Annotated in this window: 55 protein-coding genes (2 of these 55 running past the window's edge); 35 read left to right on the plus strand and 20 right to left on the minus strand. The window is 60.4% G+C overall.

Annotation, left to right across the window (positions count from 1 at the left end; translation table 11 throughout):
- A protein-coding gene (locus AC1RP7_RS23085) for a TonB-dependent siderophore receptor (RefSeq protein ID WP_493182871.1) crosses the window boundary here: on the plus strand, positions 1 to 2211 show its 3' portion. It extends 219 nt beyond the left edge of the window; the window shows 2211 of its 2430 coding nt (coding positions 220-2430); its start codon lies off the left edge, out of view; its stop codon occupies positions 2209 to 2211.
- A gap of 142 nt (positions 2212 to 2353) precedes the next feature.
- On the opposite strand, the gene AC1RP7_RS23090 is transcribed toward AC1RP7_RS23085, so the two are convergent.
- Positions 2354 to 3229 (minus strand): helix-turn-helix domain-containing protein, encoded by an 876-nt coding sequence (locus AC1RP7_RS23090; protein WP_223501279.1) that lies wholly within the window; start codon positions 3227 to 3229, stop codon positions 2354 to 2356.
- Positions 3230 to 3380: 151 nt separating this feature from the next.
- Between AC1RP7_RS23090 and AC1RP7_RS23095 the strand changes: the two genes are divergently transcribed.
- A complete protein-coding gene (locus AC1RP7_RS23095) occupies positions 3381 to 4283 on the plus strand; it encodes a DMT family transporter (protein ID WP_057716370.1) in 903 nt (300 codons plus the stop codon).
- Positions 4284 to 4310: 27 nt separating this feature from the next.
- On the opposite strand, the gene AC1RP7_RS23100 is transcribed toward AC1RP7_RS23095, so the two are convergent.
- Both AC1RP7_RS23100 and AC1RP7_RS23105 read right to left on the minus strand, forming a co-directional pair.
- A complete protein-coding gene (locus AC1RP7_RS23100) occupies positions 4311 to 4820 on the minus strand; it encodes a DUF2165 domain-containing protein (protein WP_090453150.1) in 510 nt (169 codons plus the stop codon).
- A gap of 187 nt (positions 4821 to 5007) precedes the next feature.
- Positions 5008 to 5982, minus strand: a complete 975-nt coding sequence (locus AC1RP7_RS23105; RefSeq protein ID WP_340315236.1) for a 2-hydroxyacid dehydrogenase — start codon at positions 5980 to 5982, stop codon at positions 5008 to 5010.
- A gap of 195 nt (positions 5983 to 6177) precedes the next feature.
- Here AC1RP7_RS23105 and AC1RP7_RS23110 point away from each other — a divergent pair, with 195 nt between their 5' ends.
- Entirely contained in the window at positions 6178 to 6435 is a 258-nt protein-coding gene (locus AC1RP7_RS23110) for a hypothetical protein (protein ID WP_493182869.1), read from the plus strand.
- Between the two features lie 128 nt (positions 6436 to 6563).
- On the opposite strand, the gene AC1RP7_RS23115 is transcribed toward AC1RP7_RS23110, so the two are convergent.
- From AC1RP7_RS23115 to norR, 5 genes are all read right to left on the minus strand, one after another.
- A complete protein-coding gene (locus tag AC1RP7_RS23115) occupies positions 6564 to 7313 on the minus strand; it encodes a YkgJ family cysteine cluster protein (protein WP_493182868.1) in 750 nt (249 codons plus the stop codon).
- An 83-nt stretch (positions 7314 to 7396) separates the two neighbouring features.
- Positions 7397 to 7723, minus strand: a complete 327-nt coding sequence (locus tag AC1RP7_RS23120; RefSeq protein ID WP_349733655.1) for a hypothetical protein — start codon at positions 7721 to 7723, stop codon at positions 7397 to 7399.
- 152 nt (positions 7724 to 7875) lie between these two features.
- Positions 7876 to 8334, minus strand: coding sequence for a GNAT family N-acetyltransferase (locus AC1RP7_RS23125; protein ID WP_191622249.1), 459 nt, complete (start codon positions 8332 to 8334; stop codon positions 7876 to 7878).
- 27 nt (positions 8335 to 8361) lie between these two features.
- Positions 8362 to 9264, minus strand: coding sequence for a chemotaxis protein CheV (locus tag AC1RP7_RS23130; RefSeq protein WP_007970363.1), 903 nt, complete (start codon positions 9262 to 9264; stop codon positions 8362 to 8364).
- 196 nt (positions 9265 to 9460) lie between these two features.
- On the minus strand, positions 9461 to 11011 hold the full coding sequence (gene norR / locus AC1RP7_RS23135) for a nitric oxide reductase transcriptional regulator NorR (RefSeq protein WP_150815167.1): 1551 nt from the start codon (positions 11009 to 11011) through the stop codon (positions 9461 to 9463).
- A 156-nt stretch (positions 11012 to 11167) separates the two neighbouring features.
- Between norR and hmpA the strand changes: the two genes are divergently transcribed.
- Positions 11168 to 12349 carry an NO-inducible flavohemoprotein gene (gene hmpA, locus AC1RP7_RS23140; RefSeq protein ID WP_057716362.1) on the plus strand — a complete coding sequence of 394 codons (1182 nt, stop codon included), beginning with the start codon at positions 11168 to 11170 and terminating at the stop codon, positions 12347 to 12349.
- 296 nt (positions 12350 to 12645) lie between these two features.
- Positions 12646 to 13155: a disulfide bond formation protein B gene (locus tag AC1RP7_RS23145; protein ID WP_057716361.1), complete on the plus strand. Its 510-nt coding sequence runs from the start codon at positions 12646 to 12648 to the stop codon at positions 13153 to 13155.
- Between the two features lie 551 nt (positions 13156 to 13706).
- Here the strand turns inward: AC1RP7_RS23145 and AC1RP7_RS23150 are convergent.
- Positions 13707 to 13967 carry a hypothetical protein gene (locus AC1RP7_RS23150; protein WP_057716360.1) on the minus strand — a complete coding sequence of 87 codons (261 nt, stop codon included), beginning with the start codon at positions 13965 to 13967 and terminating at the stop codon, positions 13707 to 13709.
- A gap of 27 nt (positions 13968 to 13994) precedes the next feature.
- Here AC1RP7_RS23150 and cyoA point away from each other — a divergent pair, with 27 nt between their 5' ends.
- The 7 genes from cyoA (at position 13995) to AC1RP7_RS23185 (ending at position 20181) form a co-directional block, all read left to right on the plus strand.
- Complete coding sequence (cyoA, locus tag AC1RP7_RS23155) at positions 13995 to 14939, plus strand: ubiquinol oxidase subunit II (protein ID WP_493182866.1); 945 nt, start codon at positions 13995 to 13997, stop codon at positions 14937 to 14939.
- Positions 14940 to 14942: 3 nt separating this feature from the next.
- Positions 14943 to 16973 carry a cytochrome o ubiquinol oxidase subunit I gene (gene cyoB / locus AC1RP7_RS23160; protein ID WP_150815165.1) on the plus strand — a complete coding sequence of 677 codons (2031 nt, stop codon included), beginning with the start codon at positions 14943 to 14945 and terminating at the stop codon, positions 16971 to 16973.
- Between the two features lie 3 nt (positions 16974 to 16976).
- Entirely contained in the window at positions 16977 to 17597 is a 621-nt protein-coding gene (locus AC1RP7_RS23165) for a cytochrome o ubiquinol oxidase subunit III (protein ID WP_030128695.1), read from the plus strand.
- The gene (cyoD, locus tag AC1RP7_RS23170) at positions 17598 to 17939 is read left to right on the plus strand and encodes a cytochrome o ubiquinol oxidase subunit IV (RefSeq protein ID WP_090453161.1); all 342 of its coding nucleotides are present in this window, start codon (positions 17598 to 17600) and stop codon (positions 17937 to 17939) included.
- An 11-nt stretch (positions 17940 to 17950) separates the two neighbouring features.
- Positions 17951 to 18838, plus strand: a complete 888-nt coding sequence (gene cyoE / locus AC1RP7_RS23175) for a heme o synthase (RefSeq protein ID WP_057716357.1) — start codon at positions 17951 to 17953, stop codon at positions 18836 to 18838.
- Between the two features lie 268 nt (positions 18839 to 19106).
- Positions 19107 to 19745, plus strand: coding sequence for a DUF6036 family nucleotidyltransferase (locus tag AC1RP7_RS23180; protein WP_493182865.1), 639 nt, complete (start codon positions 19107 to 19109; stop codon positions 19743 to 19745).
- Positions 19729 to 20181, plus strand: coding sequence for a hypothetical protein (locus tag AC1RP7_RS23185; protein WP_489845346.1), 453 nt, complete (start codon positions 19729 to 19731; stop codon positions 20179 to 20181). The genes AC1RP7_RS23180 and AC1RP7_RS23185 overlap by 17 nt, the downstream gene beginning before the upstream one ends.
- Before the next feature lie 283 nt (positions 20182 to 20464).
- On the opposite strand, the gene AC1RP7_RS23190 is transcribed toward AC1RP7_RS23185, so the two are convergent.
- Positions 20465 to 21883, minus strand: coding sequence for an aminotransferase-like domain-containing protein (locus tag AC1RP7_RS23190; RefSeq protein ID WP_489845345.1), 1419 nt, complete (start codon positions 21881 to 21883; stop codon positions 20465 to 20467).
- A 148-nt stretch (positions 21884 to 22031) separates the two neighbouring features.
- Here AC1RP7_RS23190 and AC1RP7_RS23195 point away from each other — a divergent pair, with 148 nt between their 5' ends.
- The 10 genes from AC1RP7_RS23195 (at position 22032) to AC1RP7_RS23240 (ending at position 31354) form a co-directional block, all read left to right on the plus strand.
- Positions 22032 to 23132 (plus strand): MFS transporter, encoded by a 1101-nt coding sequence (locus AC1RP7_RS23195; protein WP_090453168.1) that lies wholly within the window; start codon positions 22032 to 22034, stop codon positions 23130 to 23132.
- A gap of 42 nt (positions 23133 to 23174) precedes the next feature.
- Positions 23175 to 24455 (plus strand): ATP-grasp domain-containing protein, encoded by a 1281-nt coding sequence (locus AC1RP7_RS23200; RefSeq protein WP_492587667.1) that lies wholly within the window; start codon positions 23175 to 23177, stop codon positions 24453 to 24455.
- Positions 24456 to 24503: 48 nt separating this feature from the next.
- Positions 24504 to 24998 carry a RidA family protein gene (locus AC1RP7_RS23205; RefSeq protein ID WP_008018868.1) on the plus strand — a complete coding sequence of 165 codons (495 nt, stop codon included), beginning with the start codon at positions 24504 to 24506 and terminating at the stop codon, positions 24996 to 24998.
- Between the two features lie 83 nt (positions 24999 to 25081).
- Complete coding sequence (locus tag AC1RP7_RS23210) at positions 25082 to 25567, plus strand: cupin domain-containing protein (RefSeq protein WP_492625002.1); 486 nt, start codon at positions 25082 to 25084, stop codon at positions 25565 to 25567.
- A 243-nt stretch (positions 25568 to 25810) separates the two neighbouring features.
- Positions 25811 to 26455, plus strand: coding sequence for a glutathione transferase (yfcF, locus tag AC1RP7_RS23215; RefSeq protein WP_493182862.1), 645 nt, complete (start codon positions 25811 to 25813; stop codon positions 26453 to 26455).
- Positions 26456 to 26487: 32 nt separating this feature from the next.
- Positions 26488 to 27828 carry a KamA family radical SAM protein gene (locus tag AC1RP7_RS23220; protein ID WP_057716349.1) on the plus strand — a complete coding sequence of 447 codons (1341 nt, stop codon included), beginning with the start codon at positions 26488 to 26490 and terminating at the stop codon, positions 27826 to 27828.
- A gap of 31 nt (positions 27829 to 27859) precedes the next feature.
- Positions 27860 to 28735 carry a branched-chain amino acid aminotransferase gene (locus AC1RP7_RS23225; RefSeq protein ID WP_492587672.1) on the plus strand — a complete coding sequence of 292 codons (876 nt, stop codon included), beginning with the start codon at positions 27860 to 27862 and terminating at the stop codon, positions 28733 to 28735.
- Between the two features lie 18 nt (positions 28736 to 28753).
- Complete coding sequence (locus tag AC1RP7_RS23230; RefSeq protein ID WP_218494961.1) at positions 28754 to 29512, plus strand: TauD/TfdA family dioxygenase; 759 nt, start codon at positions 28754 to 28756, stop codon at positions 29510 to 29512.
- Positions 29513 to 29579: 67 nt separating this feature from the next.
- Positions 29580 to 30539, plus strand: coding sequence for a diiron oxygenase (locus tag AC1RP7_RS23235; protein ID WP_057716347.1), 960 nt, complete (start codon positions 29580 to 29582; stop codon positions 30537 to 30539).
- A 14-nt stretch (positions 30540 to 30553) separates the two neighbouring features.
- Entirely contained in the window at positions 30554 to 31354 is an 801-nt protein-coding gene (locus tag AC1RP7_RS23240) for an N-acyl homoserine lactonase family protein (protein ID WP_493182859.1), read from the plus strand.
- Between the two features lie 248 nt (positions 31355 to 31602).
- Here AC1RP7_RS23240 and AC1RP7_RS23245 read toward each other — a convergent pair whose 3' ends face one another.
- The 4 genes from AC1RP7_RS23245 to AC1RP7_RS23260 form a co-directional block, all read right to left on the minus strand.
- Positions 31603 to 33033, minus strand: coding sequence for an aminotransferase-like domain-containing protein (locus tag AC1RP7_RS23245; protein ID WP_493182857.1), 1431 nt, complete (start codon positions 33031 to 33033; stop codon positions 31603 to 31605).
- A 235-nt stretch (positions 33034 to 33268) separates the two neighbouring features.
- Entirely contained in the window at positions 33269 to 33973 is a 705-nt protein-coding gene (locus AC1RP7_RS23250) for a hypothetical protein (RefSeq protein ID WP_493182855.1), read from the minus strand.
- Between the two features lie 323 nt (positions 33974 to 34296).
- Positions 34297 to 35817 carry a sensor histidine kinase gene (locus tag AC1RP7_RS23255; RefSeq protein ID WP_493182854.1) on the minus strand — a complete coding sequence of 507 codons (1521 nt, stop codon included), beginning with the start codon at positions 35815 to 35817 and terminating at the stop codon, positions 34297 to 34299.
- Entirely contained in the window at positions 35814 to 36533 is a 720-nt protein-coding gene (locus AC1RP7_RS23260; RefSeq protein ID WP_090453186.1) for a response regulator transcription factor, read from the minus strand. Before AC1RP7_RS23260 ends, AC1RP7_RS23255 begins: the two co-directional genes overlap by 4 nt.
- 298 nt (positions 36534 to 36831) lie before the next feature.
- Between AC1RP7_RS23260 and msrB the strand changes: the two genes are divergently transcribed.
- From msrB to msrA, 3 genes are read left to right on the plus strand one after another with little or no spacing between them, the layout of a single operon-like run.
- On the plus strand, positions 36832 to 37350 hold the full coding sequence (gene msrB / locus AC1RP7_RS23265; RefSeq protein ID WP_493182852.1) for a peptide-methionine (R)-S-oxide reductase MsrB: 519 nt from the start codon (positions 36832 to 36834) through the stop codon (positions 37348 to 37350).
- Between the two features lie 33 nt (positions 37351 to 37383).
- Positions 37384 to 39159 carry a cytochrome c biogenesis protein DipZ gene (locus tag AC1RP7_RS23270; RefSeq protein ID WP_493182850.1) on the plus strand — a complete coding sequence of 592 codons (1776 nt, stop codon included), beginning with the start codon at positions 37384 to 37386 and terminating at the stop codon, positions 39157 to 39159.
- A gap of 30 nt (positions 39160 to 39189) precedes the next feature.
- Positions 39190 to 39897 carry a peptide-methionine (S)-S-oxide reductase MsrA gene (gene msrA / locus AC1RP7_RS23275; protein ID WP_493182848.1) on the plus strand — a complete coding sequence of 236 codons (708 nt, stop codon included), beginning with the start codon at positions 39190 to 39192 and terminating at the stop codon, positions 39895 to 39897.
- A gap of 46 nt (positions 39898 to 39943) precedes the next feature.
- On the opposite strand, the gene AC1RP7_RS23280 is transcribed toward msrA, so the two are convergent.
- Entirely contained in the window at positions 39944 to 40849 is a 906-nt protein-coding gene (locus tag AC1RP7_RS23280; RefSeq protein WP_090453193.1) for a LysR family transcriptional regulator, read from the minus strand.
- A gap of 102 nt (positions 40850 to 40951) precedes the next feature.
- On the opposite strand from AC1RP7_RS23280, the gene AC1RP7_RS23285 reads away from it, so the two are divergent.
- Entirely contained in the window at positions 40952 to 42127 is a 1176-nt protein-coding gene (locus AC1RP7_RS23285) for an aspartate aminotransferase family protein (protein WP_493182846.1), read from the plus strand.
- A gap of 8 nt (positions 42128 to 42135) precedes the next feature.
- Here AC1RP7_RS23285 and AC1RP7_RS23290 read toward each other — a convergent pair whose 3' ends face one another.
- The 4 genes from AC1RP7_RS23290 to AC1RP7_RS23305 form a co-directional block, all read right to left on the minus strand.
- Positions 42136 to 42390, minus strand: a complete 255-nt coding sequence (locus AC1RP7_RS23290) for a Txe/YoeB family addiction module toxin (RefSeq protein WP_057716336.1) — start codon at positions 42388 to 42390, stop codon at positions 42136 to 42138.
- Positions 42387 to 42641 (minus strand): type II toxin-antitoxin system prevent-host-death family antitoxin, encoded by a 255-nt coding sequence (locus tag AC1RP7_RS23295; protein WP_057716335.1) that lies wholly within the window; start codon positions 42639 to 42641, stop codon positions 42387 to 42389. Before AC1RP7_RS23295 ends, AC1RP7_RS23290 begins: the two co-directional genes overlap by 4 nt.
- A 208-nt stretch (positions 42642 to 42849) precedes the next feature.
- The gene (locus AC1RP7_RS23300; RefSeq protein ID WP_493182845.1) at positions 42850 to 43341 is read right to left on the minus strand and encodes a P-loop NTPase family protein; all 492 of its coding nucleotides are present in this window, start codon (positions 43339 to 43341) and stop codon (positions 42850 to 42852) included.
- 23 nt (positions 43342 to 43364) lie between these two features.
- The gene (locus AC1RP7_RS23305; RefSeq protein WP_493182843.1) at positions 43365 to 45287 is read right to left on the minus strand and encodes an alkaline phosphatase D family protein; all 1923 of its coding nucleotides are present in this window, start codon (positions 45285 to 45287) and stop codon (positions 43365 to 43367) included.
- Positions 45288 to 45492: 205 nt separating this feature from the next.
- Here AC1RP7_RS23305 and AC1RP7_RS23310 point away from each other — a divergent pair, with 205 nt between their 5' ends.
- From AC1RP7_RS23310 to AC1RP7_RS23340, 7 genes are all read left to right on the plus strand, one after another.
- Positions 45493 to 46473 carry a quinone oxidoreductase family protein gene (locus tag AC1RP7_RS23310; protein ID WP_008050013.1) on the plus strand — a complete coding sequence of 327 codons (981 nt, stop codon included), beginning with the start codon at positions 45493 to 45495 and terminating at the stop codon, positions 46471 to 46473.
- 13 nt (positions 46474 to 46486) lie between these two features.
- Positions 46487 to 47335: a TauD/TfdA dioxygenase family protein gene (locus AC1RP7_RS23315; RefSeq protein ID WP_057716330.1), complete on the plus strand. Its 849-nt coding sequence runs from the start codon at positions 46487 to 46489 to the stop codon at positions 47333 to 47335.
- A gap of 115 nt (positions 47336 to 47450) precedes the next feature.
- Positions 47451 to 48503 carry a beta-keto acid cleavage family enzyme gene (locus AC1RP7_RS23320; protein ID WP_057716329.1) on the plus strand — a complete coding sequence of 351 codons (1053 nt, stop codon included), beginning with the start codon at positions 47451 to 47453 and terminating at the stop codon, positions 48501 to 48503.
- A gap of 92 nt (positions 48504 to 48595) precedes the next feature.
- Positions 48596 to 49927 carry an MFS transporter gene (locus tag AC1RP7_RS23325; protein ID WP_057716328.1) on the plus strand — a complete coding sequence of 444 codons (1332 nt, stop codon included), beginning with the start codon at positions 48596 to 48598 and terminating at the stop codon, positions 49925 to 49927.
- Complete coding sequence (locus tag AC1RP7_RS23330) at positions 49924 to 50586, plus strand: DsbA family oxidoreductase (protein WP_154947348.1); 663 nt, start codon at positions 49924 to 49926, stop codon at positions 50584 to 50586. The genes AC1RP7_RS23325 and AC1RP7_RS23330 overlap by 4 nt, the downstream gene beginning before the upstream one ends.
- A complete protein-coding gene (locus tag AC1RP7_RS23335; protein WP_057716326.1) occupies positions 50583 to 50909 on the plus strand; it encodes a Rieske (2Fe-2S) protein in 327 nt (108 codons plus the stop codon). Before AC1RP7_RS23330 ends, AC1RP7_RS23335 begins: the two co-directional genes overlap by 4 nt.
- Positions 50906 to 51916 carry a YeiH family protein gene (locus tag AC1RP7_RS23340; RefSeq protein ID WP_057716325.1) on the plus strand — a complete coding sequence of 337 codons (1011 nt, stop codon included), beginning with the start codon at positions 50906 to 50908 and terminating at the stop codon, positions 51914 to 51916. The genes AC1RP7_RS23335 and AC1RP7_RS23340 overlap by 4 nt, the downstream gene beginning before the upstream one ends.
- Before the next feature lie 180 nt (positions 51917 to 52096).
- On the opposite strand, the gene AC1RP7_RS23345 is transcribed toward AC1RP7_RS23340, so the two are convergent.
- Complete coding sequence (locus tag AC1RP7_RS23345; protein WP_150815013.1) at positions 52097 to 53113, minus strand: AraC family transcriptional regulator; 1017 nt, start codon at positions 53111 to 53113, stop codon at positions 52097 to 52099.
- Between the two features lie 356 nt (positions 53114 to 53469).
- Between AC1RP7_RS23345 and AC1RP7_RS23350 the strand changes: the two genes are divergently transcribed.
- Together AC1RP7_RS23350 and AC1RP7_RS23355 are read left to right on the plus strand one after the other, a co-directional pair.
- The gene (locus tag AC1RP7_RS23350) at positions 53470 to 54036 is read left to right on the plus strand and encodes an RBBP9/YdeN family alpha/beta hydrolase (RefSeq protein ID WP_057716669.1); all 567 of its coding nucleotides are present in this window, start codon (positions 53470 to 53472) and stop codon (positions 54034 to 54036) included.
- Positions 54037 to 54160: 124 nt separating this feature from the next.
- Positions 54161 to 55991 carry the 5' portion of a DUF1302 domain-containing protein gene (locus AC1RP7_RS23355; RefSeq protein ID WP_223501167.1) on the plus strand. 173 nt of this gene lie beyond the right edge of the window, so 1831 of the gene's 2004 nt are visible here — the first part of the coding sequence; it begins with the start codon at positions 54161 to 54163; its stop codon lies beyond the right edge, outside the window.

The following is a 55991-nucleotide window of genomic DNA, read 5'->3' on the forward strand; positions in this document are numbered from 1 at the left end:
GATGAGGCGCCGTACGGTCTCAATGCGCCGGCCATCAATGGCCAGATGAGCGCCGAACAGGCTCTGCAACGTCTGCTCACTGGTTCGGGCTTGACGTTCCGTCGCACCGACGGCCACACCATTGCACTGGAACCACGGCCGACTGAAGGGGCGTTGAACCTGGGCGCGACCACCATCACCTCGGTGATGGATGACTCCATGAGCTATCAACCGCCACCCATCACGTCAGTGATGCGCTCCTCGGCCCCCGTACAGGAGATCCCGCAGACGATCAACGTCGTTCCGGCCCAGGTCATCCGCGACCAGGCGCCGCGCAATCTCGATGACGCGCTGGCCAATGTCAGCGGCATCACCCAGGCCAACACCCTGGGCAGCACCCAGGACTCGGTGATGGTCCGTGGCTTTGGCGACAACCGTAACGGCTCGATCATGCGCGACGGCATGCCGATCGTGCAGGGTCGTGGCCTCAACGCCAGCGTGGACCGGGTCGAAGTGCTCAAGGGCCCGGCCTCGTTGCTCTATGGCATCCAGGATCCGGGTGGTGTGGTCAATATGGTCAGCAAGAAGCCCGAGCTTGAGCGGTACAACGCGCTGACCGCGCGCGGTTCGAGCTATGACGACGGCAAGAACGGCAGCGGTGGCAGCCTCGACAGCACTGGGGCCCTCGGCGATTCCGGACTGGCCTACCGCATGGTGCTGGACTACGAAGACGAAGATTACTGGCGTAACTTCGGTGTGCATCGCGAGAGCCTGATCGCGCCGTCGCTGGCCTGGTACGGCGAAAGCACCAAGCTGCTGTTCTCCTATGAGCACCGCGAATTCCTCACACCGTTCGACCGCGGCACGCTGATCGATCCGCGGACCAACCATCCGCTGGACATCTCGCGCAACGAGCGTCTCGACGAACCGTTCAACAACATGGAAGGGCGCTCGGACCTCTATCACTTCGAGGCCGATCACGAACTCAACGACAACTGGAAAGCCCATTTTGGCTACAGCTGGAACCGCGAAACCTACGATGCCAGCCAGGTGCGCGTGACCGCCATCGACACCAAAAAGGGCACCCTGACCCGCAGCATGGACGGCACCCAGAATGCGATCAGCACCGACCGTTTCACCACCGCCAGCCTCGAAGGCAACGTGAATGTGCTCGGCATGCAGCATGACCTGCTGTTCGGTATCGACGATGAGTACCGCAAGATCTACCGCGAAGACCTGATCCGCCAGAAAAGCCTGACCACATTCAGTTACGTCAATCCGGTTTATGGACGGGAAGTGCCGGGCACCACCGTCAGTGCGCCCGATAGCGCACAGACCGATGAACTGCGCAGCGATTCGGTCTTCCTGCAAGACTCCATCCACCTCACCGACCAGTGGATTCTGGTGGCCGGCGCGCGTTTCCAGGCGTACGACCAGTACGCCGGCAAAGGCGTACCGTTCCACGCCAATACCGACAGCAACGGGCAGAAATGGGTGCCGCGCGCGGGCCTTGTGTACAAATACACCGATGCCTTGTCGTTCTACGGCAGCTACACCGAGTCGTTCAAACCCAACTCGACCATCGCGCCATTGAGCGGCAGCAGTACCGTGCTTGACGGCGGTATCGCTCCGGAAGAAGCCAAGTCCTGGGAGCTGGGTGCCAAGCTTGATCTGCCGGGCCGCGTTACCGGCAACATCGCACTGTTCGACATCAAGAAGCGCAATGTGCTGGTGGCCAACGCCGAAGGTCCGACCACGATTTACAGTGCCGCCGGTGAAGTGCGTTCCCGTGGCCTGGAAGTGGACCTGAGCGGTCAGCTCACCGATCGCTGGAGCATGATCGGCAGCTACGCCTATACCGATGCCGAAGTCACCGAAGACCCGGATTACAAAGGCAATCAGTTGCAGAACGTGGCGAAGAACAGCGGCTCGTTGTCGGCCGTCTATGACTTCGGCAGCGTCATTGGCGGTGATCAACTGCGGGTCGGCGCCGGGGCGCGTTATGTGGGTGAGCGCGCGGGCAACGCGGTGAACGATTTCGACCTGCCGAGCTACACCGTGGCCGATGCGTTCGCCACCTACGACACCAGGGTCGAAGGGCAGAAGGTCAAGTTCCAGCTCAACGTGAAGAACCTGTTCGATCGCACCTACTACACCTCGGCGGCGAGTCGGTTCTTTGTGTCGATGGGGGATTCGCGGCAGGTGACGTTGTCGAGCACCTTGGAGTTCTGACGATAGACCGTGTCATCGTTCATCGCGAGCAAGCTCGCTCCCACAGGGGAATAGGGTAGCCACAAAACAGGTAAGCACCACCAAACCTTGTGGGAGCGGGCTTGCTCGCGAAGGCGGCAGTACAGGCGATAAAAAATCGGGTCTAGCGCAAAAACGCCTGTCGATACTCGCCGGGCGTCCCGCCAAGTGTCTGGCGAAACCGGTTGGTGAAATGGCTGGCGCTGGCAAAACCGCAAGCCAGTGCAATCTCCCCCAGAGGCTGCGAGGTCGTGCGCAGCAACTCCCGCGCCCGGTCAAGGCGCCGCGCCAGCACATACTGGTGGGGTGGCAAGCCGAAGCTTTCGCGGAACATCCGCGCGAAGTGGTATTCGGACAACGCGCACAACGCCGCCAATTGACCGAGGCTGATGGCCTCGTCCAGATGGCTGTCGATGAACTCCACCAGATGCCGGCGCTGGTGCGCGGCCAGCCCGCCTTTAAGGCGCAAGCCCTGACGCACGTTGACCTGGCTGAGCAGGGCATGGCTGAGCAGTTCGTGCGCCAGGCTGCTGGTGAGCAGGCGCTCGCCCGGCTCGTCCCAGTTCAAGGCGACCAACTGCCGAAAGCGCAGTGCCTGCTGCGGATCATCGAGAAAGGTCTGCTCGCGCAGCTGCATTTCCCGTGGCTCGCGATCGAGCAGGGTGACGCAGCCAAGGGCAAATTGTTCGGGGCTGAAATACAGGTGTGCCAGGCGAATATCGCCATTGATCACCCAGCCTGACTGGTGATCGGCGGGGAGGATGCACAGTTTGTCCGGACCACCCTTGTTGCCGGGCTGGTCGCGGCGAAAGGTGCCGGTGCCGCCGGCGAGGTAACAGGACAACGTGTGGTGGCTGGGCGCTTCGTATTCCTGAGCGTCGTGGTGATTGCTCCACAAGGCTGCAGACAAGCCGTCACCGAGCTCGGCGCTGTGCTCAAGGCGAGCATTCGGCGAGCGGTTGAGGGCTTGAAAGACTTGTAGGGTATCCAGTGCAGCCATGATCGTTGCTCTCTAACACCTGCATCCAACGGCTTGCATCCTACTCCGTAGACGTGCGCCTGCCAGCCTGTCCTCAGACAAAAGCGCAAGTTTATGCAAGTGCGCCCAGGCGTGGCGCCGGACACTGGGCACCTAGCGAGGAGCCTTAGTCATGAACCTTTCTTTGTACCTGCTGACTGTGCTGATCTGGGGTACCACCTGGATTGCCTTGAAATGGCAACTGGGCGTGGTGGCCATTCCCGTGTCGATCGTGTATCGCTTCGGCCTCGCCGCGCTGGTGCTGTTCGTGATCCTGCTGCTCAGCCGACGCCTGCAAGTGATGAACCGTCGCGGGCACCTGATCTGCCTGGCTCAGGGCTTGTGCCTGTTCTGCGTCAACTTCATGTGCTTCCTCACCGCGAGCCAGTGGATCCCCAGCGGTCTGGTGGCCGTGGTGTTTTCCACCGCCACCCTGTGGAATGCCCTCAACGCGCGGGTGTTCTTCGGTCAGAGAATTGCCCGCAATGTGCTGATGGGCGGTGCGTTGGGCCTGCTTGGGTTGGGGCTGCTGTTCTGGCCGGAGCTGGCCGGGCATACCGCCAGCCCGGAAACCTTGCTCGGCCTCGGTCTGGCCCTGTGCGGCACCTTGTGTTTCTCGGCGGGCAACATGCTTTCGAGCCTGCAACAGAAGGCTGGTCTCAAACCGCTGACCACCAATGCCTGGGGCATGGCTTACGGGGCGGCGATGCTAACCGTGTGGTGCCTGGTCAAAGGCATTCCCTTCGACATGGAGATGAGCACGCGTTACATCGGGTCGCTGTTGTACCTGGTGATTCCGGGATCGGTGATCGGTTTCACCGCCTACCTGACCCTGGTCGGCCGCATGGGGCCAGAGCGGGCTGCGTACTGCACAGTGCTGTTTCCGGTGGTGGCACTCAACGTGTCAGCGTTCGCCGAGGGTTATCAGTGGACGATGCCGGCGCTGTTGGGGCTGGTATTGGTGATGTCGGGTAACGTACTGGTGTTTCGCAAGCCCAAACCACGCTTGGTACAGGGGAGTAGCAAGCTCGCTTGAGATGACGTTCATCGAGCGCTGAAGTCCTCAGTGCTCGACTTTGATCGCAATATAAATCAGCAGCGGTAGTATGAAGTCGACAATATGCCGGGTCCAGTCTTTGTAACTCCAGGCTTGTGATTGGTCCATGTTGAACCATTCCACGCCGATAACTTGAAAGCCGACATAGTAAAGCAAGAGCGCAATGAGTAATCCTATGATCGCGGGCTTTTTGGCCTCGTGAAACTCTTCAGCGCTGCTACTCATGTTTTTATAAAGATAACAGGTTCCGATCATGAAGAAGAGCGTGTAGATAACCTCGAGTGTAATGATGAGCCAGTAGATGCGGTGATGGAGTATCTGCGAGGTAATGGCCCTGTAGGTGTACTTCTCGTCGTCATCTGTGGTCTCCATGCTCAGGATGTTACTGATGTTTTCGTAGTTGGTTGCGTAGTCCGTAACGTTGCTGTACATCACCAGCAATCCAAAAATACTTATGAATAACATTAGTGTGGCTTTGCTGAAGCGTATGACTTGATTTGTCGTAAGTTGATTCAAGGTGGTGATCTCCTTTTTTGTTTCCGTTGTGTCTGGAAAAGTAAGGAGAGTCTAGCGGGTGGTTTTGTTATTTGTTTATTGACTGAATTGCAGGGTGTGTATTCAGACAGTTTTTTTACAGGTTTAGAGTGATATTGTTTTTATTTTTTGCATTTAAGGGCAGGCGCTTTTAACGCCTGCCCTTTTTTCAACCCTTCCAGACTTGCGGGTTGACCAGGTCCTGTGGGCGTTCCCCCAACAGCGCACTGCGCAGGTTGGCCAGGGCACGGTTGGCCATGGCATCGCGGGTCTCATGGGTGGCCGAGCCAATGTGCGGCAAGGTCACGGCATTTTTCAACTGGAACAGTGGGGACTCGGCCAGCGGTTCTTTTTCGTAAACGTCCAGCCCGGCACCACGAATGCGGTTGTTTTGCAGCGCTTCGATCAGCGCCGGCTCATCCACCACCGGGCCGCGGGCAATGTTCACCAGGATGGCGCTTGGTTTCATCAGCGCCAGTTCGCGATGGCTGATCAAGTGTTTGGTTTTCTCGCTGAGCGGCACCACCAGGCACACGAAATCAGCTTCGGCCAGCAATTGATCGAGGCTGCGGTACTGCGCGCCGAGTTCCTGTTCCAGTTCGGTCTTGCGGCTGTTGCCGCTGTAGATGACCGGCATGTTGAACCCCAGGCGACCGCGTCGGGCGATGGCCGCACCGATATTGCCCATGCCGACAATGCCCAGCGTCTTGCCATGCACATCGCAACCGAACAGCTGCGCACCGACAGTGGCCTGCCATTGCCCGGCCTTGGTCCAGGCATCCAGTTCGGCGACGCGGCGCGCGCTGCTCATCAACAGGGCAAACGCCAGATCGGCGGTGCTTTCGGTGAGCACATCCGGCGTGTTGGTCAGCATGATCCCGCGTTCGTTGAAGTAGGCCAGGTCATAGTTGTCGTAGCCCACCGAGACACTGGATACCACCTCCAGCGTGGTGGCGTTTTCCAATTGAGCGCGGCCGAGTTTGCGACCGACGCCGATCAAGCCGTGGGCGTGGGGCAGGGCTTCGTTGAATTGGGCGTTGATGTCGCCGTTTTTCGGATTCGGCACGATGACGTCGAAATCCTGTTGCAGGCGTTCGATCATTGGTGGGGTGACGCGGCTGAATGCAAGGACGGTCTTTTTCATGGGCGGGCGGGCTCGTCGGGCGGTGAAGAATGATGAGCACGCTAACATTCTTCGCGGGATTTGTGCGAGTCGTCAGGCGGTCTATGCAAGCTTGCAGCTTGTCGTGCTCCATCCAGTTATACTGCCGCACTTCTTATACTGTGGCATGCGGCCCGCTCACCGGGCCCGACATTTCATGCACCACCCGGAGCTTTCATGACTTCCCCGAAACAACCGCCGGTCGCCGACGCCCTGAACGACGTGCAGGCAGAGCTGACAGACAGCGTCGACTCCAGCGCCGACAGCGAATCCAAAGCCGGGATCCCGGCCTTCAAATTCCCGTTCAAGCCGGGTGAGCTGGCGGCCGCCAAGGGTTCCAACCAGCCGTGGTACAAGAACGGCGCCAAGAACGGCCACACCAAGACGCCGGGCATGGCACCGCCGGGGACTCGTCGGTCGATGGGTAAGCGCTGAGTTCTTAAGTCTGCGGTGACTGATCTGCCGTCTTCACGAGCAAGCCCGCTCCCACATTTGGAATGCATTCCTCCAGTGGGAGCGGGCTTGCTCGCGAAGGGGCCGGCACAAACACTGCAAATCCCGGATCAAGTCGCCCGCAACGAAATAAACGAGTAATTCGTCAGCGCATCCGCCGTCACTTGCGCACCTGCGGCCAGCACTTGCCCGGCAATATCATCCCCCGACACATGAAACCGCCATTCACTGCCCCACTGCGGCAACGTTTGCCCGGCCAGGTCGTCGATGATCGCGGCAAATTCCGCCATATCCGGAAGATAAGCGGTATACCCGTCGCCCTTCAGGGCCGTGGTGCGAATCCCCAGCAACGCACAAATTGCATCCTTCATCGGAATGTCATCACGATCCGCCTGACGGGAGCGCTGGATCAGTTCCGACAATTCCCGGTCGACCAGCTCACCACCGACAATCAGCTCCGGTCCTTTTTCCCACGACTCAGGCGGACATTCCTTCATGGCGGTGTTCAGAGGTATGTGCGGATTGATTTCCATCGGATAGATACGGCACACCAGCGGCCGGCGTTCGTAGATGCGACAGCGGTTGTCTTCGTCAAGATTTCGGCAGGGGCCGACATTGTAGGCGGCGAAGGTGATAGCCACGTACGCCTCGGATTCACCGCTGCGCACTGCCGCCGAACGGCGTTCGGCGTGTTCCCGTTGGTGCACCGGCAGACCCAGGCCATTGCCCAGAAACGCTTCCACCAGCACGATCACCTGACCGCCATCGGCTGCCCACATCCGGGCTTCGCCCAGGGTCAGGGGCACATGGTGGTCGTTACAGCATTTGCCGCAGCCTACACAGGAAAATGTTGTATTCATCGAGCGTTCGTTCGCGTCACAGGGCATGAAGCGGCGACAGAATGCCGCCGCAAAAGCCGCTATCGAAGCAAATTATGCGCCAGTCAGTTTGCCTTGCCGGCCGGGCGGATGGAGTCCCATTCGGTGACGTACGCGGTTTTGCTCTTTTTGTTGTACAGGCACAACTCGGTGCCTTGTGCGCCTTTCATGTGCTTTTGCGGGTACTGGCCCTGGAGCAGGAGCGCGGTGTAGCCGACCCGGTCATCGAACTGCGCGGCGTTGCCGACCGGTTTGCTGTCCTTCAGGCCACTGGCCTTGGTGCAACTGGTGAGTACGGCTTTGTCGTAGGTGGCCCAGGCGTCGGGGCTGGAGGCGTGGGCCAGGGAGGCGAGGGCGGTGAGGCAGAACAGAATCAGGGGCGCAGCTTTCATGGTTCAGGCTTCCTTGGGCTGAGTGGCCAAGGCAGGAGTATGCCTGAAAGGTAGATGGAGACTTTGCTGACCTCTTCGCGAGCAAGCCCGCTCCCACATTGGACGGTGTACACACATCAACTGTGGGAGCGAGCCTGCTCGCGATGGCGGCATCAGAGCGGAACCGGCTCCCGGCGGATCGCGCGCATCCCGACGTTTTCATACAAGCGCCGCGCACGAAGGTTGTCTTCACGTACCTTCAGGTCCACGAAACCTTCATGCCGCTGCTGGAACACCTTGAACGCCTGCAACAACAGCGCACGCCCCAACCCCCGACCCTGAAACCGCGGGTGCACCACCAGGTTCTTGATATAGGCACTGGTCCAGCACTGGCAAACGCCGACCACTTCCTCGGCATCCAGGGCAATGAAGCACAGGGCCGGGTCATATTCCGGATCGGTTTCGAACTGCCGTTGCCACATGTCCAGTGCGGCTACGCGACCACCGCCGTCGAGATAACCGAACTCCATCAACCGGTGCACGGCGGCGCCCAGTTCGGGGCGGTATTCGCTCAGTTGCAGGCCGGTTGGCCAATCAGGGGGCGGCACGACGACAGAGAGGTCGCGCCGCATCAGCCAGCAGAATTCTTCGGTCAACACTCAATAACCCTGTTCGGCGACAGCCTTGGCCGCGGTGATCAGGCACTGGGTCAATTCCGGCGAAGAAAACTTGGTCAGCACCGCGTTCGCCCCCGCCAGTCGTGCTTTCTCGGCGTTCATCGCACTGTCCAGCGAGGTGTGCAGCAGCACATAAAGATGCGCGAAATCCGGGGTTTCCCGCAGGGTGCGGGTGAAGGCGTAACCGTCCATCTCCGACATCTCGATGTCCGAGACGATCAGGTTGATCTGCTGCGCGGTGCCTTGCAGGTCCAGCAGGCAGTCGATGGCTTCCTTGGCGCTGCGGGCCGTATGGCACTGCAGGCCGAGGTTACGCAGGGTGTGCACCGATTGCTGCAAGGCGACCTGACTGTCATCGACCACCAGGATGCGTGCGTTGCCCAGCAGTTCGGCGTCTTCCATGCTCAGTTCGGTCGGCGCCATTTCGATTTGTGCCGGGGCGATGCCATGGATGACTTTTTCGATGTCCAGCACTTGTACCAGGGTGCCATCGACCGACGTCACGCCGGTGATGTAGGCACGCAAACCACCGGAGCCGAAGGGCGGCGGGCGGATGTCGGTGGTCAGGCAATGGACGATCTTGCTCACGGCCTGTACGTGCAGGCCTTGCTTGGAGCGGCTGACGTCGGTGACGATCAGGCAGCCGCCGTTGGGGTCTTCCAGCGGACGCTCGCCAATGGCACGGCTGAGGTCGATTACCGACAGCGAGGCACCGCGCAGGGTGGCGATGCCTTTGACGTGGGGATGTGACTCCGGCAGCCTGGTCAGCGGCGGGCAGGGAATGATTTCACTGACCTTGAGCAGGTTGATCGCCATCAGCTTGCCGCTGCGCAAGGTAAACAGCAGAAGCGAAAGTGAGTCTGCGCGGGCTTTGGTGGAGGACATATAAACCTTCTCTGGAAAAAGGTGACGGGCAATCCAGGGATCGCCAATGACTTCGATGCCGGGTTATCGACTTGTTTGGGGCAGGCTTTAACAATTGCGGTGAACAGTAAGACGCCATCGCGAGCAAGCTCGCTCCCACATTGGATCGTCGTCGTTCACACATCCTGTGGGAGCGAGCTTGCTCGCGATGGGGTCATCACTTCATGCCGAGCCTTTTGGCCATCCGCCCAAGATTCGCCCGATCCAAGCCTAGCTCACGGGCCGCGCTTGCCCAGTTGTTGTTGTGCCGCTCCAGGCAGGCACCGATCAACTGGCGCTGATAGTTTTCGGTCGCCTCGCGCAAATCACCTGCTACCAACGCCACAGCGGCGATGGCGGGTTGCTCGGCAGCGGTTTCAACGCTGGCGCTGGGCAAGTCGAGGTCGGCTGCGCTCAAGCTGAGAATCTTTGGCCGCTCCTTGCAATTGCCCAGGGCTTTCAAGGCGCTGCGGCCGATCAAATGTTCAAGCTCGCGCACATTGCCGGGCCAGTCGTAGGCCAATAACGCGGCCTGGGCGTCGCTGTTCAGGCGCAGGCTGTTGAGTCCCATGCGCGAGCGGTTCTGCTCCAGGAAGTAACCGCTGAGCAGCAGCACATCGCGCCCGCGATCGCGCAGGGCCGGCACCAGCAGCGGATACACGCTGAGGCGATGGTAGAAGTCGGCGCGGTAACGGCCGCTGCGTACTTCTTCGGCGAGGTCGCGGTTGGTCGCCGCGATCAGGCGCACGTCGACCTGATGCTCCTGGTCCGAACCCAGTCGCTGCAGTTGACCGCTTTGCAGCACCCGCAGCAACTTGGCCTGCACGGTCAGCGACAACTCGCCGACTTCATCAAGGAACAGCGTGCCGCCATTGGCCAGTTCGAACTTGCCACGGCGGTCGTTCATTGCCCCGGTGAAGGCGCCGCGAACATGGCCGAACAACTCGCTTTCCACCAGGGTGTCGGGCAGCGCGGCGCAGTTGAGGCTGATGATTGGTTTGTCGGCGCGGGGCGAGGCGGCATGGATGGCTTGGGCCACCAACTCCTTGCCGACCCCGGTTTCGCCGGTGATCAACACGGTCAGGTCGCTGCCGCCCACCAGGCTGATTTCTTCGACCAGGCGCTTGTGGGCCTTGCTCTGGCCAATCATCTCGCGATTCTGCTGGCCGCTGGCTTGGCGGTAGACCTCGGCGCGCTGATGCTCATCTTCGACCCGGTTGTTCAACCGCTCGATGCGCTCGGCGGCGTTGACCGTAGCGGCCGCGAGGCTGGCGAAGGCTTGCAGGGCATCCAGTTCGATCGGTTCGAACCGCTCCGGGTCGAGGGCATCGAGGGTCAGCAGGCCCCATGGGCGCTCGTCGATGAACAACGGGCAACCCATGCAGTCGTGGACTTCCAGATGATCATCCAGGCCATCGACCAGGCCGTCATAGGGGTCAGGCAAGTCGCTGTCGGCAGCGAAACGGGTCGGGCCGGGGCCGCTGAGCAGCGCTTCGAAACGCGGGTGCTCGCTGACCTTGAAGCGCCGGCCGAGGGTGTCGGTACTCAAGCCGTCGACGGCCAGCGGCACCAGCCATTCACCATCAAGGCGCAGCAGGGCGGCGGCGTCGCACGGGAGCAGGGCGCGCATGGCTTCCAACAGGCGGCGATAACGCTCACCCTCGGGCAGTTCGCGAGACAGGTCGGCGACCAGGGGCAGCAGAGCAGTGAGCAGGGGTTTTGCAGTCATAGTGACTCCGTGTAGTCGGTATGACTATAAATCAGGAAGTGTCTAAATGACTATTTAGTTATTAAGCCATTGATTTATAACGATTAAATAGTTGGCACGAAAGCTGATAAGCATAGGGTAGTCCGTTAGCAACCCAAGAAGACCAGGAGTCACCTTATGCTGAGCGCTCAAGACCGTGCCATCGTCAAATCCACCGTGCCGCTGCTCGAAAGCGGTGGTGAGGCGCTGATCACGCACTTCTACCGCATGATGCTCTCCGAATATCCGCAAGTCCGCCCGCTGTTCAACCAGGCCCACCAGGCCAGCGGTGATCAGCCGCGTGCCCTGGCCAACGGCGTATTGATGTATGCGCGCCATATCGACCAGCTCGACCAGTTGGGCGACCTGGTGGCCAAGATCATCAACAAGCACGTGGCCCTGCAGATCCTCCCGGAGCACTATCCGATTGTCGGCAGCTGCCTGCTGCGGGCCATCGCCGAAGTATTGGGCGAAGAGATCGCCACTCCTGAAGTGATCGCGGCCTGGGGCGCGGCCTACGGTCAACTGGCTGACATCCTGATCGGTGCCGAAACCAGCATCTACGACCAGAAGGAACAGGCACCGGGCGGTTGGCGCGGGGCGCGGGAATTCATCGTGGCAGACAAGGTCGAGGAGAGCGCCGAGATCACTTCGTTCTACTTCGAACCCGCGGACAAAGGCCCGATCCTGCTGGCAGAACCCGGCCAGTACATCGGCATGAAACTGATCCTCGACGGTGAAGAAATCCGTCGTAACTACTCGCTGTCGGCGCTGGCAAACAAAGGCCAGTACCGCATCAGCGTCAAACGCGAGGCCGGTGGCCGCGCTTCCAACTTCCTGCACGACCAGTTGCATGTCGGCGCCAGCATCCAGTTGTTCCCGCCATCGGGCGAGTTCGTCCTGACCGCCAGCGACAAGCCACTGGTACTGATCAGCGGTGGCGTGGGCATCACCCCGACCCTGGCGATGCTCGAAGCGGCGCTGGAAACCCAGCGGCCGGTGCATTTCATCCACTGCGCGCGCAACGGCAGCGTGCATGCCTTCCGCGACTGGATCGATGGCCTGGCTGAGCGTCATCCGCAACTCAAACGCTTCTACTGCTATTCCGAGGACGACGGCGTGAGCCCGGCGGCGCACAAGATGGGGTTGTTGAGCCAGCAGCAGTTGCATCAATGGCTGCCGCAAGAGCGCGATCTGGATGCCTACTTCCTGGGGCCAAAAGGCTTCATGGTCGCGATCAAACGCCACCTCAAGGCATTGGGTGTGCCGGAGAAGCAAAGCCGTTATGAGTTCTTCGGGCCGGCAGCGGCGCTGGAGTAAGGGGTTGGCGCGGTGGGTCAGTAGGCTCACCGCGTCGCCTTCATCGCGGGCAAACCACGCTCCCACAGGGATTTGTGTCGATCCGGATTGATGTGAACGACATACCCCCCTGTGGGAGCGTGGCTTGCCCGCGATTGCTTCACCTCGGTCCTGAACTGAAAAAAGTCAGAAAGTTAATCCCTTCTTAACCGCCTTATCGTCTATTCCCCCCGAATCCCCCTCACATGCGCCAGACTCTCAAAGGTCCGGGCCAGCGTGTAGACTGACGGGCAATCGAAATATTGAAGGGAAACGCGATGAGCGATGAATCCATGCGGTTGGGGCGTGAACGGCGCTACCTGGTGTTTTTGGGCATCATTTGCCTGGCGCTGATCGGCGGCGCGCTGTACATGCAAATTGTTCTGGGCGAGGCCCCTTGCCCGTTGTGCATCCTGCAACGTTACGCGTTGCTGCTGATCGCGATCTTTGCCTTCATCGGCGCGGCCATGCGCGGCCGTCGCAGCATCACGGTGTTTGAAACCCTGGTGGTGATTTGTGCAGTGGCAGGTGCAGGCGTTGCCGGGCATCACGTCTATACGCAGTTCTATCCGGCGGTCAGCTGCGGCATCGATGTGCTGCAACCGATTGTCGATGACTTGCCGCTGGCGAAGATCTTCCCGCTGGGTTTCCAGGTCGATGGTTTCTGCTCCACGCCATACCCGCCGATCCTCGGTCTGTCGCTGGCGCAGTGGGCGCTGGTTGCCTTCGTGCTGATCGTGGTGCTGGTGCCGTTGCTGACTTCGCGTAACCGCAAAACGCTGCGCTGAGGTCAACTGCCGCCTCCTATTGTCGGACAAAAAAGCCCCGGTCCTCGAAGAGAGGGCCGGGGTTTTTTTTGTCTTGCAGAGCACATTTCAGAGGCCGGGTAAAAAGACTGTGACGGGTGGCAATCAAGGGTGCGACACGTGTGCGACATGTTGTCACAGAGTGAGCGCCGCAGGGCGTTCGAGAAGGCCGGATTGGTGCATGGAAACGTAACGAAATTGGCTTGTTTTGCAGGCTTCCGGTTTTTTCCATTGCGGGCACGAACAGGCAGTTTTAACAGGCTCTGGCGAATGGCCAGAGCCCCCGTCATATCGGGCCTTGGGCAAGGTCAAGGGCCGAGAAGAGGGACACGATACTGTCTGAACCGTGGGTGGAAGACCTACTTATTTTGGTGTTTTTGTTGAGAATTAATTTCGATAAGATGCGCCGCTTTTGCGAAAACGGTTAATGATTGTTGCCGGTTCGGATAAAAATTATTTCGGGATGAGACATGGTTTATGGAACGTTACATATCTACAATCGCCCGCACTGAATTCCCGGCACTGCTCAAATCTTAACCAGGGGTGAGCAGAAACAGGGTGTCGAGAGGTCTGGTGGCTTCATGCGATTCCCAGGTGTCGGAGCCTCCAATTACCCGCACCAAATGGAATTGGTCTGTAACAAGGCCTTTGACCACGTATTCGAATAAGAACTCACCGCAGGCCCGGGATTTGTCGTACAGCGTCTGACGCACGACGGGCATGCCCTTATTCAATCCAAGAAAAATGCCAACCCTTGGCAGGGTGAAGTGTTGGCGATCAAAACCCAACTGCATTGCGCAAGCTGCTTTAGAGGTCGTGAGATGAGTAAAAACAGGTACCCCAGACTACTAGGCTTATTGCCGCTGATCGGCACGTTGTTGCTGTCAGGCTGCAACATGACCTTGCTCAATCCCAAGGGCCAGGTTGGTCTGGACGAGCGAAACCTGATCATCACCGCAACGCTGCTGATGCTGTTGGTCGTCGTTCCGGTCATCATCATGACCTTCCTGTTCGCCTGGAAATACCGCGCGTCCAACACCAGCGCTACCTACACCCCGAAATGGAACCACTCCACCAAGATCGAGATCGCGGTGTGGGCTGTTCCAGTGCTGATCATCATTGCCCTGGGTTACGTCACCTACAAGTCGACCCACGCCCTTGACCCGTACAAGCCGCTGGAATCCGACGTCAAGCCTGTGACCATCGAAGTGGTCGCGCTGGACTGGAAGTGGCTGTTCATCTATCCGGAACAAGGCATCGCCACGGTCAACAAGATCGTGTTCCCGGCGCACACCCCGATCAACTTCAAGATCACTTCCGACGCCGTGATGAACTCGTTCTTCATCCCTGCGCTGGGCGGCCAGATCTACGCGATGGCGGGCATGCAGACCAAGCTGCACCTGATCGCCAACGAGAACGCCGAGATGGACGGTATCTCCGCCAACTACAGCGGCGCGGGTTTCACCGGTATGAAATTCAAAGCGATCGCAACTTCCCAGGAAGATTTCGACGCCTGGGTAAGTGAAGTCAAAAAGGCACCTAAGCAGCTTGAACAAGCTGAATACGCAGCCCTTGCCAAGCAAAGCCAGAACAACCCAGTCGAGCTCTACTCCTCGGTGACGCCGAACCTGTTCCAGACCATCGTCGACAAGTACGAAGGCATGAAACCGGGTCCGAAAGTGAAGCACGAGAAAGAAGAGAAAGAAGTGGCCGCTACGCAAGGAATGGACATGAACTCGCATTCAGCTGCCGGGGCAGAGGAGTAAACGATGTTTGGTAAATTAAGTTGGGAAGCAGTCCCGTTCCACGAGCCGATCGTAATGGTGACCATCGCCATGATCGCGCTCGGTGGTCTGGCGCTGTTCGCTGCAATCACCTACTTCAAGAAGTGGACCTACCTGTGGACCGAGTGGCTGACGTCGGTCGACCACAAGAAAATCGGCGTGATGTACATCATCGTCGCCATGGTCATGCTGCTGCGCGGCTTTGCCGACGCCATCATGATGCGTACCCAGCTGGCCATGGCCACCGAGGGTTCGCCTGGCTACCTGCCACCTGAACACTATGACCAGATCTTCACCGCCCACGGTGTGATCATGATCATCTTCATGGCGATGCCATTCTTCACCGGCCTGATGAACCTTGCAGTGCCGCTGCAGATCGGCGCGCGTGACGTTGCCTACCCGTTCCTGAACTCCCTGAGCTTCTGGCTGCTGGTTTCCGGTGTGGTGCTGATCAACCTGTCCCTGGGCGTTGGCGAATTCGCCAAGACCGGCTGGGTTGCCTATCCGCCGCTGTCGGGCCTGCAATACAGCCCTGGCGTGGGGATGGATTACTACATCTGGGCGCTACAGCTATCCGGCCTGGGTACGACGCTGACGGGGGTCAACTTCCTGGCCACCGTGCTGAAAATGCGTACCCCTGGCATGAAGCTGATGGACATGCCGATCTTCACCTGGACCTGCACCTGGGCCAACGTCCTGATCGTGGCTTCGTTCCCGATCCTGACCGCTACCCTGGCTCTGCTGACGCTTGACCGTTACATGGATTTCCACATTTTCACCAATGAACTTGGTGGCAATCCGATGATGTACGTGAACCTGTTCTGGGCATGGGGTCACCCTGAGGTGTACATCCTGATCCTGCCAGCGTTCGGTATCTTCTCCGAAGTCATCTCGACCTTCACCGGCAAGAAACTGTTCGGCCACCACTCGATGGTCTACGCATCGGGCGCGATCTCGATCCTGGGCTTCATGGTTTGGCTGCACCACTTCTTCACCATGGGTTCGGGTGCCAGCGTCAACGCCTTCTTCGGTCTGGCGACGATGCTGATTTCCATCCCGACGGGTGTGAAGCTGTTCAACTGGCTGTTCACCATCTACCAGGGCCGTCTGCGTTTCACCAGCCAGGTTCTGTGGACCCTGGGCTTCATGGTGACCTTCGCCATCGGCGGCATGACCGGCGTACTGCTGGCCATCCCGGGTGCTGACTTCGTTCTGCACAACAGCCTGTTCGTGATCGCGCACTTCCATAACGTGATCATCGGCGGTGCGGTATTCGGTTACATCGCAGGTTTCGCGTTCTACTTCCCTAAAGCGTTCGGCTTCAAGCTGCACGAAGGCTGGGGCAAGGCAGCGTTCTGGTTCTGGATCTCGGGCTTCTTCGTCGCGTTCATGCCGCTCTACGCGCTGGGCTTCATGGGCATGACCCGTCGTCTGAACGCCACCACCAACCCTGAGTGGGTGCCGTACCTGTACGTCGCCATGTTCGGTGCGGTGATGATCGCCGTGGGTATCGCTTGCCAGCTGATCCAGCTGTACGTCAGCGTGCGTGACCGCAACAAGCCGGAAAACATGTGCGAACACGGCGACCCGTGGAATGCCCACACCCTGGAATGGTCGACCTCGTCGCCACCACCGTTCTACAACTTTGCCGTGCTGCCGAAAGCCGACTGCATCGACCCGTTCACCGAAGCCAAGGAAAACGGCACCGCGTACAAGGCTCCGGCCAAGTACCAGCCGATCCACATGCCTAACAACACCGCCACCGGTGTGGTCATGGGCGCGCTGTTGACCGTGTTCGGTTTCGCGATGATCTGGCACATCTGGTGGCTGGCAATCGCTAGCCTGGCCGGCACCGTGATCTACTTCGTGATCCACGCGGCCCGTGATGATCAAGGCTATATGGTGCCGGTCGACGTGATCGAGCGCATCGAAGCCGAGCAGCACAAGCGCCTGGTAGCGGCAGGGAAAGTCCCGGCCACCGCCACCCGTGTTGAAACCTCGTTGGAACAGGCTTAAACCATGTCGAATTTAGTGACCAATGTTGGACACGCCCATGGTGACCATGGGCACGATGACCACCACGACTCGGGCGAGATGACCGTATACGGTTTCTGGCTCTACCTGATGACCGACTGCATTCTGTTTGCGTCGATCTTCGCGGTGTACGCGGTACTGGTTAACAACGTAGCGGGTGGTCCGTCGGGCCACGACATCTTCGAACTGCCATACGTGCTGGGCGAAACCGCTCTGCTGTTGTTCAGTTCGATCACCTACGGCTTCGCCATGCTGGCGTTCTACCGGGGCAACAAGAAGCAGGTCCTGGGCTGGTTGGCCATGACCTTCCTGTTCGGCCTGGGCTTCATCGGCATGGAGATCAACGAGTTCCACATCTTGATCTCCGAAGGCTACGGCCCTAGCCGTTCCGGCTTCCTGTCCGGGTTCTTCACCCTGGTCGGTACCCACGGTCTGCACGTGACCAGCGGTCTGATCTGGATGGCGATCATGATGTATCAGGTCAACAAGCATGGCCTGACCTCGACCAACAAGACCCGTCTGAGCTGCCTGAGCCTGTTCTGGCACTTCCTGGACGTCGTCTGGATCTGCGTATTCACCGTTGTTTATCTGATGGGGACTATGTAAATGGCTAACCCAGCTCATTCCCACCATGGCCACGACGACGCCGGTCACGGCAGCTACAAGTCGTACGTCATCGGCTTCATCCTGTCGGTGATCCTGACCGCCATTCCATTCGGTCTGGTGATGTACCCGACACTGCCGAAGTCGATCACCCTGTTGATCGTCCTGGCGTTCGCGATCGTCCAGGTGCTGGTGCACCTGGTGTACTTCCTGCACTTGGACCGTTCGGCCGCGCAGCGAAACAACGTGATTGCGTTTGTCTTCGCCGCGATCGTGATTGTCCTGCTGGTTGGCCTGTCGCTGTGGATCATGTTCAGCATCCACACGTTCATGATGGCGAAGTGAGGTAAGTCCGCATGTCCCTCAAGCACTTTATCCAAATCACCAAACCGGGGATCATTTTCGGTAACGTGCTTTCTGTGGCAGGCGGATTTTTCCTGGCCTCCAAAGGGCATGTCGATCTGGCCATCTTCCTGGCCGCCATGATCGGCACGTCCCTGGTGGTTGCCTCCGGTTGCGTGTTCAACAACTGCATCGACCGCGACATCGACCTGAAGATGGAACGCACCAAGAACCGGGTGCTGGTCCAGGGCTTGATCTCTCTGAAACTGGCCCTGATCTACGCGACCGTCCTGGGTGTCGCCGGCGTTGCACTGTTGTACAAGGTGGCCAACCCGTTGGCCGCACTGTTCGCAGTCATCGGCTTCGTGATCTACGTCGGCTTCTACAGCCTGTACCTCAAGCGCAAGTCGGTTCACGGCACGCTGGTGGGCAGTCTGTCGGGCGCCATGCCGCCGGTGATTGGCTACGTCGCAGTCAGCAACACCTTCGACATGGCCGCGTTGACCCTGCTGGTGATGTTCAGCCTGTGGCAGATGCCGCATTCCTACGCCATCGCGATCTTCCGCTTCAACGATTACCTGGCCGCATCGATTCCGGTGCTGCCGGTGAAGCGCGGCATCCAGGTGGCCAAGAAGCACATCCTGCTCTACATCCTGGCATTCCTCGTGGCGACCTTGATGCTGACCTTCAGCGGCTACGCCGGCATGAGCTACCTCGCCGTCGCGGCGGCCATGGGCATGTACTGGCTGTACATGGCCTGGACCGGCTACAAGGCAGTGGATGACACGGTCTGGGCACGCAAGCTGTTCGTGTTCTCGATCTTCACCATTACCGCGTTGAGCGTGATGATGTCCCTGGACTTCAAAGTGCCGGCGGAGTTGTTGCTGACGTACGCGCCTTAAGCGTCGGATGCTGTAAAGAAAAGCCCCGCCTTCGAGAGAAGAGCGGGGCTTTTTGTTGGGTGCTTTCTGCGGGACCGCGTAGCCGCCATCGCGAGCCTGCTTGCTATGGCCGCGACGCGGACTGACAGGCCTCTTACGATAGGCGGCCTGACCGGCAAAAATGCTTACGGATTTGCCTGAACTTTCCCACGGGTTTTTCAGGTTGAGGGTCGGAAGTCGCCTATCTAGCCTCGGGAGCCGTTATTACGAGCATCCCAGAGGATCTACGATGGAGCTACCAGAGGTAATCACCCCGCGTGTTAATACGGAAACAGCGTTGGGGCAGGCTTTGATTTCAATATTCAAATCTGTCGAAGCGGAACTGGAGCTAGAGAACGCAGGACCAGGGGCCGTCAAAATTATCGTTTTCGGTGGCTGCGCTGTTCACCTTTATACCCATCATCGCGTTTCCACCGACGTCGATGCCGAGATTTATGAGGCTCATGTTCCCGAAGGTTTACACCTGAAAACCATGCTCGCAGAGATACCCGAACAGTTTGTTGATGAGCGATCCGGTCGATTGATGGAGCTGAACTACGACCTGCAATACAACACCAGTTTTGGGCCAATACATGAGGACTATTGGGAGCGGAGCCTTCCTATTGAAGCGTTTCCGATAGAGTCCCCGCTGCACGTTCATATCGCAGCACCTGTCGACATTGCCATCTCCAAACTGGGCAGAGCGACCGATCAGGACATTGGTGATATCAAGGCACTTCTCAGGGCTGGTTTCATCTTGACTACCGAGTTCCGTCGACTGGCATTGCAGGCGATTGATGTATATGTTGGCAACAAGGAGCCACCAATCTCCGTTCTCACTAATATTTTGCATGATTATCTGGAGAGCACAGATGACGAAGCCCCATAGCGGCCACGTCCTCTCATCCGCCTTGGACACGCTGGTAAAAAGACCTTTAAATCAAGCGGATGACGCTGCTCTCGTGAGCGCCGCCAAAGCTGTCTGGTACTCGGACTCAAATCTTGAAAGCGAGGTAACCGCTTTTTTGAATCGTCACACTGACGAAGTGGAGGTTCGGCGCGCTGGCTATCTGCTCGAGCGATTCACTCGATTTACTTGCTTGTCCGATCTCCGGGTGTCGGAAACGCTCAATGTCCTCGAGCTTTTTGCACATTCGACTTCCGTGCAAGCCGTGATGCTACAAACCGTCACGCCACTGCGTCGACGCCGTGATGAACTCGCTGTCTCTTGGGGGTTGAGTGAGGGCCTCGGCCTAAAAGCCCAAGCCCTCATGCCTTTTCAGACCCGGCATTACGAAGCTGAGCAGCGCGCCATGTTTTCCTGAGCTCTGGTTGCAGCGAAGAGGCTGCATCGTTTGGCCCAAAAATTGAAACGGCCTGCAGCGCAAAGCCCCTCCTTTCGAGAGAACGGTGGGGCTTTTTCATTCATGCGCGGTTGTTACAGGGGGTATCGAGCACCTTCACCACGTTATCGCTGATATCGGGTACGACGCTGAACCCTTGTGGGAGCGAGCTTGCTCGCGATGGCGGCGTGTCAGGCAACATCAATTTTGAATGTGACGGCCTCATCGCGAGCAAGCTCGCTCCCACAAGATCGGTGGTCGTCGGTTACTTGCTTTGTTTATCAAGCAACCGGAAAAACCGCTCGCGCACCTGCAAGCTGTCACTGTGCGCCACATTGAAGCGCAGGAACTGGCTGGCATCCGGCCCTTTGCTCAGCAAGGTGCCCGGCGCCAATACCATATTGTTCTCCAGCCCTTGGCGAGCCAGGTTTTCGGCATGCAGGCCCTCCGGCAATCTTGCCCAGATAAACACGCCTTCGCCGGGCAACGAGGAAAGCGAACACCCAGCCTCCGCCAACCAACTGGCCACACGACTGTTCGATTCATAGAGCCGATCCACCGTGCGCCGCGCATGCTTGGCATAGCTGCCGTCGCTGAGCATGGTGCAGGTGATCTGCTCCGCCAGTTCCGAGGTCACGCCACCGCAAGCCATTTTCAACGCGACCATCCGCGCCGCCAATTGTGGCGAGAGCACGGTGTAGCTGACCCGGCTGTTGGCGGTCAGGGTCTTGGAGAAGCCGGAGACATAACTCACGTTGTCCAGCCCGCTGGCGGCCAGGCGCGGGGTGCGGCGTTGCTGGATGTCGCAGTACAGGTCGTCTTCGACGATGTGGAAGCCATGGCGGTGGCTCAGTTCCAGCAAGCGGTAAACCTGGGCCGGGGTGAACGAGTGGCCGGTGGGGTTATGCAGCGTGCTGTTGGTCATGTACAGCACGGGTTTGTGGGCGATCAGCAGTTGCTCGAAGGCGTCGAGGTCCATGCCGTCGCAATCCCGTGCGATGGTGATGACCTTGGCCCCGTGCAGCGCCAGGTTGGCGTGCATGTTGAAGTAGCAGGGGTCGTCGAGCAGCACGGTGTCGCCGGGTTTGACCAGCAGGCGCATCAGCAGGTCGATGGCCTGCATGGTGTTGGCGGTGGTGATGATCTGGTCCACCGGCGCTTCGATGCCGAAGGTCGCCAGTTTCACCCGCAGGGCCTGGCGCAACGGCAAGTAACCGCCGGCCACGCCGTACTCGCCCATGCGCAACGACGTTGCTCGCAGGGTACTGCGCACGGCTTTCTGCAATTCTTCGGCGGGTAGCCACGAGGTCGGCAGAAAACCGCAGCCGGGGCGCAGCGCGCCGTTGTCCAGCAGCAAGGCGCGACGAATCACGCTGAGGGTGTCCTGGGGTTGCAGGTCCGGGCCGGTGCCGCTTTTCAGCGCCGCTTCGGAGCGATGCACGTAATGCCCGGAACCCTGGCGCGACACCACCAGCCCCTTGGCCCGCATGCGGTCCAGGGCATCGACCACCGTGGACTTGCCCACGTTCATCAAGTCGGAGAGTTCGCGAATCGGCGGCAGCTTGGCACCGTGGGGCAGGCCCCCGGTGCTGATGGCATGCGTCAGCTGATCGACGATCTGCTGCACCAGCGGCGCGCCGGGCTGGAATTCAATGGCGGCAATGACTGCACGTTGAACCTGCATTTTACTGGTCTCTCCGGCAGTAAAGTTCGTTGGATTCTATACGAACTTGCCCTGATCAGGACACGCCTCTCTCTCTACCATGCCCTTACAGACTTTTCTGAATGTCAGCCTTTGTCGGCGGGCGTTCACCCGGTTCCTGAGGTGCTGCATGAGTGTCGAAACAACGGTCGCGGTGGCTAAACCGGTCATTAACCTGCGGTTATTCACGATCCGGATCATCACCGCCGTCTCGCTGTTCGCGGTACTGGGCAAGGCCAACGTCTGGCTCGACACGGCCACCAACAGCATCCTGGCCCTTGGATATCGCGCCTTGTTGCTGCTGTTGCCCCTGACTTTACTGGTACTTGGCCGTCGTTCCCTGAGCGTCACGCTGCTGTGTGCCGGCCTTGGCCTGGTGCTGCTGGCGCTGACCAGCAATCAAGGCATGGTGATGTTTGCTGCCGCGTTGTTTGCCTACGGCATTGCCATTGCCGGTTACCTGATCAAGAGCGAAGCGGCCCAGACCAAGGAAGGCGCGGCCTACAACCGCGTCGCCATGAACTTGGGCAGCCTGGTGGCCGGTTTGATCCTGCTGTCGCCGCTTCTCACGCCGACGATGTTTTTCCTCGGCGCGGCGGCCTTCGTGTTGCTGTGCCTGCCGATCGCCCTCGGCGCGACATTCACCACCGAGCCGGTGGTAGCCCGCCCGGCCACTCAGGTCGGCAGCAACTGGGGCAACAAACTGCCCTGGGTGATTGCCGGGATCATCATGGGCATCAAGCTGTTCGGGGTGTTCTCGATCCTGCCACAGGCAATCCTGCTCAAGACCGGCGAGTTGCCGGCCTGGTACGGCTTGATGCTGATCCTCAACAGCGCCGTGGTGGTCTTCGCCCAAGTGCCGGTGATGAAGCTGATCGAGCGCACCGGGCGCTACAAGGTCGTGGCGGTGATCGGGATCATCGTCGGCGGTTTTGCGGTGCTGTCTTCGCCTGCCGCGTTCCACGTCGAAACCCTCGCCGGGGCGCTGGTCTGGGTGGCACTGCTGTCCATTGCCGAATGCGCCTTCAGCTACCTCGATTACTTCTCCGTCAAACAGAACAACATGTTCGTCAAGGAAGTGTCCCTGGGCGTCGGGGCCGGGCTGACCGTGTTGATCATGCGGGTGGTGCCGGCGCCGTACAACGCGCTGGTACTGGCCGCCATCGGTGCCGCAGGGATCCTGGCCTGGTACTGGCTCAACCGTAAATCCAATGCGTCGTTGCATGACTGAGTCATTGCCGTTGCGGTTTTCACTTTGCAGGTCAGGGGCATTATGAATACGACTTCATGTGTAGTAGTGGTCGGTTACAACGGCAATCGGGTGCACGACATCCAGAAACTGCGCGAGCTGTGCAAGTCGCTCTACAACGCCAGGCTCATCCTGCTGGTCGAGAAAATCCAGCCCCATGACGACCAGGTGGCCGATCACGTCTGCAGCACTTCGCTGGCGGAAGAAGATGTGGCGGCGTCCCTTGAACTGGTGGTGGGATGCCTGAATGCCGACAGCTGGAAGCTGATCGGCATACTGCCGTTCTCCGATCGCGGCGTGCTGCTCGGTGCAGCGCTGGCCACTCACTTCGGCCTGCCGGGCATTACCCCGGAAGAAGCGCGGGCGGGCCTGGACAAGCAGATCTTCCGTCGGCTCGAAGCGGCGGCCAGCACCTCCCCCGGAGATTACCGGCCGGTGTTTTCCGCGCGGGTCGAAAACCTGTCGGAACTGCGCCAGCGCGTCGTCGAACTGGGCGGCAAGGCCTTCATCAAACCGGCCTGCGAAGGTGCGAGCCGGGGCTGTCGCGTCATCCATCATCCGTCGGAATGCGATGACGCCTGGCTGGCCCTGAAGCCTTACCGCGACGGCGGCATCGTCCTTGAAGCGCTGGTGCAGAACGCCCGTGAATACAGCTGGGACTGTGTGGCCGGCAGCACCTGGGTGACGGAAAAAACCACCACCGAAGGCGCCTACCGCGCCGAGATCCAGCAAGTGGTGCCAGCGCCGTTGTCGGTGGACGTGCAGGCGCGGCTGATGGCGGCTGGCCGGCACATGTCGGCGCTGGTCTCCCAGGACAACGGTGCCTGGCACAACGAAGTGTTCCTGCGCAGCGACAACCTGACCTCGGCCGTGGAAACCAACATGCGCCCCGGCGGCATGCACATCTGGGACCTGGCCAAACGCGCCTTCGTCAATTTCGATCCGTGGGAACGCTGGGTGCGCTGGGCGGTGGAAGGCAAGACCGAACAGCATGAACCAGTGGCCCGCGGGTACTGCGGCATTCGCCTGCTCAGGGCGCCGGCCGGCGGCATCCTGCGGGCGACGCCCGACATCGCCACCGTGGCCCGTTCGCTGCGCATTGAACTGGTGGAAGGCCAGTACGCCAAGCGTATCGGTGACTCGGTCAGCGCGCAGGTCAAGGACAACTTCTCATTCATCGGCCACATCGTGTTGTTCAACGAACACTACGGGCAACTGAGCAACGACCTGTTGCGTCTGGCCGAGGTGATTGAGTCACGCATCGAGGTGACTTGCCTGGCACCGGTCACTCGCGCCGTGTGTTGAGCCAGCAAGCACCCGTTTTTTGCATTACTGATCAAGAGGGTTCGATCAATGATCCAGCACATGACCTGCGATGAACGCTTCATCGCCCTGGCCAAAGAGTTTGGTTATGACATTTACGGCGAAAACACCGCAGGCGGGCATTACGCGCCGCTGATCCGTCATCACGATGAGCTGTACATCAGCGGCCTGGTGCCGCGCATGAACGGCAAGATCCATTACCCCGGCCGCGTCGGACTGGATCTCACCATGGCTGATGCGCAGGCGGCCGCCAGCATCAGTGCGATGCGGGGGCTGGCGTTGATCGTCGATGCCATTGGTTCGCTGGACAAGATCAAGTCACTGATCCGGGTAACGGTGTATGTGAAGTCCACGGCGGACTTTGTCGATTTGAGCGAAGTGGCCAACGGCGCCTCGGATGTGTTCAGCCATGTACTGGGCGATGCCGGCAAACATACCCGCACCACGGTCGGTGTTTATCAGTTACCCAAGAATGCCGCGATAGAAGTGGACATGATTGCCGCCTTGCGCCCATCGGTTTTATAAGTTATTTCCAGACTTTACAGCGCTGAGCCGTTAATTTAAGGTTTAGCGCTAAAGTATGGGAAATAATAAGAAAGGACGTGCGAATGGATAACTTTCAAGGTGCGTTTTTTTCATATAAGGACTTTCGTAAGAGCCTGCACCATCGAACGCCAAGTCCCAAGGTATGGAAAGGCACTGAACTGACGGATATGCGCCAGACCCTTGAAGCCAGCGACGTTGATATTGTCGCGTTGGCTCATGAAAAGAGCATTGAAGGCTGTGAAGTGACGCCTGGCATGGCGATCGCCATGCAATGGCTCAACCCCGGTGTGACGCTCAACGGTCATGCCCATTCCTGGTGGCATCTGTTTGTCATCCAGTGCGGCAGCGGCGTGTTGACCCTCGGCGATGCCGACGGGGTCAACGTCAGCAACGGCGATGTGCTACTGGTACCGGCGTGGACCAGACACGGCTTCGTCAACACCAGTAAACACGAGCCTTTGGCGATGCTGAACATGAGCAATATGCCGCAAATGGCACTGCTTTCGAACTTTGCCGACAGCCATGGCCTGATCACCACCCAGCCGTAATTTCCCAGCGCATCAGCCAAGGGAGCCAACCATCGTTGGCTCCCTTTTTTGTTTTTCAGACCTGCCACCGGTATCGCCTTTTACAGCGCTATTGCCGGGATTTTCGCTGCGTATCTGTCGGTGAAAAACAACTTTCTGTATCGATTGAAACAGGCAAATTCTGTATCTATCCAGCCTTCATCCAACTAACTACGATCACTTCCAATGCACGTTAATCCCTGCAGTCAGTGAATGGAGTGTTCTATGGATAACAGGAAGCTAAAACTGTATGTCGGCGCCGATCATGTCAGCGCTTTTGCGATGTCGGCTTTTGTGGCGCTCAAGGAAAAGCAACTTTCATTTGAACTTGTTACTGTCGATCTAAAAGCACGCGAAAACTATCTGGCGACTTATCGCAATCTTTCGCTGACCTGCAAGATTCCAACGCTGGTTCACGACGATTTTGCCTTGTCGGAATCATCGGCGATTGCCGAATACCTTGATGAACTCTCCCCGGGGCATAAAAAACTCTATCCGCAGGACATTCGCCAGCGCGCCCGTGCCCGTCAATTGCAGGCCTGGTTGCGCAGTGACTTGTTGTTGGTGCGCAAGGAGCGCCCGTTTGACCTGGTGTACTTCGGCAAGAAAAACACCGTGCTGTCCGACGAGGCCCAAGCCGCCGTCGAGCGCCTGTTCTTCGTCGCCGGGTATTTGCTGGAAGAGGGCGCCGAGCATCTGTTCGGTGACTGGAGCATTGCCGACACCGACCTGGCAATCATGCTCAACCGACTGGTTGCCAACGGCGATCCGGTGCCAGCACGGCTCGAAGCGTATGTGCGTCGCCAGTGGGATCGCGACAGCGTTCGGGCGTGGATGGACATAGAGCGCAAAGCGCCGGCCATCGCGTAACAACACTCAGGGCAATCACCAGGAGCGCGGCCATGCAAGGACTGTCGGAGCACGAACGCTACAAACCCTATAACTCACGCACCATCCGCGACACACCGTACTGGCACAAGCTGACGCCGGCGTTGCAGGAGGCCATGACCGTGGTGGCCAGGGTCATGCCGTTTCGCACCAACGAATACGTGCTGGGCACGCTGATCGACTGGAACAACATTCCGGACGATCCGGTTTTGCGCATGACTTTTCCCCACAAGGACATGTTGCTGGCGGAGGAATATGCCTCGCTCAAACAACTGATCGAGCAGGATGACAGCGCGGCGATCAAGCGTCGGATCGAGGCGATCTGGCGGCGCATGAACCCGCATCCGGCCGGGCAGTTGACCCACAACGGAGTCACCCTCAACGGCAAGGTCCTGCCGGGCATCCAGCACAAGTACCGCGAGACCGTGCTGTTTTTCCCCGGCGCCGGTCAGACCTGTCACGCGTACTGCACCTTCTGTTTCCGCTGGGCGCAGTTCATCGGCGAGGAAGAACTCAAGTTCAACGCCCGTGAGTCCCAGGAGCTGGTCAGTTACCTGAGGGTGCACACCGAAGTGACCGACGTGCTGATTACCGGCGGCGACCCGATGATCATGAACACCCGCTCCCTGGCCGGTTACATCGAGCCGCTGCTGGATTTGCCACACCTGAAGAACATCCGCATCGGCACCAAGTCCGTGGCGTACTGGCCGCAGCGTTTTGTCAGCGACAAGGATGCACCTGAGCTGCTGGAGCTGTTCCAGCGCATCGTCGCGGCGGGGAAAAACCTGTCGATCATGGGCCACTACAACCACCCGGTGGAGATCCGCCAGGTCATCGCCCGCCAGGCCATCGAGCGTATTCGCTCGACGGGCGCGACGGTGCGCATGCAGGCGCCGGTGATCCGCCACGTCAACGAAAACCCCGCTGACTGGGCGGCGTTGTGGACCGAAGGGGTGCGGCTCGGGGCGGTGCCTTATTACATGTTCGTCGAGCGTGACACCGGGCCCAGCCACTACTTCGAGATGCCGCTGGCCCGGGCCTTCGAGATCTTCCAGGCGGCGTACCGCACGGTATCGGGGCTGGCGCGAACGGTGCGCGGGCCGTCCATGAGCACCTTCTACGGCAAGGTGTTGATCAACGGCATCGAGACCGTCGCCGGGGAAAAGGTCTTCGTCTTGCAGTTCCTCCAGGCACGCAATCCGCAATGGGTGTTGCGCACGTTCTACGCGCGCTTCGATCCGCAAGTGACCTGGTTCGACGACTTGCAACCGGCCTTCGGCGAGCGTGCGTTCTTCTTTCAGACCGAGCTCACTGCCGTGCCGGAATTGATACCCGTGTTGCTGGAAACGGCGTAGGAAAATTCACGAACAATGGGGAGATATGGATATGAGCAGTATCCCGTTTGATCAGCGCGAGGGCGTTATCTGGCTCGACGGCGAGTTCGTCGAGTGGTCCCGGGCGCAGTTGCATGTGCTGACCCATGGCCTGCATTACGCGAGCACCGTGTATGAAGGCGAGCGGGTCTACAACGGCAGGATTTTCAAGCTGCGCGAACACAGCGAGCGCTTGTATCGCTCGGCGCAATGGATGGACTTTGCCATCCCCTATGAGATGGCTGAACTGGAAGCGGCGAGCCATGAACTGCTGCAACTCAACAAGGTTGTCGACGGCTACCTGCGCCCGGTGGCCTGGCGTGGCAGCGAGATGATTTCCACCTCGGCGCGTTTCAACCGTGTGCATGTGGCCATCGCGTGCTGGCAGTGGCCGAGCTATTTCGACCCGGCGGCGCGCATGGCTGGTATCCGCTTGAAGACCGCGAGCTGGCGCCGCCCGCCGCCGAGCAGCAGCCCGTTCCAGGCCAAGGCATCCGGGCATTACCAGATCGCCACGCTGAGCAAGCACGACGCCGAGAACACGGGGTACCACGATGCGCTGATGCTCGACTGGCGCGGCCACGTTGCCGAGGCCACCAGCGCCAATGTGTTCTTCGTCAAAGGCCGGACGCTGCATACGCCGCTGCCGGATTGCTTCCTCAACGGCATCACCCGGCAGACCGTGATCGAACTGGCCAAAGCGCTGGACTACCAGGTGGTCGAACGCACGATTTTGCCTACAGAGCTTGGCGACTTCGATGAGTGTTTTCTCACCGGCACCGCCGCCGAAATCACCCCGGTGCAGAGCATCGATGAGCAGCACTATCGACCGGGTGACGCCTGCCGCGACTTCATCGCCGCTTACACCTCAACCGTCAACGCCGGATAACCCGCCAGGAATCTCACCATGTCAGACCAAGGGATTGTTGCGTCTCAACCTTGCATTTCGCTCGGCCATCGTCACGAAGAACTGTCGACGTTGGGCTGGACGGTGCTGACACCGGACGAATTTGCCGATGATGTCGTAGGCACCTTGTGCGAGTTCGGTCGGATCATTCCGCAGTTCAACGGCCAGACGGCCTTTGCCATTACCCGCAAGCCGGGTTACGAAGACTTGCCGTATTCCCAGAGCATGAACGGCATCGGCCCGCACACTGAAGCGCCGGTGTACGGGCCGCCTCCACGCTATCTGGCGTTGCATTGCCATAAACAGGCCAGGTGCGGTGGCGGGCACACCGGGTTGGTGGACGGCTATGAATTTCTCAAGTCTCTGGAGCGCAGTGAACCGGAACTGCGTGAGTGGCTGGATGACACGCCGGTAGAATTTGTCGCCACCGCCAAACCGGGTGAACCGGGACAGCGGCGGGTCAAGGAGTACATCCTCACGCCTACGGAGGACGGGGATATTTTCCGCTTCAGCTACAACCAGTTTCACTACGGCGACGTGAACCCGTCCAAGGAAGCGTTGCAGCAATCACTGGTGACCAACAACACCTCGCCGCTGGCCAGGTTTGCCGTGCTCGGCGAAGCGTACTTCGTCGAGCACAACGTTCCGGTGCTGATTCCCGACGGATGCCTGCTGATTTGGGACAACTGGCGGATGATTCACGCCCGCAGTCGTTACACTGACCCGGCGCGCAACCTGACCCGCTATTGGCTGGCCTGATTTTTCCGTCGCCCTACATTCTTTTGGCGTACCCCCTGGCGGGTACGCGCCTTACAGGTATCGCGTCATGCAAACAGCAATCGAGATCGCCCAGGTCGATCATCAACTGATCGTGCGGCTCAACCAGGCCTGGACCAAGCGCGCCACGGTGTGTTCGCCGGACAGGGGCCAGGTGGAGGAAGTGTTCGACCCCGCGCGGCCGGACTACCCGGAGTGCATGGTGCCGTTCTTCCATCATCCGAAATTCCAGGCCTTGAGCGACGAGCTCAAAAGCAGCGTGGTGACCTGGGGCTGGATCGGCTACAACCTGCGCACCGTCACCGCCGAAGAACACGTGGTTAACCCGGCACTCAGTGTCATCGCCAATCAGTATCTGGGCAAGGATGACTGGCATTTTCGCGAGGCCATGCAACAAACCCTGATCGACGAGCACTACCACACGCTGATGCACCTGCGCGCCATCGAACGGACCAAACTGGACCGGGCGCTGGACCAGGATCTGGACTTGCCACCCTCCGTCACTTACCTGCGCCTGAAAGCCCAGCGTGAAGCACTGCCCGAGCAATGGCAGCGGGATCTGGCGGCGATCACGTTTGCGGTGGTAGCCGAGATCAGCGTCAACGCCTATCTGGACTTGCTGGCGGACGACCAGACCATCCAGCCGCAGAACCGCCGGGTGGCCGAACTGCACAACCGCGACGAGTACGCCCACAGCAAGGTGCTGGCCGAAGTGGCGAAGGTCATGTACGCCAACATGCAGCCCACGCAACGGGAATTTTTCGCACGCAACCTGTCGGTGGCGCTGAGTGCTTTTATCGCTCAGGACTACTCCATGTGGGAGGCGATTCTGACGCAGCTCGGGGTCGAGGAGGCGGCGCTGATCATTGCCGACACCCGCGAGAGCAACAGGAACGCGACCATCATGCGTGACTACAGTGGCCTGCATAAATTGGCCCATGACCTGGGCATCAGCGACCAGATCGATTTCGACTTTCGTCCGACCCTCAAAACCACGGCGGTCGCCTGAACCCGGAGGTGCTTATGTCCACACCTGTGTACGAAGTGTTCGCCATCCGTGTCGGTGCCAACGCCCAGCGCACCGCCAGGGAGAATTTTCTCTACGACGCCTGTTGCGGTGATCCGAATGCGCCGATGCCGCTGGACTACTACTTCTGGGTCATCCGCAACGAACAGCAGGTGATCGTGGTCGACACCTGTTTCCAGCCGGCCACGGCGCACCGGCGCGATCGCCAGATGTATCGCCTGCCGGAAGAATCCCTGCGGCAACTGGACATCGATCCGGCCCGGGTCGAGCACCTGGTCCTTACCCATTTGCATTGGGATCATGCCGGCAACCTCGGGTTGTTTCCCAAGGCGACCGTGCATTTGCAGGACGCGGAGTTGCGTTTCTGCACCGGGCCGAAAATGGTCCATCGCACGGTGAACAAAACCTACGAAGTCGAGGACGTGATGTCGGCGTTGCCGCCGCTGTTCGAAGGGCGGATGCGTTTGCACGACGGTGTTGTCGAGGTCGTTCCGGGCGTGACCCTGCATCCGGTAGGCGGACATACACCGGGCAGTCAGGTGGTGCGGGTAGCGACCGAGCGCGGCTGGATTGTGCTGGCCTCGGATGCGGCGCATTTGTGGGCCAACATTCGCGGGCGAAGTCCGTTTCCGATTCTCGATGACCTGGCGCAAACCCTTGAAGCCTTCACCGAGATCGACCGTCTGGCCGACAGCGAAGACCATGTCATCCCCGGCCATGACCCGCTGATCGCCGAGCGTTTTCCGCACTGGAATGATGACCCGCATATCATTTGCCTGCACCAGAATCCGCTCTGAAGATCACCTACAACCCTGTGGGAGCGAGCTTGCTCGCGAAGGCGTCAGTTCATTCAAAATTGATGTGTCTGAGACACCGCCATCGCGAGCAAGCTCGCTCCCACATTTGGTTGCTGTCGTTCACCGATGTTGTGTCCACCGAAAGTCCCTTGTGGGAGCGAGCTTGCTCGCGAAGGCGTCAGTACATTCAAAATTGATGTGTCTGACACACCGCCATCGCGAGCAAGCTCGCTCCCACAGGGTCGCGGTCAACCCTGATTTTTCAGGATACGTCCCAACGTCTGCAGTGCCTCATCAACCCGCGGCGAATACGGCGCGCCACAGCCAATGCGCACAAAGTGATCAAAACGCCGGGCATTGGAAAAGATATCCCCAGGTGAAATCTGGATGCCGGCCTTCAACGCGTCGTGAAAAAACGTCATCGATGAATGCCAGCGAGGCAGTTCCACCCATAACAGCGTGCCGCCTTGCGGGTGGGTCACGCTGGTGCCGATGGGAAAATAACGGGTGATCGCTGCGCTCATCTGCTCGCGTTGTACGGTCAGGGTTTTCCTCAACCGCCGCAGGTAACGTTCGTAGGACGGTGTCTTCATGAACGCACTGGCCGCCAGTTGCGATAACGCCTCGCACCCGCGCGACTGCGTATGCTTGAGCATCTCCACGCGGTCGTGCCATTTGCCGGCGCTGATCCAGCCAAGGCGCATGCCCGGTGCCAGGGTTTTGTTCAGCGAGGCGCAATAGATCACGTTGTCAGTGCTATCCCAATGTTTGAGCGTGGACAGCGGCTGCTCGGTGTCCACCAGGTCGCCGTAGGTGTCGTCCTCGATCAGCACGGTGCCGTGCTCGGCGCACAGCTTCACCAGCCGTGCCTTGTTGGCGTCGGGCATGATGCTGCCCAACGGGTTTTGCAGGTTGGGGATGACGATCAGCGCCTTGACCCGTTCGGGGCCTTGCAGCAGCCGTTGCAGGGCCTGCAGATTCAGCCCGGTATGGGCCGAGGCCGGGACTTCCAGCACGCGCAGGTTCAGGCTTTCGAGAATTTGCAGCAGACCGTAGAAGGTCGGCGACTCCACGGCCACGGTGTCGCCGGGGCGGGTGACCGCACGCAAGGCCAGATTGATCGCCTCGGTGGCGCCGTTGGTGATCACGATCCGCTCGGGGGCCAGGTGGGTCTTGCTGGCCAGTGCCCGCCGGGCCAGGATGTTGCGCAATGCGCTGTTGCCGCAGGCGCCGCCCGCGGTGCCGAGCAGGCAGGCGTCGTAGCGCAGCGCCTTGATCATGTTGTCTTGCAAGGTCTTCAGTGGGTAAAGCTGCGGTGCGCAGTAGGCGCTGGCGAAATTGACCTTGATCGTCGCGCGCTGACTGGCCTTGAGCACCGCGCAGACCTGCTCATGAATGCCGACATACGCGCGGGTATCCAGCGCTGGCGCCGAGGTCGTCGGGGCGGGCCTGGGCAGGGTGTCGGGCTGGCGGATGTAGTTGCCGGAGCGTGGCCGGGCTTCCAGCACGCCATAGTCCTCCAGCTCCCGGCACACCTGCACGGCGGTCGACAGGCTGACGGCGTGTTTTTCCATCATCAACCGAATCGAGGGCAGGCGTTCACCGGTTTTCAGGGTGCCGCTGCGGATAGCGTCCAGGTAGTGGTTGGCCAGCTGGCGATACAAGGGGGGCGTGTTCATGAGGACCTCGGCAGTTGCACCACTGAGGTCTGGGCTGGAAAGTGAGTTGACGCTCCCCGCAGGCGGACCCGTGGTGCTCATGGGTGAAGGGAAGTGGTGTTCTGCGTCGATACTGGAAGAGTAATCGCGGTTTTGCCCGAATCACGGGCAATAAAAAGCCCCGCACTGATGGCGGGGCTCTTGAGTCGGTCGCTCAGGACCTTGTGGCGAGAGGGCTTGCCACAAACAACAGGTATTACTGAGCGGCGATGCTGTACCCGTCGAACGCGGTCTGCTGCTGCAGGGCGGTGATGATGTTCTTGCGGTTGACCGCTTGCTCGGCGCCGCTGTTGTCCAGGAACGTCTCGCTTTCCAGTTCCGCCTCTTCGCCTTCGCCAACGAAGGTGAAGCCGAGGAACTCCAGGGCTTCACGGTCGACGCTCAGGCGCGAGCGCGGGGTGCGCAGCGGCAGGGTGACGCTGATGCCGTCCTTGCTGATGGTGAACACTTCGACTTCTTTCTTCGCCTTGGCGGCTTTGCTCTTGCCGCCGCTCGGGTTGCTGATGGCCTGGTGGGTCTGGTTCAGCACCTTCAGGGCCAGGCCGTAGACGATTTCCTGGAACGCCGGATCGTCCTTGAAGCTGGACAGGATGCGGCTGATCGGGAATTTGCCGCTCAGGTCTTCGAGGGCGGCGATATCGGCGGCCTCGGCGTCCTTGAGCTGCTTGAGCTGGCCCATCAGTTCGTAGGCTTTATCGTCATCGAAGCTGTCGTGGGCCTGGCGGATCGCGGCGCGCAGTTCGCGGATCTGGTCGCTTTCGCGGGTGGACTGGAACGCGTCCAGCACCATCTCGCTGATGGTCTTGGCCTGAGGCACGTGTTGTGAAAGATTGATGGAGTTTTCGTATTCCGCTTTGGACGACAAGGTGACTACGGTTTCAGCGGTATTGGAATCGGACATTGAAATTTCACTACTTCTATAACTTGAATTGGGGCGAGAAAGCCTGGGGGCTTTTTCAGGTGGCCTAATCTATTGGACCGGGGCGGCGTTGTCACGGATCAACAGGCGGCCGGTCATGTTTTTGCTCCCCTGTAGGAGCGAGCCTGCTTGCGATGGACGTTAACGATAACGCGCTCATTCCGGGTGTACGCGGTGCCCTTGAGACCATCGCGAGCAAGCTCGCTCCCACAGGGTTAGTGGGGGTACGCAAAATCTGTAAGCACCCGAAAAAACTGTGGGAGCGGGCTTGCCCGCGATGGGGCCCTGTCAGGCACCACAACTTTTCAGGCCTGCCGCGGGGTATTCAGGTTCATCGACCGCACCGCCAACGCAGTCGCCGTTTCCTCATCGATCGGCAGCGAAAACCGGAACGTCGCACCCCGCCCCGGCACATCGATCAACTGAATCTCGCGCCCGTGCAATTGCAGGATGCGATGCACGATCCGCAACCCCAACCCGCCATCACGGCGTGCGCCGCCGATATTGAACGGCCGCAGGAACAACCCTTCGCGCAGTTCCGGGGCGATGCCGGGGCCGGTATCGCTGACCGTGACTTCGATGAATGAGCCTTGCGGGCGCAGGCCCAGTTCGACCTCGCCACCGGCCGGGGTATGGCGCAGGGCGTTGTCGAACAGGTTGGTCAGCACCCGCTCGATTAGCCCAAGGTCGGCGCAGGCCGCCGAGACGTTGGCGGCAAAAGTGGCCTTCAATTCGACTTGACGCGCTTCGGCGGTGAGTTCGAATTTCTGGAAGATGTCCTGGGCCAGGTCAGTCAGGGAAAAGCGTTCCAGTACCGGCTGTACGAAGCCATGTTCCAGCCGCACCAGTTCCAGCAGCGACTGCGCCAGACCACCCACCTTGCGGCTCTGGTCCAGCGCGATGCCCAGATAGCGACGACGGTCGGCAGGGGACAGCGTGGCGTCCTTGAGCGACAGGGTTTCCAGATAACCGTGCAACGAGGCCAGCGGCGTGCGCAAGTCGTGGGAGATATTCGCCACCAGTTCGCGGCGCTCCTGATCCTGGCGGGTCAACGAGCGCCATTGCTCGCCCAGGCGTGTCTGCATCTGTCGGAACGCCGCATCGAGTACGGCGATTTCATCGTGGCTCGCGGCTTTTTCCACCGCGACGGGCAGGGCCGGTGTGACCGGCACCCCATCGATGTCGAACTGGCTGACGGTTTCGGTCAAGCGGCGCAACGGCCGGGTGATCAGGGCAAATGCGGTGAGACCGGCAATCAGGCACAGCAACGCCACCAGCCCGATGGACAACAGCGCGGTGTTGAGCGCTGCACTGGTCGCACCGCGTTCGGCCAGGCGGTCGTGGTCTTCACCGAGCAACACTACGTAGAGATAACCGGCCGGCTTGCCGTCGACCTTCAGCGGCGCAGCACTGAACACCTTGCGCGCATCGACGCTGCGCGGGTCGTCGCCGAGAATCGGCAGGGCATCGCCCCGCAACAGGCGCTGGATCGGCGCCAGGTCGATCCGTTCACGACGGATCCGGCCTTCGGGCGCGGCGCTGCCGACAATCTTGCCCTCGGTGTCCAGCAGGTACACCTCGACACTCGGGTTGACCTGCATCAGCTTGCTGAACAGGTCACGCACGGCATTGGGCATCAGGCCCTGGGTGTCCATCAACACCGTGTCGCGGGCGATGTGCTGCGCCAGGTCCCGGGACAAGCCTTGCACCACTTCCTGCTCATGCATCTGGTTGGAGCGCACCTGCATCCACGCCGACGTGCCGCAGCACACCAGCAGCAGCACGGCGAACACCAGGGACAGGCGTTGCGTCAGGGTCAGCCTCATGGCCGTGGTTCCTCCCCGGTGGCGAATTTGTAGCCGCGCCCCCAGACCGTGAGGATGCGCACCGGTTGCGCCGGGTCGGCCTCGATCTTGGCGCGCAGGCGGTTGATGTGGGTGTTGACCGTGTGCTCGTAGCCTTCGTGGCTGTAGCCCCACACGGCATTGAGCAGGTCCATGCGCGAAAACACCTTGCCGGGCTGGCGGGCGAAGAAATACAACAAATCGAACTCCCGGGGCGTGAGGTCCAGGCGTCGTCCATCGAGGGACACTTCGCGGGTGATCGGGTCGATGGCCAGGCCGTCGGTGAGCAGGCTGCCGGCGTCCATCTTCAGGTTGCGCGCCATGGCATCGACCCGGCGCAGCAACGCCTTGACCCGGGCCACCAGTTCAAGCATGGAAAAGGGCTTGGCCAGATAGTCGTCGGCACCCAGTTCGAGGCCGAGAATCCGGTGCACTTCGCTGGAGCGCGCGCTGGTGATGATGATCGGCGTGTAGCGGGCCATGGCGCGGGCGCGGCGGCAGATTTCCAGGCCGTCGACACCGGGCAGCATCAGGTCGAGGACCAGTGCGTCCCAGTTGCCTTGCTGCAGCAGGCGCATGCCTTCATTGCCATCGGCGCTGTGCACCACCTCGAACTGCTCGTCGCGAAGATGCAGGCAGATCAGGTCGGCGATATGCATATCGTCCTCGACCACCAGGACGCGTTTGGTCTGTTCCATACAGCTCAATCCTTCGGCGCAATGGACGCATTGCCGCTCGGTCAAGGCGCAAAAACTGTGGGAGCGAGCTTGCTCGCGATGGCGCAATGTCAGTCAACGACGATGCTGACTGTGCAATCGTCATCGCGAGCAAGCTCGCTCCCACAGGAAATGCATTGTTCAAAATTGGCGTTATGCATTGTGCGGGTTTTTCGGCGCCCGAGTTATCACGAATTGTTTAACTTCCCGTGAGGATTTGGCGATCACCCAAAGCCTAGGCTGTGTTCTATGAAACACCCCTGGATTTTTGGAGACGAACATGTTTTCACGACGGCAATTTCTTGTAGCGAGCGGCGGGCTGGGGGTGGCAGCCCTGGCGATCGGCCTGTTGCCGAAGTTTTCCACAGGCTCGGCCTTGATCAGTGAAGCCAGCGCAGCGGAGGTATTCGAAGTGATCTACAGCGACAGCGAATGGCACGCTCTTCTGAGCGACGAGCAGTACGAAATCCTTCGCGAAGAGGGCACCGAGCGAGCCTACAGCAGCCCGCTGAACAACGAGCACCGCGATGGCACGTTCGTCTGTGCCGGTTGCGAGCTGCCGCTGTTTTCCTCGGCGACCAAATTCGACAGCCGCACCGGTTGGCCAAGTTTCTGGGCACCGCTGGACAAGGCCGTGGCGACCCGCCAGGACCGTGCGTTCGGCATGGTCCGTGAAGAGGTTCATTGCCGGCGCTGTGGCGGGCATCTGGGGCATGTCTTCGACGACGGCCCGAAACCCACCGGCCTGCGTTACTGCATGAACGGCCTGGCGATGAAATTCGTGCCCAAGACGGTGTGATTCCATTCCACTCACTTTTTGCAGGTAATCGCCATGTGGCTGCTGCTCCTCGCTTATCTCGGTGGTGTGCTGACGATTGTCAGCCCGTGCATTCTGCCGGTATTGCCGTTTGTCTTCGCCCGCACCGGGCAACCCTTCGTCAAAAGCGGGTTGCCGCTGCTGGTGGGCATGGCGCTGACCTTCGCGCTGGTCGCCACGTTGGCGGCGGTGGGCGGCGGCTGGGTGGTGCAACTCAATCAGTACGGGCGCTGGCTGGCGCTGGTGTTCGTGGCGTTGTTCGGTCTGACGCTGTTGCTGCCGCAACTGGCCGAGCGTCTGACCCGGCCACTGGTGGCGGCGGGCAGTCGTTTGTCGGAGGCGGCGGGTGCCGATGCACGGCCACGTCCTGGTGCTTCGCTCCTGATCGGCGTGGCCACCGGCCTGCTGTGGGCGCCGTGCGCCGGGCCGATCCTGGGCCTGCTGCTGACCGGTGCGGCGCTGCAAGGCGCCAGCATTCAAACCACCTTTTTGCTGCTGGCGTACGCCGCCGGTGCCGCCACTTCCCTCGCGCTGGCCTTGTTGCTGGGCGGCAAAGTCTTCACCGCGATGAAACGCTCGATTGGCGCGGGCGAATGGCTGCGTCGCGGTCTTGGCGGGGCGATGCTGGCCGGTGTGGCAGCGATTGCCCTAGGTCTGGACACGGGGATTCTGGCGCGGTTTTCCACGGCGTCGACCAGTGGTATCGAGCAAGCGCTGGTGGAGAAACTGTCCGGCAAGTTACCGCGTAACAGCGGGGCGATGATGGCGCAAAACTCGACCTCCGTCGGCGCGGTGCAAGTGGCTGACAAAACCCCGGGCACCTTGCCGGTCGAAGGCAACCTGCCGTCACTGGAGGGCGCCGTGCAATGGCTCAACTCGCCACCCCTCGATGCCCAGGCCTTGAAAGGCAAGGTCGTGCTGGTGGATTTCTGGACCTACTCCTGCATCAACTGCCTGCGCTCGCTGCCCTATGTGAAAGCCTGGGCCGAGAAGTATCGCGATCAGGGCCTGGTGGTGATCGGCGTGCATGCGCCGGAGTTTGCCTTCGAACGCGATGTCAACAACGTCACCAAAGCCATGAAGGACCTGGGCATCAACTACCCGGTGGCCATCGATAACGAGTTCAAGATCTGGCGCGCCTTCAACAACGAGTACTGGCCGGCGCATTACTTTGCCGACGCCCAGGGACGCATCCGTTATCACCATTTCGGCGAAGGCGCGTACGCCGAATCGGAGCGGGTCATCCAGCAATTGCTGCGCGAGGCGGGGGCGGCCAAGGTCGCCGACGGGCTGATCAGTGCCAAGGCCGATGGCGTGCAAATGGCCCCGGACAAGGACGCCGTGCAGTCGCCGGAAACCTATGTCGGCTACCAGCGTGCTGAGCATTTCGTGCCCGAAACCGCGCTGGTGCCGGACAAGGTCGCGGCCTACAACCCGCCGGCGCAACTGACCCTTAACGACTGGAGCCTGGGCGGCCAGTGGCATGTCGGCCCGGAGCGGGCCACCGCCAGCGCACCGGCCAGCCGCATCGTCTATCGCTTCCACGCCCGTGATTTGCATTTGGTGCTCGGCCCTGGCGCCGATGGCAAACCGGTGCGTTTCAAAGTGCTGATCGACGGCAAGGCCCCCGGCGATGCCCATGGCATGGACGTGGCACCCGATGGCAGCGGCACCGTGACGGACCAGCGCTTGTATCAACTGGTGCGCCAGAGCGGCGGCGTGACCGACCGGACCTTCAGTATCGAGTTTCTTGATCCGGGGGCGTCGGCTTACGCCTTCACTTTCGGCTGATAACTGTTCAACGCTTCAGGAGTTCGCCCCATGAAAACACTCTTTACCTGGCGCCGTATCCTGCTGGGGCTGGCGGCTGCCGGCATCATCAGCCAATGCTCGGCCATCTCTTTCGGCGGTGCCGAAAAGGCGGTCATCCTTCCACCGCCGGCCCTTGATGAAAGCACCCAGGCCCGCAGCGAAACCGCGGTGTTCGCCGGCGGCTGCTTCTGGGGCGTCCAAGGGGTGTTCCAGCATGTCAAAGGCGTGAAGAACGCCGTCTCCGGCTACGCGGGCGGGGCGGCCAATACCGCGCAATACGAGCGCGTCAGCAACGGCAATACCGGCCATGCGGAGTCGGTCGAAGTCACGTTCGATCCAGCCCAGGTCAGTTACGGCACTTTGCTGCAGATCTACTTTTCAGTGGCGCACAACCCGACCGAACTCAACCGCCAGGGCCCGGACAGCGGCACCCAGTACCGCTCGGCGATCTTTACCAAAAACGCTGAGCAGCAGCGGGTCGCACAGGCCTATATCACCCAGCTCGATGCCGCGCATGTCTTCGACAAACCGATCGTGACCAAACTCGAAACCTTCAACGGTTTCTACCCGGCGGAGGAGGAGCATCAGGATTTCCTGACCGAGCATCCGACCTATCCATACATCGTGATCAACGATTTGCCAAAAGTGGCGCAGTTGAAGCAGCTGTACCCGGACCGTTATCAGGAACAGCCGGTGCTGGTGAAGGCGGGGATGTAGTGAATGGGGAATCGACGACCCTGGCACTGAATCGTCGGTCAGCGGATCAGTGCTTGCCCCACAGCTGCATGGCGAATTCGACGAAACGGCGCAACTTCGGCAAACGGTGGCGATCCTGGGCATAGACCAGGTGCATCGGCCGGCTGGGCGGACAGTAATCGGGCATCAAGGCCAACAGCTTTCCGTCCTTGAGGTCCTGCTCGACCAAGGCGTCGGGCATCATCACGATGCCCATGCCGGTGCGCGCCGCTTGATGCAGTCCGGCGGAACTGTTGATCAGCATCGGCCCGCCGACCCCCACGCTGACTTCGCCATCGGGACCGGCCAGGCGCCATTCCTTTTGCACCGATTGCCAGTCATCTCCGGCCGGATAGGCAAAGGACAGGCAGTCGTGATGGCGCAGGTCTTCAGGTGTTTGCGGAGTGCCGCGACGGGCCAGGTAGTCCGGTGACGCGCACATGGTCAGGGTGTAGTCGATCAGCGGGCGGGCGATCAGGTTGGAGGGCTCCAGTGCCCCGAGGCGAAACGCTACATCGAGGCCGTTTTCCAGCAGATCCGGGCGTCGGTTGGTCAGCACCACGTCGAGTTTCACCCGCGGGTTTTGCCGGCTGAACTCACTCAATGCCGGGGCCAGGCGCTCGGTCCCGAAGGTCAGGGGCGCGGTGATGCGCAGGATGCCGCTCGGTTCGTCCAGAGCCTGCTCGGCCAGTCGCTCGGAATCGGCCACCAACCCCAGCACTTCCAGGCAGCGCTGGTAATACGCGGCGCCGAACTCGGTCAGCCGCTGGCGCCGCGTCGTGCGGTTGAGCAGGCGCACACCCAGCCGTTGCTCCAGGGCCTTGAGGTGATTGCCGACCATGGTCGTGGACATTTCACACTGCAAGGCAGCGGCGGTCATGCTACCGGTCTCCACCACTTTCACGTAGACGGTCATTGCCTGGAATAAATCCATTATCAAGCTCTGCTTTTAAATGATTGAAGTTTTACAGTGTTTATCCAGCTCTGGTGGCTAACCATACTGCAAAAACACCGACCCTTGCTGGAGCTTGATGTCATGACCGCCGCCTGCCTGATGAGCACTTACCAACCCCTGGCCTTGAGTTTCAACAAGGGCCTGGGCACTCGCCTATGGGATCAGGCCGGTCGCGAATACCTGGATGCGGTCGCCGGTGTGGCGGTGACCAACGTCGGCCACTCCCATCCGAAAATCGTTGCCGCCATTACCGAGCAGGCCGGGTTGCTGCTGCACACCTCGAACCTCTACAGCATCGACTGGCAGCAACGGCTGGCGCAGAAACTGACGCAGCTGGCGGGCATGGACCGGGCGTTTTTCAACAACTCCGGGGCCGAAGCCAACGAAACCGCACTGAAAATCGCCCGGCTGCATGGATGGCACAAGGGCATCGAGCAGCCGCTGGTGGTGGTCATGGAGAACGCATTCCATGGCCGCACCCTCGGCACGCTGTCTGCCAGCGATGGCCCGGCGGTGCGCCTGGGTTTCAACAAGCTGCCGGGGGATTTCGTCAAAGTACCGTTCGGCGACCTCAGTGCGCTGGACAAGGTGCAACAGGCCTTTGGCTCGCGGATCGTGGCAATCCTGATGGAGCCGATCCAGGGCGAAAGCGGCGTGCAACTGGCGCCGCCGGGCTATCTCAAGGCCGTGCGGGAACTGTGCAACCGGCGCTCATGGCTGATGATGCTCGATGAGATCCAGACCGGCATCGGTCGCACCGGCCAGTGGTTCGCGTTCCAGCACGAAGGCATCGTCCCGGACGTCATGACCTTGGCCAAAGGCCTGGGCAATGGCGTGCCCATCGGCGCTTGCCTGGCCCGTGGCAAGGCGGCCGAACTCTTCACTCCGGGCAGCCACGGCAGCACGTTCGGCGGTAATCCGCTGGCCTGCCGGGTCGGTTGCACGGTGCTGGAGATCGTCGAAGAACAAGGGCTGCTGGAAAACGCCCGGCTTCAGGGGACGCGCCTGCTCGAAAGATTGCGCACAGAACTGACGGGCAACCCGAACGTCTCGCAAATACGCGGCCAGGGGCTGATGATTGGAATCGAGCTAAAACAACCGATGCGCGACCTGAGCCTGATCGCCGCCCGGGATCATGGCTTGTTGATCAACGTCACGCGGGGCAACACCATTCGCCTGCTGCCGCCGCTGACCCTTGATGAGCGGGAGGTGGAGATGATTGTCAGAGGGGTGGGTCGGGTAGTGAACGCTGGCTGAGGTTCTGCTCAGTAATGGTATCTGCACATCACGACGTGTATTTCTCCGTCTTCAATGGCGTAGACCAGACGATGCTCAGCCGTAATCCGGCGTGACCAGAACCCGCTCAAGTTATGCTTGAGCGGTTCGGGTTTTCCAAGGCCGTCGAAAGGCTCACGTTGGATAGCTTTGATCAACAGGTTGATACGTTTGAGCCCTGCCTTATCGTTCTGCTGGAACCAGAGATAATCGTCCCAGGCTTCAGGGGTGAACTCGATATTCATTCTTCAATCAGTTGCCTGGCTTTGGTTTTGCCGGCTCGCAGGTTACCGATTGATTTGATCAAGCGTTCAGCATTGGCTGGGGAACGGAGCAGATAGGCGGTCTCTTCGAGAGCGTTGTATTCGGCCAATGACATCATCACTACCGGCTCGCCTTTCTGACGAGTTACCAGTAGCGGGGCGCGATCTTCATTCACCCGGTCCATGGTTTGCGCCAGATGTGCCCGAGCGTTGGTGTAGTTGATGGTTTCCATGTGTTTGTCCTCGCTTGATGCAGAGAACGTACAGAAATGAGTACATGTTAGCAAGGCGATACCTACGAGTGGTTGTTACGTAGAAAGTGCATCCACATTTGTATCAAGTATCGCCGAATGTTCTTCAGGACGTTTCCGAGACAGGTGTAATCCCATTCTGAGCTACATGCCATCCATCAGGTTTGTGTCAGACCACAGCTCCGGATACTTACGAGTGACGAGCTAGTGCGGTGATTTCCTCCCGGTCTTCCAGCCGGATTTTCGCACCGCAAAACCCCTCGAACAGTTGCTGATGCGCCGCAAACCCACTGGACCCCAGCCGCTGGCGATAACTGCCCGCCCACTCCAGCAAGGCGATAAGCAACAGGTCCTGTTCATCGCGCCCGCCCTCGCGTTGTCGAATGTTGGCCACGCATTCCTCGTCCCCTACACTCAGCCAGATCAGCGCAGTCGCTCGTGGCAGGATTTCACTGACGATCCAGCCGTAACCCCCTTCGATCACCCAGCGCTCTTCATCGGCAGCGATCCGCGCCATTCCCAGCGCTTCATTTCGGGGGCGGGGGATGCTGTGTTCGTCGGACAGCCAGTGAATCCGGTCGAGATCGGTCCAGGGCACACTCAAATGCTCGGCCAGCCGCTGCGCCAGCCAGCTCTTGCCGGAACCGGAATTACCGATGACCAGGGTGCGGGTGAGGTCCATGGCGACTCCGATCAATTGTGGGATCACTCGCCGCTTTTGGGGGCCACCATCCGCGTCTTCGGCGAGCCATTGGCGTTGTGCTGAAAAATGTCCTGCGGCTGACCTTTTTCATTAAAGAACACCTGGCCGATCCCCGCCGAGTTCCATAGCCGCTCACCCGCTTCGGCGTGTTCGGGCACGTGGGGCACGATGCGCATGCGTCGACGCTTGGTCAGCCAGTTCAACGGTGAGCGTGGCGAGTACAACCAGCGGTTGAGGCGGTCGAACCACTCGAGCAGGCTGGGCGGGAATTCATTCTTGATGCCGCTGCTGGTGATCTGCCAGATGCGCGGTCCGGCCTTGCGGTGGCGGATCAGCACTTCGTAGACGAAGGAATAGTGCACATCGCCCGACAGCACCACGTAGTTACCCGGGGTGCGCGAGTGGCGGAAAATGTTCAGGATCACCTGTGCCGCGCCGCGATGGGCCATCCAGTTTTCCGCGTCCACCAGCAGTGGATAACCGCACCAGCTGAATACCCGCTGCACGGTTTCAATCAGTTTGACGCCGAAGATCGGCGCCGGCGAAACGATGATCGCACTCGGGTGGTCCAGCAGTTCCTGTTGCAGCTCGCTCAGGGCTTCCCAGTCGAGCAAACCGGAAGGCTGCTTGAGGTTCATCTCGCTGCGCCAGCGCCGGGTGCGGGTGTCGATCACCACCATGGCCGGGGTGGTCGGCAGCACGTAATGCCAGTGCTGAAACTTCAGCAGATCACTGATCAAGTCATCCTGAACCGTGCTGTCGAGGTGAAGGTCGCGCGCACTGTCGCTCAAGGCTCCGGACTTTTCCAGCAGGGTAGTGAACGCATCCGGGTTGTTGCCCCAGCCCTGGCACAACATATACGCCAGCAGCGCGTTGCCGATGATGCGCCGGGAGAACGGATGGCCGTAGGCCGTTTCTTCCCATTGCGCGGAAAGGTTCCAGTCATCGGTGATGTCGTGGTCGTCGAAAATCATCAGCGTCGGCAGATGCGCCAGTGCCCGCGCGACGTCGCCAAGGCCTGCCTTGAAGGCATCGATGCGCGTCTGCTCAAGGGCGTAGCGCTTGAGCCTTTGCGGCGTCAGCGTCGGTGCCTGGGGCGCGATCAGGGTCCAGGGCACTGGCGACCAGACCAACAAGTACATGGCCATGACTTCGGCGAAGGTCACCAGGTGATTGTCGGCGCTGCTGCTGGTGAAAATCGGCTTGCGCGCGCCACCGAAAAATCGCTCGCGCAGGGTTTCATTGCTTTGCAGTGCCGGCAGCAGATCCGCACGGTGGTAGTAACTGGCCGGATGCTCGTAGAGCCTGGCGCTGTCGCTGACCACCGCGCCTTCGAGGTGCTCCCCGAACAGGCCCAGACGCTCGATCAAGGCGTGAATCGCCCGCAACATCGGCCCCGCGACATCGTCGGCGTAGACCTGATCGCCAGTCATCATCAGCAGTGCCGGGCGGTCCTTTGCCTCGTGTTCCTGGGCAAGCAACCGGTCGACGCACAGCAAGCCGTCTGTCGCCGGGTGATGAGGTTTGCGGCAAGAACCGTGCAGCAACTGATCGACCCGTGCGCGCAGGACGAAGTTCGGGCAATGGGCATCGCCATACAGCAGGTGCGGTGCCCAGTCGGCGATGCCTTTTTCTGTGCCATCGATCAGCAGGTCATAGTCGATCGACTCATCCCGGGGCAGGGCGCAATCGAGTTGCACATCGATCAAGTGCACAAAGGCATGAGCCCCCACCGCAATCACTGTGCATTGCCCGGTATCGAGTCGGATATCGCCGACGCCCTGCAAGCGCAAGGTCAGCGTCAGCGCCCGGGAACCCACCAGCCACAGCACCAGCCGCATGGGCTCAAGACGCCGCAACAGCGGGCCGGCCAGGACCGGCGGCAGGGCTGGGTGATCGTTGGACAGTGGCAGTGCTTCGGACATCCGGGGTCAAGGCTCTTGGGGAATCGAGGCGGGCGATGATAGCGCAGGTGACGACGGGACCGGCTAGAACGATCCCGTTTCTGCCTGTCACCAAATGAAAAGCCATTGTCGTCTGATGAGAAGCGTCTCAACAGGCCTCGTCCTACAGTCCAATCAGCGCAATTCGATGCAACACGCCCATATTGCAGATTGGAGAATAAGAAAAATGGCCAAAGCCGTACGCTTCTACGAAACCGGTGGTCCCGAAGTTCTACGTTATGAGGACGTCGAAGTCGGCGAACCCGGTCCCGGCCAGGTTCGCCTTCGTCATGTGGCGGTTGGCCTGAACTATGCCGACACCTATTTCCGTAACGGTACCTACCCGATTCCGATGCCCAACGGCATGGGCGTCGAGGCCTCTGGCGTAGTCCAGGCCGTTGGTGAAGGGGTCACCAACGTCGAGGTTGGTGATCGCGTCACCTACACCGGTTTCCTCAACACCCTCGGCGCCTACAGCACCGAGCGCCTGATCCCGGCCGCGCCGCTGATCAAGCTGCCGGAAACCATCAGCTTCGAGACCGCTGCCGCGATGACCATGCGTGGCCTGACGTCCTCGTACCTGATGCGCCGCATCTACGACTTCAAACCGGGCGACAGCATCTTGTTGCATGCCGCCGCTGGCGGTGTCGGTCTGATCGTTTCGCAGTGGGCCAAGTTGCTGGGCCTGAACGTGATCGGCACGGTTTCGACCGAGCAAAAGGCGGAAATCGCCCGGGCTCACGGTTGCGACCATACGATCAATTACAGCCATGAAGACGTCGCCGCTCGCGTTCGCGAACTGACCGACGGTGTGGGCGTCAACGTGGTGTTCGACAGCGTTGGAAAGAACACCTTCATGGGGTCGCTGGACTCGTTGAAACCCCGTGGCCTGATGGTCTGCGTGGGTACCGCATCCGGCCCGATCCCGGCGTTCGACCCGGTGATGCTGGCGATGAAAGGTTCGCTGTACCTGACCCGTCCTGCCCTGGCCAACTACATCAGCGACCCTGCGGAAAAAGCCGCCCTGGCCGGCGAGTTGTTCGACCATGTCGGCAGCGGCCGGATCAAGATCGAGATCAACCAGCACTACGCCCTGCAGGACGCCGTGCAGGCTCATCGCGACCTTGAATCGCGCAAGACTACCGGCTCATCGATTTTCGTCGTTTAAGGAGCGGCCAGCCATGAAAGTCGAACAATTGACCTGCAGCATTGGCGCCGAGCTGATCGGCGTCAACCTGGCCGACGCGGTGCATGACGATGGTCTGTTTGCCGAGATTCGTGCCCAGTTGCTCAAGCACCGCGTGGTGTTCCTGCGTGATCAGGACATCACCCGCGCCGAGCACGTGGCCTTCGCCCGGCGCTTCGGCGAGCTGGAGGATCATCCGGTGGCCGGCAGTGATCCGGAGCATCCGGGGCTGGTGCAGATCTACAAGAATCCTGACCAGCCGATGGACCGCTATGAAAACGCCTGGCACACCGACGCCACCTGGCGCGAAGCACCGCCGATGGGCTGCGTGCTGCGTTGCGTGGAATGTCCGCCAGTGGGCGGCGACACCATGTGGGCCAACATGGTCCAGGCCTATGCGAACTTGCCGGAAGACGTAAAGGTCAAGATCGCCGACCTGCGTGCCCGCCACAGCATCGAAGCGAGCTTCGGTGCCGCCATGCCGATTGAAAAACGCCTGGCGCTCAAGGCGATGTACCCGGACGCCGAACACCCGGTGGTGCGCACCCATCCGGAAACGGGCGAGAAGGTGCTGTTCGTCAACGCTTTCACCACCCACTTCAGCAACTACCACACCCCTGAGCGGGTGCGCTTCGGCCAGGACGCCAACCCCGGCGCTGGCGAGTTGCTGCGTTACCTGATCAGCCAGGCGTACATCCCTGAGTATCAGGTGCGCTGGCGCTGGAAGCCCAACAGCATCGCCATCTGGGACAACCGCAGTACCCAGCACTACGCCGTCATGGATTACCCGCCGTGCCATCGCAAGATGGAGCGTGCCGGGATTATCGGCGACAAGACGTTCTGATCGAACGCCACCTGCATCCGCACTCGCAGCATTCGCACTCGTAAACACGTCTGCCCGGCACGACCCCGGGTGGGCGGAACAATCATAAGAACTGGCATAAGAACTGGAGTTAACCATGCAATTCTTCGACGATTCCCTGCACCCCGAAAACATGGAAAAGGTAGTCATTACCGTGGCCCCGTACGGCCCGGAGTGGATGCCGGAAGACTTCCCGGAAGACATCCCGTTGACCATGGATGAGCAAGTCCAGAAAGCGGTCGAATGCTATGAAGCCGGCGCCACCGTGCTGCACCTGCATGTGCGCGAACTGGACGGCAAGGGCTCCAAGCGCCTGTCGAAGTTCAACGAGCTGATCGCCGGTGTGCGTGAAGCCGTGCCAGACATGATCATCCAGGTCGGCGGCTCGATTTCCTTCGCTCCGGAAAGCGATGGCGAAGCGGCCAAGTGGCTGTCCGACGACACTCGCCACATGCTGGCCGAGCTGACGCCGAAACCGGATCAGGTCACGGTCGCGATCAACACCACGCAAATGAACATCATGGAGCTGTTGTATCCGGAATACCTGAAGGGCACCTCCCTGGACAACCCGTTGATCCACGCCGCCTACAGCGAAATGACCGTACCGGCAGGTCCGGCCTGGGTGGCCGAGCACCTCAAGCGCCTGATGGACAACGGCATCCAGCCACACTTCCAGTTGACCGGCATGCACGCCATGGAAACCCTCGAGCGCCTGGTGCGCAGGGGCATCTACAAGGGCCCGCTGAACCTGACCTGGATCGGCATCGGCGGCGGTTTCGACGGCCCGAACCCGTTCAACTTCTTCAACTTCATCCACCGCGCGCCGGACGGTTGCACCCTGACCTCCGAATCGCTGCTCAAGAACGTCATGCCGTTCAACACCATGTCGATGGCCATGGGCATGCACCCGCGCGTGGGCAATGAAGACACTATCATTGATCACAAGGGCGATCGTTTCGGCTCGGTTGCACAGATCCAGCAAACCGTGCGCATTGCCCATGAACTGGGCCGTGAAATCGCCACCGGCAAAGAAGCCCGCGAGATCTACCGCATCGGCGTGCAGTACGAAACCATCGAAGAAACCCTGTTGGCCAACGGCATGGCCCCCAACCGCAAGGCTGGGCAGAAAGGTGTACCGCAACGCGGATGACCGAGGGTCGGGGCGAGAGGCCGTGACCTCTCGTCCGCCTGACCGTTGCACGCTTGATAACAAAAATAAAACAAAGCTCTTGAGGAGGCTGCATGGCCTTTCACCCAATAGCCGCTGACGATGACGACTCCTGCGGAGTCGGCGTTGCGCGCCAATATGCCTGGATCGTCTTTGCCTTGACGTTCGGTCTGTTGATTTCCGATTACATGTCGCGTCAGGTACTGAACGCGGTATTCCCCCTGCTCAAGACTGAGTGGGCGTTGAGCGACGGACAACTGGGTCTGCTTAGCGGCATCGTTGCCCTGATGGTCGGCCTGCTGACATTTCCCCTGTCGTTGATGGCCGACCGCTTCGGTCGGGTCAAGAGCCTGGCGCTGATGGCTTTCCTGTGGAGCGTAGCGACCCTGGGTTGCGCGCTGGCTCAGGACTACCAGCAGATGTTCATTGCGCGGTTCATGGTCGGCGTCGGCGAAGCCGCCTACGGCAGCGTGGGCATCGCGGTGGTGATTTCGGTGTTCCCCAAACACATGCGAGCCACCCTGGCCAGTGCCTTCATGGCTGGCGGCATGTTCGGTTCGGTGTTGGGCATGGCTTTGGGCGGTGCGATTGCCGCCAAGCTGGGCTGGCGCTGGTCGTTCGCCGGCATGTCGCTGTTTGGCCTGGTGCTGGCGATGCTCTATCCGCTCATCGTCAAGGAAGCGCGCATAGCGCCACGACGTGCCGCGCAGATTGCGAACAAGACGGCTGCCGCGGTCAAGCGTCCGCTGCGCACGCTGTGGTCCAGCCGTTCGGTGGTGTCGACCTACATCGCCAGCGGCTTGCAGTTGTTCGTCGGCGGTACGGTGATGGTGTGGATTCCCAGCTACCTCAACCGCTACTACGACATGCCTACCGACAAGGCCGGTGGCATGGCGGCAGTAATCGTGTTGTGCAGCGGTGCGGGGATGATCCTGTGCGGCATGCTCAGCGATCGCCTGTGTCGGAACTCGCCGGAGCGCAAGGTCAGCCTGGCCATTGGTTTTTGCCTGGGCAGTTGCCTGTTGCTGTCGGCAGCGTTCGCATTGTCGGCAGGGCCTGTGCAACTGGCGCTGATCTGTCTGGGCATGGCGATTGCCACCGGCACCACCGGCCCCGCCGGTGCGATGGTTGCCAACCTGACCCATTACTCCGTCCACGGTACGGCGTTCGCCACGCTGACCCTGGCCAATAACCTGCTGGGGCTGGCACCCGGGCCGTTCCTGACTGGCCGTGTGTCCGACCTCATCGGCCTGCATGCCGCTTTCCAATTAGTGCCACTGGTCAGCCTCGCGGCGGCAGCGGTGTTCTTCTATGCCAAGTGTCATTACCAAAAAGATATCGCCCGGCTTGAGGGTCAGAGCGTGCCTGAGCCCGTCAGTGCAGCCGGGATAGAGGTGAAGTTGTGAGTCGTCGTTTACGTATTGATGTGTTTTTCGATTTTATCTGCCCCTGGTGCCTGATCGGCAAACGCCAACTGGAGCATGCGCAGGTGCAGTTTCGCAGTCGCCACCCGGATGTGCAGATCACCACGGTGTGGCATGGCGTGCAGTTGCTGCCCCAGATACCGGTAGAAGGTGAACCTTTCGCCGATTTCTACCGCAAGCGCCTGGGCAATGCCGACGCAATGACCATGCGCCAGAATCAGGTGCAGCAGGCTGCCGGGGCGGTTGGACTGGCCATCGACCTCAGCCGTATCGAGACGATGCCCAACACCGCGGACGCCCATCGTTTGTTCGAGCGTGCCAGCGCACTGGGCAATGCCAGTCAGCGTGAAATGTTGCTCGAGCGACTGTTCGCCGCTTATTTCCTGAGGCGCGAAAACCTCGGTTGCCGTGAGACCTTGCTTGCCATTGCCCGCTCCTGCGGCGTCGCTCCGGACGGGGTGCTCGATTGCCTGAAGGGCGATGCCACGCCGTTTGAAGGATCCCCCGACGCGACCAGTGGCGTGCCGAGCTTCAAGTTCGACAACCGCATGACGGTGATCGGCGCACAACCTGCTCAGGCGCTGCTCGCGGCCATGACCGAAGCCCTCAAGGAAAGTGATCGCGAGCGGCAGCCAGCATGACCCGACGCATTCCCGTGCCAGCCGGCAAACACCCGCAGGCTGGAGGCCGGGCGCTGTTCGAGTTCGAAGACAAAAGCCTGGCGCTGTTCAACGTCGACGGGCAGTTGTTTGCCATTGACGACAGCTGCCCGCACCAGGGCTCTTCCCTATGCGGAGGGCGTCTTGAAGGCCGGGTGATTCAATGCCTCGCCCATGGTTTGCGCTTCGATTTGCACAGCGGCTACCTGCTCAACTCCAGGCAGGTCAAAGTCACCAACTACCCGGTCGAGATCATCGACGGCCAGGCGTTTATCGTCATCGCATCCGAGGAGTCCGCGCCATGAGCGCCATTGCTCTTACCCGTATCCACACTCGCACGCGCGAACTGGCACCTGGGTTAATCGTCAGTCTGATTGTCGCGGCCGCCGCGTCGTTCTTGTCCGAGCACTACGGTGCGCCGGTCATGCTGTTTGCCTTGCTGTTGGGCATGGCCCTGAATTTTCTCGCCGATGACGGCCCCTGCAAGGCCGGTATCGAGTTCACCGCCCGCACCGTGCTGCGCATCGGCGTGGCGCTGCTGGGCATGCGCATCACCCTGGAGCAAATGGCCGCGCTGGGCTGGAAGCCGATTGCACTGGTGGTGATCCTGGTGGTGGTGACCATCAGCGTGTCTGTGATCGCCGCCAAGGCCCTGGGCTTCCAGCGCCTGTTCGGCATGCTCACCGGCGGCGCGACGGCCATCTGTGGCGCTTCGGCGGCCTTGGCGCTGGCAGCGGCGCTGCCGAACCATCCGCAGAAAGAGCGGGCGACCCTGTTCACCGTCATTGGCGTTTCGGCGTTGTCGACTCTGGCGATGATTGTCTATCCGATGATCGCCAACTGGCTGCAGTTGTCGCCGCAGGTGGCGGGTGTGTTCCTCGGCGCCACGATCCACGACGTGGCCCAGGTGGTCGGCGCCGGCTACAGCATGTCGACCGAGACCGGCGACACGGCCACGGTGGTCAAGCTGATGCGCGTTGCGATGCTGCTGCCGGTGATCGTCACTGCGGCGATGATCACCCGCATGCAAGGCGCCGATCCGACCGGCAAGCGCCCGCCGCTGTTGCCGTGGTTTGCCGTCGGTTTTCTGATTCTGGCCTGCATCAACAGCACCGGATGGATAGCGCCTGCGGTGCAGGGATCGGTCAACGAACTGTCGCGCTGGTGCCTGGTGATTTCCATCAGTGCCCTGGGCATGAAGACCCGCTTGCGTGAGCTGGCAGCGGTCGGGATCAAGCCGATTCTGCTGATGGTGGGGGAGACGGTGTTCCTGGTCGTGCTGGTGCTGTTGTTGCTGCGCTGGGGGCTCTAATCGTCAGGTTGATACAAAACCTGTGGGAGCGAGCTTGCTCGCGATAGCGGTTTCACATTCAACACTCATGGTGGCTGACACACCGCCATCGCGAGCGAGCTCGCTCCTACAAGGATTGCAGTTCCAATCTCGCGCTTTCGGCGACTGTACCAGCAGTCGCCGTTTTTTTTTGCCCTGCTGTCAGGACGGTTTCGCCCCAGCCTGCTTCTGCGCACGCCACGTCGCCGGCGGCATGCCGAACTGGCTGATGAACCAGCGGGTAAACGAGCTCGCCATCGAGTAGCCGAGCATGTCGGCAATGCGGCTGAGGGAGTAGTTGGGGTTGTCCAGGTAACGCAGCACCAGGTCGCGGCGCACGTCGTTGATCACGTCGTTGAAGGCGCAGCCGTCGTCCTTGAGGCGGCGTTGCAGGGTGCGCACGTTCATGCCTTGGCTCTGGGCCACCTGCTCAATGGTGGCGCGCCCCATGGGCAGCAGCAGGTAGATGGCCTTGCGCACCTCGAACAGCATCGAGGCGCCTTCGTGGTTCTGCAGCGAGTCGAGGTAGCCCTGGGCATAGCGGGCCATGGCCGGGTCTGCGTTGGGGTTGGTCATGTCGAGGCTGATGTCAGGGCAGACGATGCCGTTGAACTCGCTGCCGAACTCCAGGTTGCAGCCGAACAGGCGGCGATGCAGGTGCAGGTTGTCCGGTGGCTGGTGCATGAAGTTGACGCTGTAGGGATGCCAGTGTGAGCCCAGCAGGGCCGAGCACAGCCGGAACATTACACCGATGGCCAGCTCCGTGGCCTGGCGGCTGGGCATCGGCGTTTCGGTGACAACCTCTTCGCGAATGATCACCATCTTGCCGGCCTCCTCAATGAAGATGGCCAGCGAGTCATTCATCAGGTGCCGGTAATCCACTACGACCTGCAAGGCATCGCGCAGTGTGCGCTGGTGGCTGAGCAGCAGGCTGACCACGCCGAAGTCCGAGAGCTGGCGCGATTCGGCCATGCTCAGGCCGAAGGTCTGGCAGCCGCTGGCGGCGGCCGAGTCTTCCAGCAAACGGACGGCGGCATCGATATGGATGCGGTGTTCAGGGGCTTGCAGTTGGGCCCTGCTCAAGCCGACACCGGCCAGCACGTCGCGCGGGTTGAAACCCAGGTACTGGGTGACCTCCAGGTAGTTGGTCAAGACAGCGGCGCGAACAAGCTTGGTCATGCGAAAGTCTTCCCTGTGCCGATGGCGGTTGGCGTGAGCGTGGCGACTATATCCAGCGTATCAACAGTTGAACAGTTGTCATGTCGTTGATGGATTTCATGCCATACGGTCACCAATCTTCTACGCTGCATGGAGCCATCAGCGCTCATCCGTTGATTACAGTGACCTTGCGCCAACCTGCGGGGATTTTCGACCAGTGGTCGCACTGTCCTGCTGTCGGACAATTTGTCATCAAAAGAAAAGTGCATGACGTCCAATGTAAAGCGCTTCGGGTGGGCGCTCTTTAATGTCGACACTACAAAAAGCCCCTGGCGAAAACAGCCAGTCGAGTTATCGAGAAAGCGAAGGTGTTGACCGTGGACAAACTGCAAACTGCCGCCACCATTCTGATCGTTCCGGGTCTGCGCGAGCACGTGGCCGAACATTGGCAAACATTGCTTGCCGCCAGGCTGAGCAACGTGCGCAGTGTTGCGCCGCTGGAGACCGACAAACTCGATTGCATGGCCCGTGTGCGGGCGATTCAACACGAACTCGAACAAATCGACGGCCCCGTGATTCTGGTGGCCCACAGCGCCGGCGTGCTGATGGTCGCGCACTGGGCTGCGCACTACAGCCGACCGATCAAGGGCGCTTTGCTGGCCGCGCCACCGGACCTTGATGCGGTCTGGCCGTCAAACTATCCGTCTTCCGAAACCCTGCGTAGCCAGGGCTGGAATCCTCTGCCACAAGGCCCGCTGCCATTTCGCAGCATCGTGGCCGGCAGCACCAACGATCACCTGGCCAGTCTTCCTGCGGTCACCCGCATGGCAGAAGGCTGGGGCGCCGAATTGCTCAATCTGGGCGATGTCGGCCACCTCAATCCGGCCGCAGGATTTGGCCACTGGCAGCAAGCTGAAGCACTCATCCTGGAGCTGGATCGCTAGTACAAGGAGCTGGACTGGCAGTACGCCAACCGGCATTTGCCCTCATTCCTTAAACGCAAACCCATCAATGTTTGCGCGAGGGCGGCTGCGCTTAAAACAAAGACAAAAAAGCGGAGACAACGCAATGCACAACAATAAGAGTCACGGCTTCACCGCTCCACGCTACACCTTGCTGGCCTCAGCCATTCTTGCGGCAACGGTACCTGCGGCCCATGCGGTCGAGATCGAGACGGGGAATCCGGACTGGAACGTCCGCGTGGATAACACCATCAAGTACAACTATGGCGTGCGCACCGAAAGCGCCGACAAACGCATGTTGGGAACGCCGAACAACAACGACGGCGACTACAACTTCCGCAAGGCCGGGACCAACATCACCAACCGTATCGATCTGTTGACCGAAATGGACGTGGTCTACAAGAACGCCATGGGCTTTCGCGTCAGCGCCGCCAGCTGGTACGACAAGGCCTATGACAACACCGGCTCCAACTCCAACCCCTTCGTCAACGGCAATGGATCGACCTCGGGCCTGATCGCCAATGACCCGCGCCTGGCAGGGGTCACCCGTGACAACGTCGGTAACGGCAGCTCGCACCTGAGCAATTATGCCCAGCGCTACTACAGCGGTCCTTCGGGCGAAATCCTCGACGCCTTCGTGTTCTACAGCACCGAAGTGGGCGAGGAGTCGATGTTCAGCGCCAAGGCCGGTCAGCACAACGTGTTCTGGGGCGAGACCATTCTCAACCCGGTGCACTCGGTCAGCTATGGCCAGTCCGGCCTCGACCTGGCCAAGCTAGCCGCGTCGCCGGGTACCGAGGCCAAGGAACTGTTCGTTCCGCGTAACCAGGTGTCGATGTCGTTCACCGTCAATCCCGAGCTGACCGTGGGTGCCCAGTATTTCCTGAATTGGGATGCCGCGCGTCTGCCGGAAGCGGGCACCTATTACGGCGGTTCCGACCTGGTCGGCTTCGGCGCGCAATCGTTCCTGTTGGGCAACACCAACGCCGTGGTACCGGGCAGCCCGCTAGGTTGTGGCCTGGCGCCGTGCAACGCCTTGACCAATGTGCGTCGTGGCAAGGACCTGACTCCGCATGACAGCGGTGACTGGGGCGTCATGGCCAAATGGTCGCCGGCCTGGCTGGATGGCACCCTCGGCGTTTACTACCGCGAAACCTCGGAAATCCTGCCCCAAGCCTATCTGGACGCCAGGGGCATTACCTCGGCCAACCCGAACGGCACCCGTCCGGCGGGGCAGGTGCCAGCGGTAATCAACACCCTCAATTCGCTGGACACCGCCACCTATCAACTGGCCTATGCCGACAACATCAAGATCCTTGGCCTGAGCTTGTCCAAGGACGTGGGTGGCGTGAGCGTGGGTTCGGACCTGAACGTTCGTCACAACATGCCGCTGGCCAGTATCCCGGCGATCGTCAGTACCCGCAGCCCGCTGGGCCTGGGGCAAGGGCTTGGTCTGCTGCCTGCACGTACGGACGCCACCGGTGTGGTCTATGACACCCCGAGCCGTGGCGACAGCATGAGTGCCACCGGTGACACCCTGCACTGGACGCTCAACGGTCTGATGACCCTGCCGAAAACGCCGGTGTTCGATCAGGCGACTGTGCTTGCCGAGCTGTACTACAGCAACCTGCTCAAGCTCGATAGCAAGAACGAAGCGCTCTACAAGGGTAAGGACAGCTATCGCGGCATCGACGCGCCGACCCGTGACAACTGGGGTCTGGCGGTCAACTTCACACCGACCTGGTACCAGGTATTCCCGGGTGTCGATCTCAACGCGCCGATGTCCGTCAACGTCGGTCTCGACGGTGTGTCGCCGGTCTCCGGTGGCGGTGCCAAGGACACCGGCAACTATGCCGTGGGCGTGGGCGCCATTGTCTACAACAAATATTTTGTCGACCTGAAGTACGTGGACTCCTTTGGCGAAACCGACAAGTGCA

Source organism: Pseudomonas sp. GW822-FHT01E03 (genome assembly GCF_058802985.1).

Bases quoted from the DNA above. Each gene is read 5' to 3' on its own strand.
- AC1RP7_RS23090 (WP_223501279.1), bottom strand. From the start codon at position 3,229: ATGGCTGCACTGGATACCCTACAAGTCTTTCAAGCCCTCAACCGCTCG.
- AC1RP7_RS23095 (WP_057716370.1), top strand. From the start codon at position 3,381: ATGAACCTTTCTTTGTACCTGCTGACTGTGCTGATCTGGGGTACCACC.
- AC1RP7_RS23105 (WP_340315236.1), bottom strand. From the start codon at position 5,982: ATGAAAAAGACCGTCCTTGCATTCAGCCGCGTCACCCCACCAATGATC.
- AC1RP7_RS23110 (WP_493182869.1), top strand. From the start codon at position 6,178: ATGACTTCCCCGAAACAACCGCCGGTCGCCGACGCCCTGAACGACGTG.
- AC1RP7_RS23115 (WP_493182868.1), bottom strand. From the start codon at position 7,313: ATGAATACAACATTTTCCTGTGTAGGCTGCGGCAAATGCTGTAACGAC.
- AC1RP7_RS23120 (WP_349733655.1), bottom strand. From the start codon at position 7,723: ATGAAAGCTGCGCCCCTGATTCTGTTCTGCCTCACCGCCCTCGCCTCC.
- AC1RP7_RS23125 (WP_191622249.1), bottom strand. From the start codon at position 8,334: ATGCGGCGCGACCTCTCTGTCGTCGTGCCGCCCCCTGATTGGCCAACC.
- AC1RP7_RS23130 (WP_007970363.1), bottom strand. From the start codon at position 9,264: ATGTCCTCCACCAAAGCCCGCGCAGACTCACTTTCGCTTCTGCTGTTT.
- norR (WP_150815167.1), bottom strand. From the start codon at position 11,011: ATGACTGCAAAACCCCTGCTCACTGCTCTGCTGCCCCTGGTCGCCGAC.
- hmpA (WP_057716362.1), top strand. From the start codon at position 11,168: ATGCTGAGCGCTCAAGACCGTGCCATCGTCAAATCCACCGTGCCGCTG.
- AC1RP7_RS23145 (WP_057716361.1), top strand. From the start codon at position 12,646: ATGAGCGATGAATCCATGCGGTTGGGGCGTGAACGGCGCTACCTGGTG.
- AC1RP7_RS23150 (WP_057716360.1), bottom strand. From the start codon at position 13,967: ATGCAGTTGGGTTTTGATCGCCAACACTTCACCCTGCCAAGGGTTGGC.
- cyoA (WP_493182866.1), top strand. From the start codon at position 13,995: ATGAGTAAAAACAGGTACCCCAGACTACTAGGCTTATTGCCGCTGATC.
- cyoB (WP_150815165.1), top strand. From the start codon at position 14,943: ATGTTTGGTAAATTAAGTTGGGAAGCAGTCCCGTTCCACGAGCCGATC.
- AC1RP7_RS23165 (WP_030128695.1), top strand. From the start codon at position 16,977: ATGTCGAATTTAGTGACCAATGTTGGACACGCCCATGGTGACCATGGG.
- cyoD (WP_090453161.1), top strand. From the start codon at position 17,598: ATGGCTAACCCAGCTCATTCCCACCATGGCCACGACGACGCCGGTCAC.
- cyoE (WP_057716357.1), top strand. From the start codon at position 17,951: ATGTCCCTCAAGCACTTTATCCAAATCACCAAACCGGGGATCATTTTC.
- AC1RP7_RS23180 (WP_493182865.1), top strand. From the start codon at position 19,107: ATGGAGCTACCAGAGGTAATCACCCCGCGTGTTAATACGGAAACAGCG.
- AC1RP7_RS23185 (WP_489845346.1), top strand. From the start codon at position 19,729: ATGACGAAGCCCCATAGCGGCCACGTCCTCTCATCCGCCTTGGACACG.
- AC1RP7_RS23190 (WP_489845345.1), bottom strand. From the start codon at position 21,883: ATGCAGGTTCAACGTGCAGTCATTGCCGCCATTGAATTCCAGCCCGGC.
- AC1RP7_RS23195 (WP_090453168.1), top strand. From the start codon at position 22,032: ATGAGTGTCGAAACAACGGTCGCGGTGGCTAAACCGGTCATTAACCTG.
- AC1RP7_RS23200 (WP_492587667.1), top strand. From the start codon at position 23,175: ATGAATACGACTTCATGTGTAGTAGTGGTCGGTTACAACGGCAATCGG.
- AC1RP7_RS23205 (WP_008018868.1), top strand. From the start codon at position 24,504: ATGATCCAGCACATGACCTGCGATGAACGCTTCATCGCCCTGGCCAAA.
- AC1RP7_RS23210 (WP_492625002.1), top strand. From the start codon at position 25,082: ATGGATAACTTTCAAGGTGCGTTTTTTTCATATAAGGACTTTCGTAAG.
- yfcF (WP_493182862.1), top strand. From the start codon at position 25,811: ATGGATAACAGGAAGCTAAAACTGTATGTCGGCGCCGATCATGTCAGC.
- AC1RP7_RS23220 (WP_057716349.1), top strand. From the start codon at position 26,488: ATGCAAGGACTGTCGGAGCACGAACGCTACAAACCCTATAACTCACGC.
- AC1RP7_RS23225 (WP_492587672.1), top strand. From the start codon at position 27,860: ATGAGCAGTATCCCGTTTGATCAGCGCGAGGGCGTTATCTGGCTCGAC.
- AC1RP7_RS23230 (WP_218494961.1), top strand. From the start codon at position 28,754: ATGTCAGACCAAGGGATTGTTGCGTCTCAACCTTGCATTTCGCTCGGC.
- AC1RP7_RS23235 (WP_057716347.1), top strand. From the start codon at position 29,580: ATGCAAACAGCAATCGAGATCGCCCAGGTCGATCATCAACTGATCGTG.
- AC1RP7_RS23240 (WP_493182859.1), top strand. From the start codon at position 30,554: ATGTCCACACCTGTGTACGAAGTGTTCGCCATCCGTGTCGGTGCCAAC.
- AC1RP7_RS23245 (WP_493182857.1), bottom strand. From the start codon at position 33,033: ATGAACACGCCCCCCTTGTATCGCCAGCTGGCCAACCACTACCTGGAC.
- AC1RP7_RS23250 (WP_493182855.1), bottom strand. From the start codon at position 33,973: ATGTCCGATTCCAATACCGCTGAAACCGTAGTCACCTTGTCGTCCAAA.
- AC1RP7_RS23255 (WP_493182854.1), bottom strand. From the start codon at position 35,817: ATGAGGCTGACCCTGACGCAACGCCTGTCCCTGGTGTTCGCCGTGCTG.
- AC1RP7_RS23260 (WP_090453186.1), bottom strand. From the start codon at position 36,533: ATGGAACAGACCAAACGCGTCCTGGTGGTCGAGGACGATATGCATATC.
- msrB (WP_493182852.1), top strand. From the start codon at position 36,832: ATGTTTTCACGACGGCAATTTCTTGTAGCGAGCGGCGGGCTGGGGGTG.
- AC1RP7_RS23270 (WP_493182850.1), top strand. From the start codon at position 37,384: ATGTGGCTGCTGCTCCTCGCTTATCTCGGTGGTGTGCTGACGATTGTC.
- msrA (WP_493182848.1), top strand. From the start codon at position 39,190: ATGAAAACACTCTTTACCTGGCGCCGTATCCTGCTGGGGCTGGCGGCT.
- AC1RP7_RS23280 (WP_090453193.1), bottom strand. From the start codon at position 40,849: ATGGATTTATTCCAGGCAATGACCGTCTACGTGAAAGTGGTGGAGACC.
- AC1RP7_RS23285 (WP_493182846.1), top strand. From the start codon at position 40,952: ATGACCGCCGCCTGCCTGATGAGCACTTACCAACCCCTGGCCTTGAGT.
- AC1RP7_RS23290 (WP_057716336.1), bottom strand. From the start codon at position 42,390: ATGAATATCGAGTTCACCCCTGAAGCCTGGGACGATTATCTCTGGTTC.
- AC1RP7_RS23295 (WP_057716335.1), bottom strand. From the start codon at position 42,641: ATGGAAACCATCAACTACACCAACGCTCGGGCACATCTGGCGCAAACC.
- AC1RP7_RS23300 (WP_493182845.1), bottom strand. From the start codon at position 43,341: ATGGACCTCACCCGCACCCTGGTCATCGGTAATTCCGGTTCCGGCAAG.
- AC1RP7_RS23305 (WP_493182843.1), bottom strand. From the start codon at position 45,287: ATGTCCGAAGCACTGCCACTGTCCAACGATCACCCAGCCCTGCCGCCG.
- AC1RP7_RS23310 (WP_008050013.1), top strand. From the start codon at position 45,493: ATGGCCAAAGCCGTACGCTTCTACGAAACCGGTGGTCCCGAAGTTCTA.
- AC1RP7_RS23315 (WP_057716330.1), top strand. From the start codon at position 46,487: ATGAAAGTCGAACAATTGACCTGCAGCATTGGCGCCGAGCTGATCGGC.
- AC1RP7_RS23320 (WP_057716329.1), top strand. From the start codon at position 47,451: ATGCAATTCTTCGACGATTCCCTGCACCCCGAAAACATGGAAAAGGTA.
- AC1RP7_RS23325 (WP_057716328.1), top strand. From the start codon at position 48,596: ATGGCCTTTCACCCAATAGCCGCTGACGATGACGACTCCTGCGGAGTC.
- AC1RP7_RS23335 (WP_057716326.1), top strand. From the start codon at position 50,583: ATGACCCGACGCATTCCCGTGCCAGCCGGCAAACACCCGCAGGCTGGA.
- AC1RP7_RS23340 (WP_057716325.1), top strand. From the start codon at position 50,906: ATGAGCGCCATTGCTCTTACCCGTATCCACACTCGCACGCGCGAACTG.
- AC1RP7_RS23345 (WP_150815013.1), bottom strand. From the start codon at position 53,113: ATGACCAAGCTTGTTCGCGCCGCTGTCTTGACCAACTACCTGGAGGTC.